Annotated in this window: 43 protein-coding genes and 4 pseudogenes; 24 read left to right on the top strand and 23 right to left on the bottom strand. The window is 40.3% G+C overall.

Annotated features, from left to right (window positions below; genetic code table 11):
* Positions 1-215: 215 nt before the first annotated feature.
* The 4 genes and pseudogenes from V7K41_RS00995 to V7K41_RS00980 form a co-directional block, all read right to left on the bottom strand.
* Positions 216-365: an efflux RND transporter permease subunit gene (locus V7K41_RS00995; protein WP_334845302.1), complete on the bottom strand. Its 150-nt coding sequence runs from the start codon at positions 363-365 to the stop codon at positions 216-218.
* Positions 366-717: 352 nt separating this feature from the next.
* A pseudogene (locus V7K41_RS00990) lies at positions 718-1,128 on the bottom strand (efflux RND transporter permease subunit); the annotation flags it as partial.
* Between the two features lie 91 nt (positions 1,129-1,219).
* Positions 1,220-2,809 carry an efflux RND transporter periplasmic adaptor subunit gene (locus tag V7K41_RS00985; protein WP_334845301.1) on the bottom strand — a complete coding sequence of 530 codons (1,590 nt, stop codon included), beginning with the start codon at positions 2,807-2,809 and terminating at the stop codon, positions 1,220-1,222.
* Between the two features lie 937 nt (positions 2,810-3,746).
* Positions 3,747-5,036 (bottom strand): glycosyltransferase family 4 protein, encoded by a 1,290-nt coding sequence (locus tag V7K41_RS00980; RefSeq protein WP_334845300.1) that lies wholly within the window; start codon positions 5,034-5,036, stop codon positions 3,747-3,749.
* A 1,508-nt stretch (positions 5,037-6,544) separates the two neighbouring features.
* On the opposite strand from V7K41_RS00980, the gene glyS reads away from it, so the two are divergent.
* From glyS to V7K41_RS00965, 3 genes are all read left to right on the top strand, one after another.
* Positions 6,545-8,698: a glycine--tRNA ligase subunit beta gene (gene glyS, locus V7K41_RS00975; protein WP_334845299.1), complete on the top strand. Its 2,154-nt coding sequence runs from the start codon at positions 6,545-6,547 to the stop codon at positions 8,696-8,698.
* 82 nt (positions 8,699-8,780) lie between these two features.
* Positions 8,781-10,244 carry a UDP-N-acetylmuramoyl-L-alanine--D-glutamate ligase gene (gene murD, locus V7K41_RS00970; protein ID WP_334845298.1) on the top strand — a complete coding sequence of 488 codons (1,464 nt, stop codon included), beginning with the start codon at positions 8,781-8,783 and terminating at the stop codon, positions 10,242-10,244.
* 842 nt (positions 10,245-11,086) lie between these two features.
* Positions 11,087-11,308 (top strand): ferredoxin-thioredoxin reductase variable chain, encoded by a 222-nt coding sequence (locus tag V7K41_RS00965; RefSeq protein WP_334845326.1) that lies wholly within the window; start codon positions 11,087-11,089, stop codon positions 11,306-11,308.
* 5 nt (positions 11,309-11,313) lie between these two features.
* Here the strand turns inward: V7K41_RS00965 and V7K41_RS00960 are convergent, their stop codons facing one another.
* The 9 genes from V7K41_RS00960 to V7K41_RS00920 all read right to left on the bottom strand — a co-directional run bounded on the left by V7K41_RS00960 (position 11,314) and on the right by V7K41_RS00920 (position 21,245).
* Positions 11,314-11,535: a hypothetical protein gene (locus V7K41_RS00960; protein WP_334845325.1), complete on the bottom strand. Its 222-nt coding sequence runs from the start codon at positions 11,533-11,535 to the stop codon at positions 11,314-11,316.
* Positions 11,536-11,636: 101 nt separating this feature from the next.
* Positions 11,637-12,449 (bottom strand): YdcF family protein, encoded by an 813-nt coding sequence (locus tag V7K41_RS00955; protein WP_334845297.1) that lies wholly within the window; start codon positions 12,447-12,449, stop codon positions 11,637-11,639.
* 137 nt (positions 12,450-12,586) lie between these two features.
* Positions 12,587-13,093, bottom strand: a complete 507-nt coding sequence (locus tag V7K41_RS00950; RefSeq protein ID WP_334845296.1) for a hypothetical protein — start codon at positions 13,091-13,093, stop codon at positions 12,587-12,589.
* 84 nt (positions 13,094-13,177) lie between these two features.
* Positions 13,178-14,707, bottom strand: a complete 1,530-nt coding sequence (locus V7K41_RS00945) for a bifunctional aminoglycoside phosphotransferase/ATP-binding protein (RefSeq protein ID WP_334845295.1) — start codon at positions 14,705-14,707, stop codon at positions 13,178-13,180.
* A 74-nt stretch (positions 14,708-14,781) separates the two neighbouring features.
* Positions 14,782-15,399 (bottom strand): 50S ribosomal protein L25/general stress protein Ctc, encoded by a 618-nt coding sequence (locus V7K41_RS00940; protein ID WP_334845294.1) that lies wholly within the window; start codon positions 15,397-15,399, stop codon positions 14,782-14,784.
* An 84-nt stretch (positions 15,400-15,483) separates the two neighbouring features.
* The gene (locus tag V7K41_RS00935; RefSeq protein ID WP_334845293.1) at positions 15,484-16,827 is read right to left on the bottom strand and encodes an adenylosuccinate synthase; all 1,344 of its coding nucleotides are present in this window, start codon (positions 16,825-16,827) and stop codon (positions 15,484-15,486) included.
* Positions 16,828-17,439: 612 nt separating this feature from the next.
* Complete coding sequence (locus tag V7K41_RS00930) at positions 17,440-17,802, bottom strand: hypothetical protein (RefSeq protein ID WP_334845292.1); 363 nt, start codon at positions 17,800-17,802, stop codon at positions 17,440-17,442.
* A gap of 407 nt (positions 17,803-18,209) precedes the next feature.
* On the bottom strand, positions 18,210-19,490 hold the full coding sequence (locus tag V7K41_RS00925; protein WP_334845291.1) for an acyltransferase family protein: 1,281 nt from the start codon (positions 19,488-19,490) through the stop codon (positions 18,210-18,212).
* A gap of 1,056 nt (positions 19,491-20,546) precedes the next feature.
* Positions 20,547-21,245 (bottom strand): type 1 glutamine amidotransferase, encoded by a 699-nt coding sequence (locus tag V7K41_RS00920; protein ID WP_334845290.1) that lies wholly within the window; start codon positions 21,243-21,245, stop codon positions 20,547-20,549.
* A 744-nt stretch (positions 21,246-21,989) separates the two neighbouring features.
* Between V7K41_RS00920 and V7K41_RS00915 the strand changes: the two genes are divergently transcribed.
* The 4 genes from V7K41_RS00915 (at position 21,990) to V7K41_RS00900 (ending at position 26,642) form a co-directional block, all read left to right on the top strand.
* The gene (locus V7K41_RS00915; RefSeq protein WP_334845289.1) at positions 21,990-22,940 is read left to right on the top strand and encodes an extracellular solute-binding protein; all 951 of its coding nucleotides are present in this window, start codon (positions 21,990-21,992) and stop codon (positions 22,938-22,940) included.
* Between the two features lie 656 nt (positions 22,941-23,596).
* Positions 23,597-24,448, top strand: coding sequence for a ModD protein (modD, locus tag V7K41_RS00910; protein WP_334845288.1), 852 nt, complete (start codon positions 23,597-23,599; stop codon positions 24,446-24,448).
* A gap of 795 nt (positions 24,449-25,243) precedes the next feature.
* On the top strand, positions 25,244-25,921 hold the full coding sequence (locus V7K41_RS00905; protein ID WP_334845287.1) for a hypothetical protein: 678 nt from the start codon (positions 25,244-25,246) through the stop codon (positions 25,919-25,921).
* Between the two features lie 511 nt (positions 25,922-26,432).
* Positions 26,433-26,642 carry a TOBE domain-containing protein gene (locus tag V7K41_RS00900; RefSeq protein WP_334845286.1) on the top strand — a complete coding sequence of 70 codons (210 nt, stop codon included), beginning with the start codon at positions 26,433-26,435 and terminating at the stop codon, positions 26,640-26,642.
* Between the two features lie 65 nt (positions 26,643-26,707).
* Here V7K41_RS00900 and V7K41_RS00895 read toward each other — a convergent pair whose 3' ends face one another.
* Positions 26,708-27,466: a HesA/MoeB/ThiF family protein gene (locus tag V7K41_RS00895; RefSeq protein ID WP_334845285.1), complete on the bottom strand. Its 759-nt coding sequence runs from the start codon at positions 27,464-27,466 to the stop codon at positions 26,708-26,710.
* Positions 27,467-27,699: 233 nt separating this feature from the next.
* Here V7K41_RS00895 and V7K41_RS00890 point away from each other — a divergent pair.
* Positions 27,700-27,849 (top strand): annotated as a pseudogene (locus tag V7K41_RS00890) (substrate-binding domain-containing protein); the annotation flags it as partial.
* A gap of 278 nt (positions 27,850-28,127) precedes the next feature.
* On the opposite strand, the gene V7K41_RS00885 reads toward V7K41_RS00890, so the two are convergent.
* Complete coding sequence (locus V7K41_RS00885; RefSeq protein ID WP_334845284.1) at positions 28,128-28,337, bottom strand: TOBE domain-containing protein; 210 nt, start codon at positions 28,335-28,337, stop codon at positions 28,128-28,130.
* Positions 28,338-29,141: 804 nt separating this feature from the next.
* Here V7K41_RS00885 and modA point away from each other — a divergent pair.
* The 3 genes from modA (at position 29,142) to V7K41_RS00870 (ending at position 31,275) form a co-directional block, all read left to right on the top strand.
* A complete protein-coding gene (modA, locus tag V7K41_RS00880) occupies positions 29,142-29,957 on the top strand; it encodes a molybdate ABC transporter substrate-binding protein (protein WP_334845283.1) in 816 nt (271 codons plus the stop codon).
* A 49-nt stretch (positions 29,958-30,006) separates the two neighbouring features.
* On the top strand, positions 30,007-30,162 hold the full coding sequence (locus V7K41_RS00875; RefSeq protein ID WP_334845282.1) for a hypothetical protein: 156 nt from the start codon (positions 30,007-30,009) through the stop codon (positions 30,160-30,162).
* Between the two features lie 273 nt (positions 30,163-30,435).
* Positions 30,436-31,275: a DUF928 domain-containing protein gene (locus V7K41_RS00870; RefSeq protein WP_334845281.1), complete on the top strand. Its 840-nt coding sequence runs from the start codon at positions 30,436-30,438 to the stop codon at positions 31,273-31,275.
* A 328-nt stretch (positions 31,276-31,603) separates the two neighbouring features.
* Here V7K41_RS00870 and V7K41_RS00865 read toward each other — a convergent pair whose 3' ends face one another.
* Positions 31,604-34,228, bottom strand: a complete 2,625-nt coding sequence (locus tag V7K41_RS00865) for a CHAT domain-containing protein (protein WP_334845280.1) — start codon at positions 34,226-34,228, stop codon at positions 31,604-31,606.
* Complete coding sequence (locus tag V7K41_RS00860; RefSeq protein WP_334845279.1) at positions 34,194-37,265, bottom strand: S-layer family protein; 3,072 nt, start codon at positions 37,263-37,265, stop codon at positions 34,194-34,196. The genes V7K41_RS00865 and V7K41_RS00860 overlap by 35 nt, the downstream gene beginning before the upstream one ends.
* 295 nt (positions 37,266-37,560) lie before the next feature.
* Between V7K41_RS00860 and V7K41_RS00855 the strand changes: the two genes are divergently transcribed.
* From V7K41_RS00855 to V7K41_RS00820, 8 genes are all read left to right on the top strand, one after another.
* Positions 37,561-37,974: a beta/gamma crystallin-related protein gene (locus tag V7K41_RS00855; protein ID WP_334845278.1), complete on the top strand. Its 414-nt coding sequence runs from the start codon at positions 37,561-37,563 to the stop codon at positions 37,972-37,974.
* A gap of 419 nt (positions 37,975-38,393) precedes the next feature.
* Positions 38,394-38,798, top strand: a complete 405-nt coding sequence (locus tag V7K41_RS00850) for a beta/gamma crystallin-related protein (RefSeq protein ID WP_334845277.1) — start codon at positions 38,394-38,396, stop codon at positions 38,796-38,798.
* A 531-nt stretch (positions 38,799-39,329) separates the two neighbouring features.
* Complete coding sequence (locus tag V7K41_RS00845; RefSeq protein WP_334845276.1) at positions 39,330-39,740, top strand: beta/gamma crystallin-related protein; 411 nt, start codon at positions 39,330-39,332, stop codon at positions 39,738-39,740.
* Positions 39,741-39,878: 138 nt separating this feature from the next.
* Entirely contained in the window at positions 39,879-42,077 is a 2,199-nt protein-coding gene (locus V7K41_RS00840; RefSeq protein ID WP_334845275.1) for a peptidase domain-containing ABC transporter, read from the top strand.
* Between the two features lie 38 nt (positions 42,078-42,115).
* Positions 42,116-43,618, top strand: coding sequence for an HlyD family efflux transporter periplasmic adaptor subunit (locus tag V7K41_RS00835; RefSeq protein ID WP_334845274.1), 1,503 nt, complete (start codon positions 42,116-42,118; stop codon positions 43,616-43,618).
* A 119-nt stretch (positions 43,619-43,737) separates the two neighbouring features.
* The gene (locus V7K41_RS00830; RefSeq protein WP_334845273.1) at positions 43,738-44,934 is read left to right on the top strand and encodes a hypothetical protein; all 1,197 of its coding nucleotides are present in this window, start codon (positions 43,738-43,740) and stop codon (positions 44,932-44,934) included.
* Positions 44,935-45,106: 172 nt separating this feature from the next.
* Positions 45,107-45,631, top strand: coding sequence for a hypothetical protein (locus V7K41_RS00825; RefSeq protein ID WP_334845272.1), 525 nt, complete (start codon positions 45,107-45,109; stop codon positions 45,629-45,631).
* Between the two features lie 33 nt (positions 45,632-45,664).
* Positions 45,665-46,354, top strand: a complete 690-nt coding sequence (locus V7K41_RS00820; RefSeq protein ID WP_334845324.1) for an HlyD family efflux transporter periplasmic adaptor subunit — start codon at positions 45,665-45,667, stop codon at positions 46,352-46,354.
* Between the two features lie 66 nt (positions 46,355-46,420).
* Here the strand turns inward: V7K41_RS00820 and V7K41_RS00815 are convergent, their stop codons facing one another.
* The 4 genes and pseudogenes from V7K41_RS00815 to V7K41_RS32750 form a co-directional block, all read right to left on the bottom strand.
* Positions 46,421-48,778: a CHASE2 domain-containing protein gene (locus V7K41_RS00815; RefSeq protein ID WP_334845271.1), complete on the bottom strand. Its 2,358-nt coding sequence runs from the start codon at positions 48,776-48,778 to the stop codon at positions 46,421-46,423.
* A gap of 687 nt (positions 48,779-49,465) precedes the next feature.
* Positions 49,466-50,671, bottom strand: a complete 1,206-nt coding sequence (locus V7K41_RS00810) for a DUF1822 family protein (protein WP_334845270.1) — start codon at positions 50,669-50,671, stop codon at positions 49,466-49,468.
* A gap of 25 nt (positions 50,672-50,696) precedes the next feature.
* A complete protein-coding gene (locus V7K41_RS00805; RefSeq protein WP_334845269.1) occupies positions 50,697-51,887 on the bottom strand; it encodes a sigma-70 family RNA polymerase sigma factor in 1,191 nt (396 codons plus the stop codon).
* Between the two features lie 302 nt (positions 51,888-52,189).
* Positions 52,190-52,404, bottom strand: a pseudogene (locus V7K41_RS32750) (hypothetical protein); the annotation flags it as partial.
* Between the two features lie 196 nt (positions 52,405-52,600).
* On the opposite strand from V7K41_RS32750, the gene V7K41_RS00800 reads away from it, so the two are divergent.
* Positions 52,601-53,479 carry a phosphodiester glycosidase family protein gene (locus V7K41_RS00800; protein ID WP_334845268.1) on the top strand — a complete coding sequence of 293 codons (879 nt, stop codon included), beginning with the start codon at positions 52,601-52,603 and terminating at the stop codon, positions 53,477-53,479.
* A gap of 106 nt (positions 53,480-53,585) precedes the next feature.
* Positions 53,586-53,897 carry a threonine dehydratase gene (locus V7K41_RS00795; RefSeq protein WP_334845267.1) on the top strand — a complete coding sequence of 104 codons (312 nt, stop codon included), beginning with the start codon at positions 53,586-53,588 and terminating at the stop codon, positions 53,895-53,897.
* Between the two features lie 364 nt (positions 53,898-54,261).
* Here the strand turns inward: V7K41_RS00795 and V7K41_RS00790 are convergent, their stop codons facing one another.
* Positions 54,262-54,471, bottom strand: coding sequence for a hypothetical protein (locus V7K41_RS00790; protein ID WP_334845266.1), 210 nt, complete (start codon positions 54,469-54,471; stop codon positions 54,262-54,264).
* A 387-nt stretch (positions 54,472-54,858) separates the two neighbouring features.
* Between V7K41_RS00790 and V7K41_RS00785 the strand changes: the two genes are divergently transcribed.
* The 3 genes from V7K41_RS00785 (at position 54,859) to V7K41_RS00775 (ending at position 56,925) form a co-directional block, all read left to right on the top strand.
* Positions 54,859-55,908 carry an adenosine deaminase gene (locus tag V7K41_RS00785; RefSeq protein ID WP_334845265.1) on the top strand — a complete coding sequence of 350 codons (1,050 nt, stop codon included), beginning with the start codon at positions 54,859-54,861 and terminating at the stop codon, positions 55,906-55,908.
* A gap of 399 nt (positions 55,909-56,307) precedes the next feature.
* Positions 56,308-56,493 carry a hypothetical protein gene (locus V7K41_RS00780; protein WP_334845264.1) on the top strand — a complete coding sequence of 62 codons (186 nt, stop codon included), beginning with the start codon at positions 56,308-56,310 and terminating at the stop codon, positions 56,491-56,493.
* A 39-nt stretch (positions 56,494-56,532) separates the two neighbouring features.
* Entirely contained in the window at positions 56,533-56,925 is a 393-nt protein-coding gene (locus V7K41_RS00775) for a hypothetical protein (protein ID WP_334845263.1), read from the top strand.
* Between the two features lie 63 nt (positions 56,926-56,988).
* On the opposite strand, the pseudogene V7K41_RS00770 reads toward V7K41_RS00775, so the two are convergent.
* Positions 56,989-57,282, bottom strand: a pseudogene (locus tag V7K41_RS00770) (ThiF family adenylyltransferase); the annotation flags it as partial.
* Between the last annotated feature and the right edge of the window lie 389 nt (positions 57,283-57,671).

The raw sequence follows: 57,671 nt of genomic DNA, 5'->3' as shown, positions 1-57,671 counted from the left end.
AACTTCAGCCGAAAACTATATTAGACAGGCGTTTTGTAAATCCCTCACGCCCTCATCCCCTAACCCCTTCTCCCTTGGGAGAAGGGGAATTGAATGTCTAGCTCCCCTCTCTCTTGGGAGAGGGGCTGGGGGTGAGGGCAAAATGTTTTCACCAAGCGGGTTTAGCGTTAAGTTGACACGTATGAGCAATGCTGTGCCCCTACCGCGTGGTCTATTTACCTGAAAATAGCTGTAATACAAGCACATTTCGTCAGCGCAAATTGCCGATAAAGTGCGCCTGTGGTTCCCGGAAAAAACGCCACTGGTACAAACACCGCCATCAATACTAGTGATGTGGCAATAACTGCGCCAAACAGTTTTGCCATTGATTCACTAGGACACCAATTCAGTAATCCTCGAAGAACCTCTCCCCCTACCCCTCTCCTACGAGGAGAGGGGAGTTTAGCTCCCCCAACGCTAGTAGGGAAGCAGGGTGGTTTCATACAAGCAAAGAAAAATTAAAACTGGGTTTCAAAGCCTCTCCCCCCGTGGGGGAGAGGAATGGAAGTGAGGGAAAAAGCCATGCCACTTTCACGAGAAATCAAGACTTATGTATTTTTCTTTTTTCGTATGAAACCACCCTGCCCAACGCTAGTAGGGAAGGGGGCTGGGGGGTTAGGTTTTTGATTACTGAATCGATGCTCTAGCGGCTCGGCGAGGATTTATGCCTTTATCCTAAATAAAACGGCTAATTTGCTCCACCACCACAATCGCATCGTCTACAACCATCCCCGATGCTAAAGTTAGACCAAACAAAGTCAAACTATTGATGGAAAGGTTAAAAACTTTGACGAAGGCAAACGTCCCAATTAAGGAAAGTGGAATGGTAAATGCAGGAATTAAACTGGTTTGCCAGTCTTGTAAAAATACAAAAATTACAATTACAACCAGCACCACCGCTTCAATCAAAGTTTTGACCACTTCTGCACTAGCTTTGCTGTAGTTGGAGGTTACACTAATTTGGGTGGGACTAATTTCTGGAAATCTAGCGATCGGTAGTGTGGGAATACTGATTAATCTTATTAAAAGTATGACGATCGCACATACCGACGCAAAAATTGGCCGCTTAATAAAGAAGTCAACAAACATAGTTTAAAAATTGGGCATTGGGCATTGGTTATTCTCCTTGTCTCCTTATCTCCTTGTCCCCCCTACCCCCGCGCCCTCATCTTCTCTTCAACTAAGGCTTCCGGCTACCAACTTCTTGTGTTTCAGGAGTAATGGGAGCGCCATTGGTTAAGTTAAGAATGCCGGAAACAACTATTTTTTCCCCCGCTTTTAGTCCTTCGATAACTTGATAATTAGTCCCCTGAGTATGATATTGTTCCAATTTCACCGGCTTTTGTTGAGCTACTAAAGATGGCGCTCCAGGTTTAGACTTTTCTGCTGGCGCTTGCGCTACAAATACAAAAGTCTCTCCACCCAAGCGAGATACTGCTGTAACTGGAATTAAAATTCCTGGACGTTCGTTCCAGATCACTCTAGTTTGCACTGACTGAAGATTAAGCAGTCGATTTCTCGAATTACCAAAGTTGGCTTTTACCAAAACTGCCTGCGAATCGGAACTAGCGTTTGGGGAGATAAAACTGATTTTACCCCTTGCTATGGGTTTGTCTTGGACATCTAGCATTTGCACAGGTAAGCCTAAGCGCAATTTTTTGGCTTCAGCTAGGGGAACGGAAATATTCAGTTCTAAAGAGTCGTTTCTAGTTAGTGTAGTCAGTTGATCGGCTTTTTCCACATAATCTCCCACCTTTGCTGGAATATCACCAACAATGCCAGTGAAAGGTGCTAAAACTTTTGTGTATTGCAATTGGACTTGAGCAGCTTGAACTTGGGCAGCTGCTTGAGTTACTTGCGATTGCGCTTGGGCAATTTCTTCTGGACGAGAACCATTTTCTAGTTGTCTTAAGTTTTGTTTCTGTTGTTCCAGGGCACCACCTAGCTCATTGATACTAGATTTTCTGCTTTGGCGGAGTTGGTCTAGGCGTTTCTGGGCTACGACTAGGGCAGCTTCAGCGCTTTGCTGTTCTTTGACATATCCTTCTAAGGTATCTTGGGAAACTGCGCCCTCTTTTCTCAATTGTGCGTATCGCTTGGCGCGTGACTGTGCTAGTTCCACATCAGATTTAGCCGACTGAATTTGAGCCTCAGCCTGAGCAATTTCTTCTGGTTGCGATCCCGATTGGGCATCTCTAAAGCGAGCTTGGGCTTGGGCTAACTGCGCTCTAGCTTGGGCAACTTCTTCTTGTCGCGTACCTGCTTTGAGTTCAGCAAGACGTGCCTGGGCTTGTTGCAGTGAGCCTCTAGCTTGTAATAATTGAGCCTGGACATTATCACTTTGCAGACTAATAATGACTTGTCCTTGTTGAACGCGGTTGCCCTCTTGGATGAAAATCTCGGTAATTCGTCCTTCAACCTGTGGCTTGATGATTACTGAACGTGGAGCCTCTAAGAAGCCAATAAACTCCGAACTTTCTTGAACGGTTTCAGTTTTCACTGTCGTTAGCTTGACTGGAACTGCTCTAGGTTGACCAGCATCTGCCCCAGCCGCTGGTGCATTGCTAGCATTACTAGTTTGCCACCAGCGCCAACCAAAACCTACACCTGCAATTAATAAGACGATTCCTAATAGTAGAGGCCAACGCCGTTTTTGAGGTGGCTTAGGCGATCGCTGTGGCAATTGTTGCGACTCTTGACTAGAATCAGTAACAGCGGGCTGTTCTGTTTCAATGGAAAGGGGAGAGTCAGGGAACTCAGAATGGGACATCTTCGTTTTCTCGTCTTATGGATTTAGACTTGGGCAATCTACTTTTCGCTAAAAAAGCATTAATTATTTGAATAGTTTTTTAGCCTTTTTTTCTCTATGTTGGTAAAAAATATTTCTGGGTATTTGGGCGATCGCTTACGATGTCTAGCACCTAAAATGAACCAATTTTGTTCAGCACATTATGCTTGATTTGTACATTACTTAACTCCGTTCAATTTCTGAAAGTGGAATTTATAGTTTTTTGTTAGTCAGTATAAACACAGTGCTTTATCTCTGAGATAAAGCATGGTTCGTGTTGTTGCAGCTAAAGCTTCTGCCTGTAAAGCGATCGCTTCAGTAATCAGAACAAGTTAGTAGTTGCTCTTTAGTTCTGGAAATGACGAAATCAATTTACCTCATTGACCGCAGCAACACAAGTAATTTCTCGCGTTGTCGCTGTGGTTAAACCTGTCGTTTGCAAATACCTTAGTTGCTGACTAGATCAAGGGTGCATAAGTTTGTGCCGTACTTGATGCTAAGTTTTCTATCAGTGTCTGCAAGCGCTTGCTTGCATTATAACCACATAGCAGACAATATTGGTATTATTTACAAATGAGTTTATCCCTCTTGAGTAGTACTGAATACTGATCTTAAGGAAGAAAACAGTCTGGAGCGATGCCTTCTCTACGAGAGACTTCGCGTGGCTTGCTTCCCCCATATGGGTACTGCGGGCTACGCCTACGCTGATTAATTCAGATATATAATCATCAAGTTATCCTCACCCAGAACGACGTGCAATCAATCAGTATTCTCTAGATTCCTATTTTTGACCAGTCTCAACTTCCTACAGTTAGTTCACCCGATCGGTTGATCTTTAACTCACCCGAATGGGTGATTTAATTTATCCTAATCAGGGTTTTGTTTGTGTAGCTAACAAGTGAGAAATCCTCAATCCTGTTCAACCATCCACAACTGATTTTTTAGAATTGAATTTTGGTAAGATACCCACAGTTGATTTTCGGTTGGTAACAATATGAGAAAAAAGCCACTCATACCGATCGAGCGCTTGCTCTAAAGAATAGTTTTCTTCGGCAAATTGTCTTCCTGTGTTACCTAGCTTCATTCCTAGAGCAGGATTAGCATATAAATCATGCACCGCAGCAGCCATTGCTTGGGGTGATTCTGGTTCAACAACTATCCCACCACCACTGAGTTCGATCGCTCTAGCAGCAGTACCAGTGGCGGGAACTGAACCTACAATTGGGCGACCACTCGCCAATAACAGTGGTATTTTTGAAGGCATATTGAACGAAATCACATTATGCTTTTGCACAATTAGCCCGACATCAGAAGCTGCTAGCATTTCAGGTAGTTTTTCTCGCGGCTGTAACGGTAGTAGCAAAACATTATCTGCTCCATTTAATAGACAATATTCCTGCAACCTTTGCAATGCTCTTGATTCGCCAACAATGACAAAAACAATATCTTTGATATGACGTAAACAAACGGCTGCTTCTATTACTGTTTCTAAACCTTGCGTTAGAGCAATGTTGCCTGAATAAAGTACTACAAATTTTCCATTTAGTTGATGGTTAGATATCCAAGAGTTGCTCTGTTTCGGTAACGGGCGAATGAAATTTATATTTACCCAATTGGGAATACAAACGATTTTATTAGCAGGTACTCCTTTATTTACTAAATTCTCACGAAACCCATCAGCGATCACACTAATAGTGTGTGCAGTCCGATATGCAAATTTCTCTAAAGCTGCAAGAGTTCGGATCATCCACTTGTTTTTTAATAACCCGATACGCACAGCAGCTTCTGGTAAAATATCTTGCACATTTAGAACTACTGGGCAGTTGTATAGCCAGCCCAATGTTGTTGCTGGTAACGTACCTAGTAGCGGCGGGACTGTTAAGATAATCACATCTGGTCGCCCACCTTTAAAAGCTTGGGGTAAGCTTGTGAAAACAAAGCTCAACTCCAGTAACAGCCGATCCATGAGGTTTGGTTTAGACTTAATTCGGACGTAACTTCGCGCAATTGTGACGCCATTTTTTTGTTCTGTAAGATACCATCGATTTTGATAGCCATCATAAATTTCGCGCTGAGGATAGTTGGGCATTCCCGTAATCACTCGCACTTTATGACCTCGCTTTACTAGTCCTTCTGCCAATTCAGTCATTAACGGAGCAATTCCAATTGGCTCTGGATGATAGTTGTAGGAATAAATCAGAATATGCATGAACTATATTGTGAATTTCGTGAAGACAGAATGAGACGATCGGATTACTTACTTAAATAGACAGTGAAAGCTTCTATTTTTATTACTTACAGCGTTTTTTCGCATGAAGTACAAAGCTACTGGTTTGGAGGCAAGAGGCAGAGGTAGAAACTGTTTATATCTGATTTGTATCCCTGCATTTTGTACCTCGTTTATTTGCAAATACTGTATTTTGACTTGTAAAATTGTTTGATTAAAATTGTGTTAAACATTAGATTATAAATTTTCATAGTGGTTTTTAAAAGATAATTTGTGTACTGCATAGAACACTGAAAAATAAAAAAATGACTTTGTACAAACGAGTTAAGCTATTAATAAAAATAGGCTTTATTTTCTGGTGATTATGACAATAGTTAGTCTGTTTATTTCCGAACTAATGCTTAAATTTACACTTGAGGAATTGTAGCATTATATTCAGTATTATGCATATAACCCTCATTCCGCCTTTTAAACTGGCACATGAAGTATTTTTAACCAAATCAACAGTATTGTATTAATTAGAGAGAATCCCACTTTTTAAGTAGTTTAAAGGCACTGACCAAAACACTGTTGAGTGCTGAGTAATGAGTGCTGAGGTAAAAGTAAAATTAATTGCACTCAGCACTGAGCTTTGTAAAAGTGTTAACGACAAACTATTAGACATTTAGTGAAATTAAATATGCGTTATCCAGAATCCTTGTAGAGATTTAACAATGCTACGTCTATACATTCTTTTTCACTCAATTTTTATAATGAGGTTAACCCTCTTTAATCACTATCGGTAGAGAAAAATCTAAAACCCTTATTTCTCATGACTTTTATCAATTTAGACGTAGGTTGGGTTGAGGAACGAAACCCAACACCCAAAGACCTTAGAAAAGTTGGGTTTCACTTTGTTCAACCCAACCTACATTTATTTTTCTTTCCCCAAAGTGATAGAAGAGGGTTAAAGATAACCTCACCAGTTTACTGAACTAAGTAGGTACGGCGTAAATATTTGTAGTTGGGATGAGGCAGTCGGCACGAGGGAATAGGATTTTAGCCTCGTTCATTTTTCTTAACATAGTTTAGTTTTATTCTGCCGACCTACTTGAGCTTACGATGGAAATATATAACCGTAAATACCGCATAAAACTTGGTATATAATGTAATGAATTTATAAAGATAAGCACTTTTTTTATAAAGTTTTGCATAAAATGCCAAGTCTATAGCGATGTCTTACGACAAGTTGCTCCTTTGTATACAATCCAATCTGACCTAACTTCCATCCCTGATTTATCTTAGGATTTACGCAAAAAACCTCTCTAACTCTTATTCCTCTGTGTTCTCTGCGCTCTCTGTGGTTTGATTTTGCGTGACCTGTGCGTAAGTCCTATATCTATGGGGTTTTCTCCTTGTCCACTTCAATGACCGATTCAGTGAAAAATCACGAGCGATCGCTTGAGAATAACTGATAAAGTTGAGCTACGCAAAGTTGAAAACAGTGTCCTATGCCTGGGTTTCTATTAGAAGTTGGTACAGAAGAATTACCTGCAAGCTTTCTCAGTGATGCCTTAATACAGTGGCGAGAACGCATTCCCCAAAGCCTGGAAGCAAACAGCCTTCAGGTTGAAAGTGTCCAGGTGTACGGTACTCCGCGGCGTTTGGCGGTATTGATTAAAGGTTTACCATCACAGCAAGCAGACCGAGAAGAAGAAATTAAAGGGCCTCCCGCCCAAGCCGCCTTTAAAGATGGTCAGCCGACAGCAGCAGCAGCAGGCTTTGCTAAAAAGCAAGGTGTGGAACTGGATGCGCTGTCTGTTCGCCCCACTGACAAAGGGGAATTTGTATTTGTGCAAAAAAGAATTCCCGGTCGTCCTGTGGCGGAAATTTTGACAGAACTTGTTCCCCAGTGGATTTGGGGTTTGGAAGGTAAGCGGTTGATGCGTTGGGGTAATGGGGATGCGAGGTTTTCCCGACCAATTCGTTGGCTGGTAGCTTTGTTAGATGAGACGGTGCTGCCTTTAGAATTAGTGAATGGTTCTAAAACGATTCAGAGCGATCGCATTTCTCAAGGTCATCGGGTCTTACATCCTGAACCTGTGACAATTGCCCAAGCTACTCATTATGTTACCACCCTCAAGTCTGCATCTGTCACCGTTGATCCAGAAGAACGGGTAAATCTGATCGAAGAGCAAGTAAAGGCAGTAGCAGAGAATTTAGGCGGATATACAGTAATTTACCCCGATTTGTTAGCGGAAGTAACCAACCTTGTAGAATATCCTTCCGTAGTTGTTGGTAAATTTGAACCAGAATTTTTGGAATTACCAACTGAGGTAATTACTGAAGTCATGGTTACTCATCAACGTTATTTTCCTGTATTCAAACCAGGGAGTTTTGAGCAAGAATTATTGCCCAACTTCATCACCATTTCTAACGGCGATCCGAAAAAATCAGATATTGTTGCTGTCGGCAATGAAAGAGTAATTCGTGCCAGATTAGCTGATGGCAGATTTTTCTACGAAGCTGATTTAATCAAACCTTTAGAAAGCTTTTTACCCCAGTTAGAAAAAGTCACTTTTCAAGAAGAATTGGGTTCGGTGCGTGCCAAGGTAGATAGAATAGTTAAAATTGCCGAGCAAATTAGCAGTCAATTAGAATTAACGGAAAATCAAAGCCAAAGAATCCAACGTGCCGCTTTATTATGTAAAGCAGATTTGGTCACACAAATGGTGTATGAATTTCCCGAATTACAAGGCATTATGGGAGAAAAATATGCCTTAGCAAGTGGTGAAGATGCTGAAGTAGCAAAGGCAATTTATCAACATTATTTGCCAAAGGGAGCCGGTGATATTTTACCTGAAACACTCACGGGTAAAATTGTTGGTTTAGCAGATAGATTAGATACTTTAGTGAGTATCTTTGGTTTAGGCTTAATTCCTTCCGGTTCATCCGATCCCTTCGCCTTGCGCCGTGCAGCTAATGCTGTAGTTAAAATTGCTTGGTTTGATAATTTGCCGATAAATTTAGATGAGTTATTGGCGCAAATAGCAACAGACTTTGCAGCAAAATATCACAAAGATCGGGCATCATTAACCGCAGCATTACAAGAGTTTTTCTTGCAACGCATCCGCACTTTACTACAAGAAGAAAAGCAAATTGATTACGACTTAGTAAATGCAGTTTTGGGAGAAAATGACCCAGAATACACAGAACGGACGTTAAAAGATTTATTGGATGTCCGCGATCGCGCCTTATACTTACAACAAATCCGCAACGATCGCACCTTAGATAACATCTACGAAACCGTTAACCGTTCTACCCGATTAGCCGCTCAAGGTGATTTGGATACAAAACAGCTAGAACCAACAACCGTAGCTCGTCAAGAACTATTCCAAAAGCCCTCTGAGATAGCTTTGTATAATGCACTAATCGAATCAGTGCCACAAACTCAAACAGCACAGCAGACCCGAAATTATCAACTATTAGTAGCAGCACTAACAAAAATTGCTCCAGCAGTTAGTAACTTCTTTGATGGTCCAGATAGCGTTTTAGTTATGGACTCCGATCCAGAAGTCAAGCGTAATCGATTACATCTGCTCGGATTAGTTCGCAACCATGCCCGTGTTTTAGCTGACTTTGGTGCGATCGTCAAAAATCTGTAGCGTAGGTCAACAAAAACTTGTGTAATTTTTGCCAATAAACGCTAGTATAGGGAGTGCTTAACCAGGGACTCTGCTGCAATCTATGTCCAAAGCTCATGTTATTGGATTGGGAAAGTCCGGTGTTGCTGCGGCGAGATTGTTGACACGGGAAGGTTGGGAGGTAGAGCTGAGTGATGGCAACACCTCCAAAACCCTCCTAGAACAACAACAAGAACTCGCTGCCGAGCAAATAACCGTTAAACTAGGACAATCCCTAGAATTGAATGGCGCTAATTTACCCCAATTAATAGTTGTTAGTCCTGGCGTGTCTTGGGATATTCCCGTATTAGTTGAGGCACGCCAGTTAGGTATTGAAACCATTGGGGAAATGGAACTCGCTTGGCGAAATTTAAAATCGCTACCTTGGGTAGGAATTACCGGCACTAACGGCAAAACTACTACCACAGCTTTAATTGCTGCCATTTTCCAAGCAGCAGAATTAAATGCACCCGCCTGCGGTAATATTGGCTACGCCGCTTGTGAAGTTGCTCTATCCCAGAGGGGCAGAGGTGAAGATGCAATTCAAAATCATATTGATTGGGTAATTGCCGAAGTTAGCAGCTATCAAATAGAATCCTCTGTCTCTCTTGCTCCCCGGATTGGTGTATGGACGACTTTCACGCCGGATCATCTTAGTCGTCATAAGACTTTAGAGAACTATTACAACATCAAAGCCAAGTTATTACGTCAGTCCGAGTTGCAAGTGTTCAATGGCGATGATGCCTACTTGAGTCAGCTAGGTTTAAGTGCTTGGCCTGATGCCTATTGGACAAGTGTCAGAGGAAAAGATTTTCTGATTAGCGAAAAAGGCTTTTACATCGAAGACGGCTGGGTTGTGGAAAAATTGACTGCAACCTCTGCACCAGAACCGATTGTGAAAGTATCTAGTTTGCGAATGGTGGGAGAACATAACCAGCAAAATCTTTTGATGGCAGTAGCAACAGCAAGATTGGCGGGAATTAATCGTGATGCGATCGCACGTGCTATTGTTGAATTCCCCGGTGTTGCCCATCGTTTGGAGCATATCTGCACATGGGAAGGTATTGATTTCATTAACGACAGCAAAGCCACCAACTATGATGCTGCTGAAGTAGGTTTAGCATCTGTTAACAGTCCAGCGATTTTAATTGCTGGTGGAGAAGCTAAAGCTGGAGATGATAGCGGCTGGCTAGCACAAATTCAAACCAAAGCTGCTGCTGTGTTATTGATTGGCTCTGCTGCACCCGCATTTGCCAAACGTCTGCAAGAGGTAGGGTATCATACCTACCATATTGTGGAAACTATGGAAAGGGCAATTCCCAAGTCCGCAGAATTAGCCAAGCAGTCTCAAGCGCGTGTGGTGTTGCTATCTCCGGCTTGTGCGAGTTTCGACCAGTACCCGAATTTTGAGGTGCGGGGCGATCGTTTCCGTCATCTGTGCCTTGCTTGGACGGGAGGCTGTAAACCTTCCAGAGTAGACCTTCCATTTGAAAACTCTATTCAAGAGTCCATAGTACAAAGTCGATAAGCATTGTTTGTCAACAAGTTCGTAGTCAGGACTTTAGTCCTTATTTTCTCAGCACTAAAGTCCTTACTACAAACTCTCAAAACTAACTTGACAAAATACTATAGGAATCCGATTTGATTTATGAAAAAATCTAAGTATGTGTAGGGGAGCCAGCCGCGTGGGCGGGTTTCCCGACTTGAGCGGACTGGCGTTGTGTTATCGCCGAGAGTACGGCACCAAAGCCTTCGCATGGTGCGTTAGCCAGAGGCATAACGCACCCTACGTATATTTTAAAAATCAAATATGAGTCCTATAGAAGGATTATTTGGTACTAATTTACTCTAGTCGTGCTGAATTGTAGTCACCGAGATTTAGAACTCTTTGGTAAGTGATGGTTGTTACTTTCATTTGCTCAAAATGTGCTATTTTTTTTACTTGTACAAGCAAAGAAGTGCTTGGGTAGACGCAGCGATCGCATTCCCTCCTAGTGCGCGATCGCAATCACAAAGCATCTGCCATACACAAAAATTTGTAAGAGAGTTGACCTGGGGAACATCCTAGAGTCAAGATAAAAGGGTTGGATATCTTGTCAAAGTACTAAGCACATCCGATATCGCCTGATTTTCTTTCATTTCCCTGTTTTTGGGTTAAAGAGGAAGGCTATAGGCGATACTTATTAACGCGGCAAAAAACTTAAAAAAGTACGCACGGATTGCTAAGACGTGCCTAGACGCAGAGGGTTAAGCCGTTGCACCCCGATGAAGCGTCAAGAAATAGCTGATTAAATCAAATTCTAAGCGATTTAATCATATATTTTGTAGCAGATACTTGTGGAAAAGAAAATGCTAGGTGTAAATGTTGTTATGAAAGTTGGCGATCACGTCCGCGTTAAAGATTCAGTAGTGGTGTATCATCATCCTGAACATCGGAGTCAGCCTTTTGACATAAAAGGCACAGAAGGCGATGTAGTAGCTATTACCACCCAATGGCGAGACAGACCAGTAAGCGCTAATCTGCCGATTTTAGTCCAGTTTAGTAAAAAGTTTAAAGCCCATTTACGTGAAAATGAGTTAGAAATCATCTAAATCGCTTATCGGCGGCGAAACCACTGAAAAATATTCAGTTCGCCGCGCATTTTTTTAAGGTCTTGGCGGTTTTGTTCTGCTGTGGTATAATACCAATCACAATAACGCTGAAACTCTGACCGTGACCGAACTTCGTGGTAAAACTGATGGGTTGTTTGGTAAGAGGCAAAAGCTTCCTCAACTTGGGGTTGAGCAGCTGAAATAATATGAGGTAAATTTTTAGACATAAAGTCATTAGTCATTTGTCATTAGGAGTTTGAAGTTTAAAGTTTGGAACTTGGGTAATTACTACATTTAATAATTAATAACTCATAACTCCTAACTTTAATTAAAGCCAACCGCGTAAGCGATAAACTAAAGAACCAATATACTCTTTTAGAGCGGTGGTAAATTGGTGTAAATTGTCGGTATCAGGTAATAAATTTAGTATAGCGGCTTTGGGAGTACTACCGAGTTCTTGCAACTCACCCTCACTAACTAAAAAGTCAGTGGGTGCAGGAATAGCATTGATTCCTTGACGCTGGAAAATCTGAAGCGATCGCGGTATATGCATTGCCGAAGTTACTAATAATATCTGACGAATGCCACGAGATAATAAGATTTTGCGGACATTTACAGCATTTTGATAAGTATTGAGAGAGTCAGGTTCTTGGACAATCGCCTCAGATGGAATACCAATGGATGTGAGTATTGTTGCCATATCTGCCGATTCTGGCGAACCACTTCCACGCCAATCAATGCGGCCGCCGCTCAGAATGATTATAGGTGCTTTTTTCTGGCGATACAGTTGTGCAGCGTAGATGACGCGTAGGCGTAGCCCGCCGTAGCCATCGCCTGCTTCACTTAAATCGACAGTAGGTCTTGGGAAAAAAGCTGATTTCGTTGCGCCACCCAAAACCACAATCGCTTCTGCATTAGGTATTTGGGCGGGTGGAAGATTTTGCCATTCTAGCGATCGCACTAACGATTTAGCGATCCAAGCATTGCTACAAAATAGCAATAAAGTTAGGGCAAAAGCAATTGCGATCGCAGCAGTCTTCGGTCGTTTCCACAAAGTCACTAATGCTACTACTAAGCTTACACACGCTAATCCTAGTGGATAAAAAAATAGTGGCAGTAATTTAGAGAGATATAAAAACATAGTGGGGAGAGGGAGACAAGGGGACAAGGGGACAAGGGGACAAGAGGTGAGAACTTGCAACAAGTCTTTTCTCTTGTCCCCAATTCTCCTTGTCCCCAAGTCCTCTTCCCAATACCCAATGCCCAATTCCCAAATTATTACCTTTCCCAAAACCTGAAATTGAAACTACTTCCAGCAGCGCGACGGTAACGGCGGCCAACTCTTCTGATTTGCCGTTTGTTGATTCTTTCGGTTGTTGGTTCAACTTCGCCCTCTTCTGATTCTTCAACTTGCAACTGAGTTCTAGTTTCTTCCTTACTTCCCCACCAAGCAGTAATCCAGCCTCCAGCTAAAGCGCCTAATCCACCTAGCAAGATACTCATGGGTGCTGGATAGCCCAAATATACAAAGCCCAGCATGAAAAATAACCAGTATTTCAGTCCCGCATCAACACCATCAGATGAGGCGACAGCTGGAGCTTGGGGGCTATTATCAGTTACATTTGCGATCCAGCTTAAGATGAAACCGCCCATGATTCCTAAGAAGATGCTCAGGGCTGGTGCAGAGCCGGTCATTATTAATATCAATGTTAAAAATGCCCCAAATAATAATTGAGAAAAGAAGCTGGGAGAAATACTGAATAAGTCGTTTTTTTTGTCTGCCATAGAATAAAAAATTTATTAACCAATTACTAATTTGTAATTCGTAATTTTTAATTTAATTACGAATTAAGAATTACGAATTACGAATTATTTTAATTGTGCCTGTTGTGGTTGAGTTGTATCCCAAATCTTTACATAAGGTTGTTCCTCTTCAGTGAAAGGTTCAGCTTGTTTGATTTGTGAGGCTAATAAATCGGCGGTGGCATCAGCAATATCACCAGTGCGATTGTTCAAACGCTCTTTTAGAACTTCAAGCGGTGCTGTGCATTGGATAATCTGAAGGGGAAGTTGATGCTTTGTAGCTTGTGCGATCGCTTCTTGCCGTAACTGCTGTTTATCATACTTGGCATCTAAAATTACCGAAAAACCTTGTTTAGCCAGGATAATCCCCAATTCCAACAGCCGGGTGTAAGTTTTCTCGGTCATCTCCGGTGTATACAAATCATCGCTACCCTTTTCCCACAAAGGAATTCCCCCTAAATGCTTCCGCACCGCATCAGAACGCAGGTGAATCGCTCCTTGTTGACGAGCTAAAGACCTTGCTGTGGTACTTTTACCAGAACCCGACAACCCCGACATCAAAATTAGTTGTCCCAAGTTTGGTTTAGTGTATTCCCAAGCCTGTTTGTAATAGTCAGCGGCGGTTTTTGTCGCTTCTTCCTTCACCGTTGCGGGTACACTCGGATCGTCTAGTAAAAATGATGTCACCTTAGCCCGGACATAAGCCTGACGACTTAAATACAAGGGCAGCACCTGTAAGCCTTCCCAGTCTCCAGTTTGCTCTATATAAGCATTCAAAAATGCATTACCCAAGTCTTTACGCTGGCGAGCTGACAAATCCATCACCGTGAACGCCACATCGTACATCACATCGACAAAGCGAAACGGCTCATTAAATTCAATGCAATCGAACAACAAGATTTTATCGTGCCACAGGGCAATATTTCTCAGGTGTAAGTCTCCGTGACATTCACGAATATAATTGTTGTGAATTCTGCTGGCAAATAATTCTGGACGTTCGGCAAAAAAGTTATCTGTATATTGCTTTGTTTCTGTAAATTGCGCCTGAGTCTGGGGGCCACCAATATACTTCTCAGTTTGCTGATAATTCTCATCAAAGGCAGCCCGAACATTTGGCACTTCGCCAAAAGTGCGAATGTAATCATTAGTTTGTGCTTGGGCATGATATTGAGCAACCACCTGTCCCAACTCATCTAGGAGTGTCTCATTTAACTTACCCTGTTCAAAAAGTGTACTTAATAGCGACTCTTCAGGAAACTGACGCATCTTCAGCGCGTATTCTACAGGCTCAACAGTTCCCCCTAACTGGTATTGCTCCCCTATCAAAGTTATGGGCAAAACTTCTAAATACAGTTCACCAGCACCCCGCTGATTTAAGCGTAACTCTTCCTGACAAAAATGCTGCCGCTTATCTAAGGTAGAAAAGTCCAAAAAGCCAAAATTCACAGGTTTTTTCAGTTTATAGGCGTAATCTCCAGTCAACACCACATAAGAAATGTGAGTTTGAACTAGTTGAATGGGTTCTGTTACCGGATGGGGATAAAATCCCGGCTGCAACATTTGCTCAATAAAAGCTGGAAGAGTTACTTCTGTCATCTCTTTGCTCTGCGGGTTTAAATACAAAAAAACCAGGAGTTTCCCCCTGGCTATCATCAAAAATTATTACACACTTACGTAGCTTCAGAGGTTGTTTCAGTCTCTAACTCAGCTTCATCCTCAGCAGCAGCGCTGATTTGCGGCTGCGAGACGCTAACTACGACTTGCTCCGTATCACCAAGAACTGTGACACCTTGAGGCAAGACTAGCTCGTGAATACGCAAGCTGTCTCCGATTTGCAGGTTAGAGACATCAATTTCAATTATTTCCGGGATGTTTTCTGGCGCACAGGTCACTTGCAACTCAGTGATAACAGTGTCTAAAAAACCACCTTCTTCTTTAACACCAACAGCAGTTCCCACAAAACGCAGCCGTACTTCTACAGTGGTGTCGCCGTGACCGGCAACTGCAAAAAAGCTGAGGTGGTAAGGCGTACCTTTTGCGGGATGAATCTGAAGTTCCCGCAGCAAGGTTTTACCGCGCCAAGGTGCATCGGTAATGTTTAAATCAATCAAAGTGTTGTTGACGGAAGCTCTCTTGAGCAAGCGCTCAACAGTTTTGGCATCAATGGTCAAAGAAATAGATTCTGTACCCTTATGACCATACAAATTGGCAGGTATAAGTCCAGCACGGCGCAAAGCTCTTGGCTTGCTGCCTTCTGGACGTTTTTGAGATTCGACTGTAATAGCCATAAAAGTTGTCCTTTGTCAGTTGTCATTTGTCATTTGTCATTTGTCATTTGTCATTTGGTAATGATTAATGACCAATGACTAAATTTACGCACTTAGTAGGGTAGCAGGTGTGCCGTCGGGGTGCAATAAAGCGCGTTTGGGCCCGTGGATCGGGTCTTCTACGATTATGGTTTGATCGCGGCTGGCTCCTAGTGAGACGATCGCGATCGGAACTTCCATCAATTCGGCTAAGAATTTTAGATAATCCAATGCTGCTTGTGGTAAGTCTTCCAGGGTGCGGCAGTCAGTTGTTGAGACTTTCCATCCTGGTAAGGTTTTGTAGATGGGGCGACATCTAGCAAATTGACGAGAACTTGTGGGGAAGTGTTCGCTGCGTTGACCATCTATGTCATAAGCGACACAAACTTGAATTTCCTCTAATTCATCGAGAACATCCAGTTTGGTCAGCGCCATACAATCCATGCCGTTAATTCGCACCGCATAGCGACCGATGACGGCATCAAACCAGCCACAGCGCCGTTTGCGTCCGGTGGTTGTGCCAAATTCCGCACCGCGATCGCACAACAATTCTCCCAATTTTCCATCCAATTCAGTGGGAAATGGCCCCTCTCCCACACGGGTTGTATAGGCTTTCGACACCCCGATTACCCGGTCAATCGTTGTCGGCCCTACCCCAGTACCAACGCAAGCCCCACCAGCCACCGGGTTAGAGGAGGTGACATAAGGATAAGTTCCATGATCTAAGTCTAAGAGCGTACCTTGTGCGCCTTCAAACAAAATATTGCGCCGTCGCTGAATTGCATCAGATATTTTCAACGATGTATCAACAACGTAAGGTCGCAAGCGTTCTGCGTACCCCAAATACTGCTCAATCACCTCTTGTGGATCTAGAGGCGGCAAGTTGTAAAGCTTTTCTAAAATGACGTTTTTATAATTAATCGTCCACTCTAACTGCTCGCGCAGCCCATCTGGGTTCATCAAGTCTAAAACCCGAATGCCTGTACGTTCAGATTTGTCAGCATAAGTCGGCCCAATGCCCCTACCTGTTGTGCCGATCTTATAGCTTCCCCGTCGTTCTTCAGATGCTTGGTCAATCAATCGATGATAAGGCATCGTTACGTGGGCTGTCTCAGATATCAGCAGGTGGTCAGTGGAAATATTTAATTCTTTTAGTTGGTCGAGTTCTGCGATCAAAATCTGTGGATCGATGACTGTTCCACAGCCGATAATGCAATCGGTATTTGGATACAAAATCCCAGAGGGAATCAAGTGCAGTTTAAAGGTCTGACCTTTAACTACAATCGTGTGTCCAGCATTGACACCCCCTTGGTAACGCACCACAACATCTGCTGAACGGCTGAGTAAGTCAGTTATTTTACCTTTTCCTTCATCGCCCCATTGGGCACCTATGACAATGACGTTAGCCAAGAGCTTATATTAAGAAGTAAAGTTTCCACAAACTATAATTATTAACATATTGCTTGAATCATGTCAAGTTGATTGTAGAAGAACCCGGCAAATTCCATTGTAGATTTATCATGTAACCTGACTATGCCAGCGATTAACATCAACTTTAATAACTGCTACATAGCGCCAAAGATACACTTCAGGTTACGGCTTGCTAGAAGACGATAGACACTTAATTGACGGTACAAATTGCGCCTGTTGGTGTAGTTTTTATATGCATAATTGTCTGTATTCTTGCAAAGAAAAACTTTGATAGTTTTCGGAGATATAGCGTTTTCCAACCTAGTGAGGTACACCCGTAGGGGCACGGCACTGCCCATACGTGTCAACTTCAGCCGAAAACTATATCAGACAGGCGTTTTGTAAATCCCTCACACCCTCATCCCCTAACCCCTTCTCCCTTGGGAGAAGGGGAATTGAATGTCTAGCTCCCCTCTCTCTTGGGAGAGGGGCTGGGGGTGAGGGCAAAATGTTTTCACCAAGCGGGTTTAGCGTTAAGTTGACACGTATGGGCACTGCCGTGCCCCTACACCAGGCGATATATATAATGTTGTTGAATTGTTAACGTCTTTATCAAGCAACAGCCGCTTGTTTCGGCTGACGCACCGGACGTTTGCGTTCGCTTCGACGAACGCCCCCTGCCATTTTGTACTCGTCACTATTCTTGCCATACTTTGCAGCTACACTGAGTAACATATGTTCTGTTAGTTCCATCAGCGACTTTTCGGCAAGTTCTAAGGCTCCCTGAGTCAGATCCACGGTGGAGAGGCTTGAGTTATATGCTTCTAACTTGTCTTGCGTTGTTTTGATGACGGCTGCAAAGGAGTAAATTGTTACCCCATTGCCTAAGTCTAAGGTGGGACTGATCGATTTCAAAGCCGCAATCCGACGCTGTGCTTTATTAACTACTCTAGCTCCGCGTTTGGGACGTGACATAAATCACTTTCCTGTTATTAATGATGCGCCAGGATAAAAACTGACTTCTACCCTGAACTGTACAGCACTAGGATAGACAGGATTGGGGTTAATTGACACCCGCATTATTCAGTATGATTTGAATTATTTTTGACAAATTCATTGAATACATCTATGTAAATTATTTTAGGCTGCCCGAATTCAATCAACGACTGTCCAAATTCAATCAACAACTGTCCAAATTCAATTAACGACTGTCCGAATTCAATTAACGACTGCCCGAATTCAATTAACGACTGTCCGAATTCAATATAGGAACTTAGTAAACCAATACGGTTCGGTTAACGTGTTTATTCCTCGAAGATCCCCCCAACCCCCCTTTTTAAGGGGGGCGTCTAACCCTCTTTTACCCCAGTATGATGATGCTTTTAAATCCGCTTTTCAATAGCCTTTGAGACACCCTTACCCTGAACTAAACGTCTACCAAGCCTATGTGTTGGAATTTCTAAATATTTGTAACTAAACCAGCTAATTATGAAAATAGGAATAAAGATGGCTACTGCACCCAATGTACACATGAAGTAAGGGTGTTGAAGATATTGAAAGTTAAAATTGAATAATAATTTAAATAATTTTTCTATGCACGCTCTACCATACATGATTAAAGGTTCGTTAAACAAATATATAGAGTATGAACAGAGTCCAATTTTGGCAATACTATTCTCTATAAACCCGATTTTTTTTCTATCAATAATATATATTTCTATTAAGGAAGCAAACAAGAAGATGATTGCCAAGTTACCTATAGTACTGAAAGGCTTATATTCGTAAGAAATAATAAATAATATCAAAAAGAATAAATTATGTTTGAAACTAAAATTTAATATTTTTTTGTTTTTAGATAAAATATTTTCGGCTAAATATGCTCCTATTACCCATGTAAACCAGTAATTTAAGGGAGAGTTGTTAAATATACTTAAACTGCTAATTAAATCCTTAATTTTATTTAATAAATGTAAATCATGTCCTATACTATCTATCTGCCGATCCAATTCTAAAGCCAATGGGGAATAGAGTACTTGAAATACAAAAATCACCAATGTAGCTTTAGTAATTCCCAGCTTATTTCTCAATATTAAAAACAAAGGATAGATTATGTAAAGCTGGAATTCTATCGGAATACTCCAAAAAGATGGGTTAATTCTCGTTAGTGTCAATTCGCTAAAGTTCTGAATTAGAAAGATGTGACTAAAAAAATCAATAATGCCTTCAGTGTTTATCTTTAAAGGTGTATCAAAATCTATCTTGAAAACGAAGCTAACGAAGCTAAAAAGTAACAAAGCTACTAAATATGCTGGATAAATCCTAAAAAACCTTTTTATGAAAAAATCTTTGACAAAAATATCAAATCTAAAAATAATACCTTTTTCTTCTAGAGTAGAAGTATATCTTAGAAAAGATAGATGTATACAAAACCCAGAAAGGATGAAAAATAGAGTGACTCCGAGATATCCATACTGATAAGGTGAAAATATCAGAAATGCTGAGTTAGGAATTTGAGAATAATCTCTAAAATTACCTAAAAAAGGGAATTCATCATTATCAAACGTATAACCGTACAAATGAAAAAGAAAAACTCCGATAATTGCCAAACCACGAATTACATCTAGTTGTACGAGTTGAGATTTTAGCTTCGACTGTGTTTGCATTAGAGGTTTTTATGTACAAAAATGGTGCAATATTTCAGGGTGATGTTATAGGGGTGAAATGAGCAGTGATTCCAAAAATTAACGCTAAGGATTTGATGAGCAGCTTTTAATATTCCAATCGCTAGGCAATATGGTTCGGATCGGATTAATAATTGACATCATTCTCAAAAACTGAAGGCTGGTTAGGTGGTACTAGAACTGAAACACCAAAGTTTATGGCTAAGGGGACTTAAATATTTTTGAGTGATAAACAAGCCTCAAACCCATGCAGAGGAAGGGAAATACACCAAATGTTCAAAAGTGGCTGAAACTTCAGATATATAAAGAAAACAAGCAAAACGATATCAAAATCTCTCTGTATATACATTTGAGGCTCTTTTATAGGTGTTTTTTGTCTAAGTCCCACTCATTAATGAGTACTATTGCAAGTATAAAGCTTTGTTAGTTATTGAGATTATTTCTTAATTAATTTAACCCAACTATATACGAAATAATCTGCTTAAGCAACTATTCTTTAATAACTAAAAGCTCTAGATAAAAAATTTACTATCAATTTTTTATATAAATAGGACTTACGCATTGACAGAAAAATCAATATAGGTATCGTTTTCGGCGCTTCGAGCTTGATTTTTCTGTTCCCCACTAAGCGATCGCAACCAATAAAAGGTGGTTTATAAAAGCCTGAAACCCGCATTATTCAGTATAAATTGATTTATTTATTACAAATATATTGAATGGGTTTATGTAAATTATTGGTGGTTGCCCGAATTCAATCAACGACTGCACAAATGCAAAATTCGCCCTCATCCCCCAACCCCTTCTCCCAATTTTGGGAGAAGGGGAGTCCTCACCCTATAAATCCTTCTCCCAAGCTTGCCAGAGGAATGTAGGGTGAGGGCTTTTGATTCATGCAAGAAGTCTAATATCGGAACTTAGCAAATTTGCTTTTATTAAACACAAAAGCGATGGCTTTGCCAACGCCTGCCGTAGGATGCCCGAAGGGCTGTAAGGCGATCGCTTAAAGATGGGCAACTTTATTGCATGATAGATAATAATTTATTTTGTAAAAGTTGCAAAATAATCTAAGATTTTGTGCATGGCAGTGTTTATATTACTAAAATCATCATTTCGTGCAAGCATTTCTTCAGGTTTCTGAATATATTTACCTGCAACTAATTCCGAAGCGCAATTTTCAATAATTTGGCGAACACTGTCTTGTGTTGATTCTAGGTGAAATTGTAAACCTAATACTCTATCTCCATAAATGAAAGCTTGATTTGCACATACTTCACTAGAGGCTAATCGTACAGCACCCAGTGGTAATTCAAAAGTATCACCATGCCAATGAAACACAGTGAGAGATGCATGGAATGAAGCGAAAACAGAAGATTTTTGTGCTTCTGTTGTCATTTTAATTGGATACCAACCTATTTCTTTTTCCTGACCTTTGTAAACCTTGGAACCTAAAACATCAGCGATTAGCTGCGAACCAAGACAAATGCCAATAACTATTTTATTCTTTTTGATTGCTTCTTGAATAAAATGTTTTTCTAAAATCAACCAAGGATACTTATCATCCTCGTAAATATTCATTGGCCCACCCATTATTATCACCCAATCTAGGTCATCAACAGATGGTAAAGTATCATCGTTATAGAACTGAGTTGCAGAGAGAATATAATCTTTTTTTATCACCCACTGCTCAATGCTAGCAAGTCCTTCAAATGGTACGTGTTGTAAGTAATGAATTCTCATCCCTGACTGTTCCGAACTTAGTTGCAGTGTGATTTTTTACATTAAATTATATAATAGTATAATAAACTTTTTTACTCAGCACTCAGCACTGTTTCGGTAACGCCAGATTTTGATACAGTCTGGATTAGAATTGCCGCCACTTTTTTCGCTTGTGAAGCAGTTGACCAACTTCCTTGCATCATCGCAACCACGATCGCCTATGCTTCAGGTTCATCATCAAGCTTGGGTTGCGTGCGATCGCTTTTCTATGAGAGGCTGCGCCAACGAGGTGCTTTGCGTAGCTTGCTTCCCCGTAGGGGTACGTTCGTTGTAGATATTGCAAAGGCACTACAGTCGTAGTTACTCCTGAAGTCTTGTCATGTACGTAATCCGATCGAGATAAAAAACTTTTTACTTAAAGTTTTGATAAAGTCAGCGTTTCATTACGTAGATGAATTGATTTTATCCAACCAAGTTGGTATGATAACTTCAACCGAAAACACCAACTTGTATAAAAGCATACGCCATCAATATTGTTGAATAATTTATAAAGTTTAAACGCTCAGATCGAGGACTGTTTAGGCATTAGTTAAGCTGTTCCACACTTTTTAAATCATATATGGTCGTGTTGGCTGTTGAGTGTTAACTCTTGACTGTCAACTGTCAGCAGTCAAAAAACCTCACGAGTAACTATGCAATAAATATGTGTTTTAGCTTATCAAAAACGAGAAAGTGATTTTTTCCTTACTTATGGGCGATTAAAAAATGATGAAAAAGTATTTGCTTGCCGCTTCACTGACTGCATTAGTTGTCAATCTTAGCTTTACAAAACAGACTTTAGCAGCCACATTGGCTACACCTCCTGAGGTGACTTTATATGCTGCTGGTAGCTTGAGGGGTGGGCTTTCGGAAGTTGCTAGTGCTTTTACCCAGGAATATGGAATTCCTGTCAAAACAGAATTTGCCTCCTCTGGTTCATTGAAAGATAGGTTGTTAGCAGGGGAAAAGGCAGATGTCTTTGCCAGTGCGGATTTAGGTAATGCCCTTACACTAAATCAAAATAACTTAAGTGGGAAAGTCGAAACGTTTGCCAGAAATCCTATCTATGCGATCGCCACACCTGAAGTGTCACTCACCACAGAGAATCTGCTTGATAAGTTTCTCGATACCGACGTTAAATTGGGTATTTCCAAACCTGTAAGCGATCCCTTGGGAGATTACGGGGTCGAAGTATTTCGCAAAGCTGAACAAATTAATCCAGGCAGCTTTGCCCAACTGAATGGTAAAGCTGTAATATTATCAGGAACATTGCCGCCAGAGAGGAATAGTCCGGGGGGCAGCATAGTCTACTATCTGCAAGATATCAACAAAGCAGACATCTATTTGGTCTATTACACCAGTGCTTTATCTGCCCAACAAATTTCACCAAGTTTACAGATAGTCGAATTGCCAGATAGCTTAAAAACCCAAGCTGACTATGGTTTGACAGTACTTAAGGATGCGAATCCTGGAGGTTCAAAACTAGCTGATTATATCCTTTCACCAACTGGACAAAAAATACTAGCAAAGTATGGATTTAATAGTCCGAAGTCAGTTCCCGAACCTCAGGGGGTTGGTGGAATTTTACTTGCTGTGAGTGTAGCTTTTGCCTTGCAGAGAAAGTTGATTGCTGCCAAACAGCAAAAAGTTCAAGTAAGCGATGAACGCCACAGTTAGAAAATAGAGGAATCTGGTTAAACTTGAAACAAGCTGACAACTCAGGGCTGGCGCGATCGCTACGCCCGCCGCAGGCATCGCAAAACTTGTACATCAAAGCAATATCCTCATTACTAGCAAGCATCTCACTCCAAAGATACCCATATCCTTTCCCTATTGATAAGCGAAACTGTTCCTGGGGAAAGCTGGCAACAAGACAAGTTCCAACCTAGCTGCTTTGGGCAACAAATTCTCTATCACAGCATAACGGTATGGAACTGATTGCATTGTTGTATGATGAATGGCATCTAAATTTAGCATTCTCAATCTTCTTTGGATTATGTTTGTAATTTACATTATCTGTATGATTACTAAATTCAAGCTTGATATTATAAGTCAATATTTTCCAATTTCAGCATTTAACTAATTCTCGCGACTGAGGTATATATTCTTTCTGATAGCAGTTCTCGTTTACGTGAGGTACACCCGTAGGGGCACGGCTGCTCGTGATGTAATGTTGTACTGCATCTGAATGGGAACCGCTATAACAAAATTATTTTGTTACCAACTATTTAGGACAATAGTAGTAATTATTACAATTCCTACAACTGAATGAGATTAGGTTTAGTGTGAATCTTGATTGAGCTATTTATTTGTCAGCCGATCATAAAACTAAAATGAGTGTTTTCTTCTCAGATGAGGCGATCGCTAAATTAATTCAGGAAGATGTTCCCTACCTAGATTTGACAACCTACGGACTTGGCATTGGCAAGCAACTTGGTGAAATCGAGTTTTCTACCCGTCATCCGATGACCATTTGCGCTACTGAAGAAGCAGCCAGAGTATTAAAATATTGTGGTGCTGAAGTTCATTATCAAGTCGAAAGTGGTACGGTCTGCCAGGAAAAGCAATTAATTCTTCAAGCTAGTGGCACTGCTCAAGCTTTGCACAGTGGCTGGAGAGTTGCTTTAAATTTGATGGAATATGCCTCCGGCATTGCTTCGCGTACAAGAGTATTAGTAGATACTGCTAAAACAGTAAATCAGTCTATTTCTATTGTGACTACTCGTAAATGTTTTCCAGGTACTAGAGGGCTTTCCATCAAAGCAGTTCTAGCTGGCGGGGGGGTTTTTCATCGCTTAGGATTATCTGAAACAGTTCTGATCTTTAACCAACACCTGATATTCCTGGGAGGTATAGTTGGGCTAATTGAGCGCATGAATGAACTGCGACGACAGTTTCCAGAACAACATATTTGCGTTGAAGTAGATACACCAAAAGATGCTTGGATGGCTGCTCAAGCAGGTGTAGATTTAATTCAGTTTGATAAAATTCCCCTACCAGACCTTGAGCCTCTAGTTTTGAAGTTGAAGCAGCAGTATCCAAACTTAAAACTAGCAGCGGCTGGTGGTATTACCTCTGAAAATATAAAGGATTATGCTAGCACTGGTGTAAATATTTTAGTGACAAGTTCACCGTATTTTGGTAAACCATGCGATATTGCAGTCAAAATGACAATGGCACAATAGTGCATTTTTAATTTAGTTCGATACTTAAGATTGCAGTTGTGAAAACGCAGGAGTTAAACCAAAAAGAACAGCGCTTACCCAAAACTTAGAACGGAAGTAGAGCAGGAGTTTTATGAAGCTCTTAAACAGTTGATGAAATAGAGCGATAGACGGCTATATCGCTCTCATTTACCCCACCTGTGAACGGTTCCACTTCTTTAGTCTATTGGTTGCATACACTACGAGTCTAGTAGCTGGATAGTTTTGCTCCAACTATAGTGTCGGCACAACTACAACCAACCCTTCTCCACAAATCGGACAGTTTTCTAATTTACAGCTAAATTTTACTTATAAACACTTTATTAGCTTGATAGTGACCTATTTATAAAGCAAATAATGAGAGCAAGTTTGTATACAATATTAAGCTTCACTATTTTAAAAAGAAATAAAAATTAATTTTGTTAGCGTTTAATTACCAAATAATATGGTAATTTACTCAATAAGTTGGTATTATCTTCAGTACATACATAGATACACTTATCTATTTTGAAAAACGCAAACCTCTTCTGAGATTTGCGGATAACTTCGTCTTTGGATTCATTAGTTTTTAATAACTCATATTGAAAACTAGCTATTTTATATCGTCTGGTAAAGAATTGAAAGTTGAACAATTTGAAGGTTTTATTTTTTTCTAACAACATTTATTGTCAACTGGCTCAGTTCTGATGAGAACGATACTAATTTTTGGTGAGCGAAAAGCTTTGAGCAAAACTATCTAATTTTTTCAGTATTCAATAGGAAACGGAGAAGGATTTTATGCGTTTTACCCGCCAGATACCCATTGCGTCTTTAATACTATCGCTACTGGTTTTATGGCAGCCTACTTTAGCTGACTCCAGGAGCGATATTGCCTGGGGTCGAGAAGAAAAAACACCTTCTCTCTGGGATAAAAATAAGTGTCTTGGAGGTTCTTCGCAAAGTTTTCGCTTGGGTGGAGAACTCAATAATCCAACCACCTATAACTTGCAAAAACTGAAGAATTTGCAAGATGCTTTAAAAAAACAAAATCCAGCATTAGTTACTGAAATTACTGTAAGTTTTCAAACCGGCTCAGGGCCACGAACAGAAACATACTATGGAGTTCCCCTATGGGAATTGATTAATAATCCGAAAGCCGGAGGTGGTCTCAAATCTGGAAATTCTGGGGTGAATAGTAAAAACTCTTTTCTAAGGCAATATGTTCTAGTTGACGCCACAGATTGCTATGGTGCAGTCGTAGCTATTGGTGAAATTCAACCTAACTTTGAAGGGAAAACAGTGTTAGTTGCATTTGCAAAAAAAGGTAGTGATGGTAAAGTCGTGTCTTTAGCAGATGAAGGATTTGCTCGTTTAGTAGTTCCAGGTGACAAAGCTGGAGGTCGTTACGTTAGTAATGTGACAAATATCCTCATATTATCTGCTCCTCCTTCTCCTTTGAAACCAAAATATTTCTGAAAACCCTTCTGATTAAAGACGTCTACAACGGAGAATTCCCACACCACTTGGTCTACTTGACCAAGTGGCTTTCGATTGCAAACATTACGCCTTCTTGCTCATTTAAAACTAAGCTTTGATATTTTCATCGAGATGCAAGAATCAGGGTTTGATAAAGAGCATTCCAACCTTGTAAAAAAAAGTTATATTAAATTCTCAAAAAAGTAACCGGTGCAGTTAGTGGCATTCAACTGTTTGACAAATTACTAAATTTACCATGTGCCAAGAATTATCAGAATGCACCAAAATAACTGAGTAGCCAGATCGCCAAAAAAAGTTTTTAATGAATGCTCTGCCAAGCTTTGACTATTCCACTATCGACTTTTTTGCTATCTTCTAATACCAATCTGATATCTAAGTTCTTCTGTAAGGCAGAAGATAGCATCCCACTAAATGAAGATAATCTAATAATCTGATAGTTGTTAGTATTACTCAGTTTAGAATTATCTTTGAACGTAGGGAGTATCAAAATATGGAAGTTAGCGCTCGTAATTCCTTAAAAGGAACTATTAAGACAATTCACCCAGGAGCAGTCAACTCTGAGGTCATATTAGAAATTGTGCCTGGGGTGGAAATAACTGCAATTATTACCAAAGAGTCGGTAGAGCATCTCCAACTTCAAGAGGGAAAACAAGCGATCGCTGTGATTAAAGCGTCAGATGTCATAATTGCTACAGAATAGCTCGAAATGAGTAGATAAGTTGTGGCGATCTGCTTATAGAGCGATCGCTACGATTATCTAACTATTTACGAATTTTCCTTTTCAAAACTGCTACTACACACTAGACATGAAGGATCGCGATAAGAATGTCGTTTGGCAAATTCCATTCGCATCAAGTCGATTGTCAGCAGTTGTGACAATAGGGGTTGACTAAACTTAGTAATCAGCTTTATTACCTCTAATGCACTAAGACAAGCTAGTGTTCCAGAAACAGCACCGATAACCGAGAACCCACGCTGATTCCAATCAGGCTTTTCTGGGAACAAGCATGATAGACAAGGAGTGACACCAGGAATAATCGTTGTCAGGTAAGCTTCCATTCCGTCCATTGCAGCTTCCACCATTGGTTTTTGCCAGCGCACACAAGCCTGATTGAGCAAGTTCCGCTCTGTAAAATTGTGGGCGCAATCAACGGCTATATCAGCAGATTGCACTAAAGAGTCTACATTCTCTTTTGTAACGTAATCATGAACTGCTTCCACCTGAATATCAGGATTAATAGCTTGCAGAGTTTCTTTGGCTTTGAGTACTCTGGGCTTACCTACCCAATCATTTGTCATCAGAACCTGACGATTCAGATCATCTAGCCGTAAATCACCACCCCGAACTAGGATTAGCCGCCCAACACCCGCTACTGCCAAATAAAGCGCTGATGTACCGCCTAATCCCCCTACACCTGTAACCAAAACCGTTGCAGACTTCAAGCGCTTTTGTCCTGCTTCTCCAAAATTGGGAAGCATCATTTGGCGGTGATAGCGTTCTAACTCACTGGGTGTTAAGTTCATCGCTTTTTACCTCTTTATCAGTCGTAAAATCTACCACCTAGTTGGTAGCAAGTATTGTAGTTGTCTATACATTTTTCTAATTTACTACCTGCAAAGTTGGTATTTATTTCAGGCATCATTAAAGGAGCTATGTGCAATACTCTTTGTCCTGGGTTGAATGCCCAATGAAATAAGCCCCACAGCAAAGCGTGGGGCCTTTGAAGTATTATTACTTTCTGGTGGGATATAGAGTAATGGCTGATGCAGGAATCAGTACGGCATTTATAACTGCTGCCTTTAGATTGGGATTTATCCTTCTTCATAGTGCGCGATACGACTTGGTGATTCTCAAAGAATACTTGGAACAATCACCAGTACAGCAGTTTATCGCTATCTTGGGACATTGGAAGCGTGCGATCGCAATCCTATGCAGACATTTGGTGGTGTGGCTAATAGACTAAATTGCTTTGGTTTAGCTTATCTACACATTATTGATGGGAAAGTTGTAGTAACGAGTTACCTACGCGATCGCGTTACAGAGGGCAGTTTAATAGCCTCCCTTAATAGAATCCCAACAATTACAGGACTTACGCACAGGTCACGGAAAATCAAACCACAGAGAACGCAGAGAACACAGAGGAATAAGAGTTAGAGAGGTTTTTTGCGTAAGTCCTAAATTACTCTAGTCTACCGCAATTATTACATCTGATGATTTAATTATGGCGTGGACTTCTTTACCTTCAGTAAGTTTGAGATTTTCTGCTGATGATTTGGTAATAATTGCAGTTACCTCTACCCCTGATGCTACTTCTATTGTTACTTCAGTATTTACAGAGCCAACGACGACGTTTTTTACAGTTCCTTTGAGGGCATTACGAGCGCTAACTTGCATTTTATGACTCCTACTGTCTTTTTGTTTACATATAGATAATAACAATTAATTAAATTAATTTGTATCGCTATTAACAGAAAATATATATTTTTTTACTATCCATTAATATATAAAATATACACAAATAATTTGGTATTTATATCTTTTTAAACCAATTTATTTGGTAATAAAAGTACTATATATAAAGTAGTTGTAGTTAATTCAACCATTTTTCAGATCATCTGACACACGCAAAAGAAATTCTTGGTAGTACTTCATTTTGTAACATTAGTTTTGGCAACAAAAGTAAACTCAATTTGGTAGTGATGAAAATGCTAGTGCTAAGGTGAAGGTTAAAAGCTTCAGTGGATAGACATCATCTCATAGTTACTGCATGGACAGGTTTGGGAAATTTTTTATACAAAAAAGACAAACAGATAAATGAAATACCGCAGACATCACAACAACAAAGGTAAGCAGCAAATTCGTTCCCACAAAACCTTAAGACAAGTGCAGCGTATAGCTCAACGCTTAGGAATTCCTTTTACTTTTTTAAAATTGGCTAAAAGGCGCGACAAAAGTTGATATCAATTTGTTTATTAATCTTGGCACTAAAAAGTAAATTTATGTATTATAGATTACTAAAAACTACAGCATTATTACTAGTATATTTGGTAAAAACAATTTAGTCAGTATCGGCAGCAGTTGTTGGTAACAGTCAGTTCTAAGTAGTAATCTGTGATTTTTTACCAGTTTTTTTGGTTACTAGGTCGCTAGATTGGTAAATTATGAATTGATTAAGAAAAAATGCTTGAGAGACTGCAAATGAATAACAAACGAATCCTAACTTTTGTCAGTTGGGTATTTATCTCGTTTTTACTAATTGTCGGCTGTAGTCAAACGACTACACCTAACTCATCCTCAACTGCTAGCCCAGCAGCACAAACAGCAAATTTGACGATATCAGCAGCTGCTAGCCTCAAAGATGCAATGGACGAAATCAAACCTCTCTACAGTAAGGAAAAACCAAATGTTACTCTGAACTACAACTTTGGTTCATCAGGCGCTTTGCAACAACAGATTGAACAAGGTGCAGGGGTTGATGTTTTTATCTCAGCTGCAACTAAACAAATAGATGCTTTGCAGCAAAAAGGTTTGTTAGTTGATGGGACTCGCAAAAACTTGTTGAAAAATCAAGTGGTGTTGATAGTACCCCAAAATTCCACAGTTGTGGCTGATTTTAAAGACTTAACTTCACCACGTATTAAGAAAATTGCTCTAGGCGAACCCAAAAGTGTCCCTGCTGGACAATATGCTCAACAAATCCTAACTTCATTAAAAATTCTTGATCGAGTTAAAAGCAAAGCCGTCTATGCCAAAGACGTTCGTCAAGCTCTAAATTACGTAGAATCAGGTAATGCTGACGCTGGGATCGTCTACCTTTCAGATGCTAAAAGTACGCCAAAAGTCAAAATTGTAGCAACTGCATCTGAAAAAACCCATTCTCCCGTCGTCTATCCCATCGCGATTCTCAAAAGCAGTAAAAATGTCGATGGCGCTAAGGATTTTGTGCAATTTTTAGCTGGCAATGAAGCCAAAACTGTGTTTGAAAAACAGGGATTTACGGTAGCTGGTAGTTAACCATCTTTAATCACTATCGGTAGAGAAAAATCTAAAACCCTTATTTCTCATGACTTTTATCAATTTAGACGTAGGTTGGGTTGAGGAAGGAAACCCAACACCCAAAGACCTTAGAAAAGTTGGGTTTCACTTTGTTCAACCCAACCTACATTTATTTTTCTTTCCCCAAAGTGATAGAAGAAGGTTAACACCAGAGAAATTTTGACAAGGCTGGTTGAGGATTTAACACACTACTCAAACCAGCCCTAATAAGCACAGTTGTTAGCACCAATCAGAAACTGTCAACCATAAGTTTTCTTTCTTGAATAAGTCGATTAAGTCCTTTCTGTGCTGCTTTGTAAGCTGAAGCTTGCCGTCCCAGCTTCAATTCAAATAAAATGCGACCGCGTACAAAAATAGTGACGATCGATTTAACCAAATGCTACGTTAACCTTTATGATGACGATAGCAACAAGCAAAAATCGTACCTGTTAAGTCAATGAAATGGATCTTAACAACTGCTCTGATTTTGAGCAGCACTACCCAATATTCAGCACAAGTAACAGATCAAACTAAACAATCAGTTACTAATAAACAGCTTGCACAACCAGTTCAAACACCTGCTTCACCTCAACAACCTACTTCTCGACCAGTTTTTATTTTGCCAAAAGCACCTGCTCCATTAAGTCCTGTATCTGGGCGTAGAGCAGGAATGGGTAGTCGAGATAATTGCCCTGCGGTTTCAACCCCGCTCACTGCCTTAGTACCATTTCAAGAGGAACAAAAGGTTGGCAAACAGACAAACAAGTCAATTATCGGGACTGTAGAGGGACTAACCACTTTAGAACGGCCTACGTTTTGGTTTTACATCCCCTACACTAAGGATTTGTCTAACTCAAGCGCTGAATTTAGCTTACAGGATAGCGCCGAAAATGATGTTTATAGAAATGCGATCGCCCTACCTTCAAAGCCAAGTATCATTAGTATTTCTCTCCCTAGTACTGCTTCATTAAAAGTAAATAAGACATATCGCTGGTATTTAAAAGTACGTTGTATGCAAGATACTGCAAGCATTCCTGTGTATGTAGAAGGGGATATTAAAAGAATAAATTTAGATTCTCGTGTTATGCAACAATTAGAAGCAACAAATGCTCCTCGACAGAAGATTATAATCTATGCTGAAAAAGGGATTTGGTTTGACGCTTTAAATATGCTAGCACAAATACACATTTCTAATTATAATGATGCATCTGTTCAACAAGATTGGCAAAGTTTATTGCAATCGATCAATTTGGATAATATTGCCACGGTTCCTCTAGTGAGTTCACCAAACCGCTAATAATTGACAGCAGTTTTCATTTGCATGAAGTACAAAACTACGGGTTTTAAGGCAGGAGGCAGGAGGCAGAAGGCAGGAGGCAGAAGGCAGGAGGCAGGAGGTAGAAACTCTTTATATCTGATGCGTGATATCAAGTCCGGTTAATCACTTATGATTACCGGATCTGTGCAAAAATCGGAAAAGTCTCTTTCCCCCTGCTCCCTGCCCCCTGCCCCCTGCGGTCTAAATGATAAGTCTTTGACCGGACATGATATGAGTCCTGGATTTTGTACCTTACTTACTTGCAAACTGCTGTAATATTCATCAAAGTATCTATAAGTTTAAACTTCTACAACCAATTACCAACTAAGACGTAGGGTGCCCAGTACATCGGACGGTTGTATTCAGAAGTTTTGAGTAGTTTTAATTGAGCAAAACGTAAAGCTTCTGCTGTAGTTTTGCTAGTCATTAAGTGGCGGTAAAATTCATCAATAAATAAAGCTGTAGAGTTATCGCCAATTTGCCATAGGGAGGCTAAAGTACTCCGCGCACCAGCACGCAGGGCAACTCCTGCTAATCCCAATGCAGCTCGGTTATCTCCTGCTGCTGTTTCGCAAGCACTCAAAACAAGTAATTCAACTGGTTTTGTTAGTTTTTGCTCTCTACTTTTAAGCAAACTATCTAATTCACTCACATTGATGCGTCCATCAGCTGCTAGGATAAAAGTGTCTTTTACTTTAGAGCTAAATTGCCCATGAGTTGCCAAGTGAACAACTTTAAAAGCTTGAGAGTTGATAGTTTTTGCTAAATTTGTACTGGTAAAATTTTTATCCAATAATGTCGTTGTCGATACACCTGATTCCTGAATTAATTTCAGTTCAACTTTAACGTTGGGAAGTGGTGCAAACTTTTCATTTTTGGGTGGTTGTGATAGTCCTCCAAGCAGAGCATTTAATTTTTTGTGTGCTAAAGGTTTGGGAGTAAATAGTTGCAGTCCGGGGCTAATAGCTACAGAGTATTTTTGCACTAAATACTCTTTGCCATCATACAATGCAGACATCGGTATATTTCGCAGCAACCCATCTGGAATAAAGACTAGAGTATTAACTTTACTATTTTTGAGGTCTGTTTCAACTGGTTTAATTAACCAGTTATAAAGCTGTTGAGAAACTGCTTTAAATTGCAGATTAGCATCAGGTTCGACTATTGTATCTCGTATTTTTGTAATAACTTGTTCTACTTGCTGACGTTTGACTTTAGAAGTTTTTTGCATCAATGTTTGATTGGGAAGTTTGATAATAATTTCTAAATAATTATCTAGAATAATCGGGTATAAAATAGCAGTATTCGGGTTGTCGCGGTCTACTACTTTGTCCAGAACCACAAATTGGTTACTTAAGCAAGCTTCTCGGAAAAAATTATCGAGTTCTGCAACTTGCAAGGCTTCCATTCGCTGACGTGCTTTATCTAAATCTGGTTTTCCTTGTCCTTTCTTTTGTAAAATCAACTCTACAGACTGCCGATAAAGAGGTTCTATGCGATCGCGAAAATTGAACTGTACCTCTCGATTAACTCCAACTAAATCGCTGCGAAGAGACTGAAGAGTTGTTACAGCAACATCATAAGCAGATATGGCGGCTGCGATATTTCCCTGTGCTTTGAGTAAGCGTCCTAACTGCCACTCAAAGCGATAAGCTATATCTGAGGCATCAATTTTTTCAGCTATAAACAACGCTTGCTGCGTCAAATCCTGTGCTTGTTGCAATTGTTGGTTCTGCTCGTAAACTTCTCCCAAGCTGCCCAGTGCATAAGATTCGGCACGTTCATCGCCGATTATTTGGGCTTGCTGAACGCTACTTGCTAGAATCTCTGCAATGTCTTTTTTATTACCAATTGTCGTCAAAGTCTGAGCAAAATTGATCCGTGCATAAATACCAGCTTGATTGCTAGGCAGATTCGGGACTTGAGATTGGATTGTGGGTATTAATGACTTTGCTTCCGCGATCCTTTCGTTTTCGACAAGCAAACTCAGCTGATTAATCAGGGCTTGAACTTTGGTAAGAGGGTTTGGTGCAATTTTGCCAGCATTTTCATAATGAGCGATCGCACCTTTAATATTACTTAACGATCTAGCAGTATTACCGAGGCTAAATTCCGTCAAACTAATTTCTAGAGGCAGTTGCAGACGTTGAGCGATTTCTAAGCTTTGTTGTAAGTTTTTCTGGGATAACTCAAGTTCGCCTAATTGTTGTAAAACATTGCCAAGCGATCGCAAAGCTATTACTTTTACAAGAGAGTCAGGTTGAGCTTGTAACTGTTTGGACACTTCCTCTAATATATTCAAGCTACGGCGGTAAAAACCAGCAACTCGTAGGGCTTGTGCTTGGTTAATCCGACTGCGCGTTACTCCAGCAGTATCACCTAATTTTTTCCAGATTTGCTCTGCTTGTTGTGATGTTTGAAAAGATGCATCAGTTTGTCCCTGTGCTAGTTGCAATTCGCCCTGAATATTTAGAGTTTGTGCAAGAATTTCTAACAATTCAGATTTTGGATTATTGACATTTAACTTTTGATTTATCTCATCCCAGCCAAGTAAATTTAAGCTATTGTCAATAGTTGCATAAGCTTCTTTCCATGAGTCGAGTTGCTGGTATACAAGAGAGAGGTTAGTCAGCGCTGCGGCTTGTGCGAGGTTATTGCTTTGTTGTTGATAGGTACGGACAGCTTGTTGTAAAACAATTACGGCTTCAGTAAAGCGTCCAGCTTGATAAAGCGCTTCTCCTTGCTCAAGAAGTGGCTGTGGTATTGTGGCTGGGGGTTTATTGATTGGAATGTGAAACCCGTCTGGTGAATTTGTCTTTTGTTGTTTAGCAAATGTGCTAGGGATAATAGTCAGGAAAACAGCAAGGGTAAATAGGAGTACGGGAGTTACCGCAAATCTAATTACTCGCTTTGGCAGCTGAAGTTTTGCCATATTTCACACCTCCCTGAGATACAGGACAGGAAGCAGGTGTTTGCCAAGGACTGTGGGGGTTGAGTTGAGGAACTTGTGCTACTAGTTCTATGTTTCCCTTGCGATCGATTACCCAGCCAGAAGCTTCCACAATTGGAATTGTAGCAGCAATAAAAGTAGTTGAAACTGCTGTTGATTTTGGCACAGGCGTTGTATTTACCAAATTTTCTGATTTTGGTCTTAATTTTACCCACGCAGACACAGTACTTGAATCTTGTAATGGTTCAGCAGGACTGATGGGTAGTCCGCCGCGTCCTGTTGCCACAAAAGTGTTTTGGAATTGCCGAGTTCCAGGAGTGCAGGCGGTGGAAATTTGCCTAGAAGCATCAACTAGATTAATTGGGAGTTCGACTAAGCCGTGAGTGGGGTCAATATCAGGTGTAGTGATTTGCACATTACCACTCAACTCGCTAGTTACTCCGGTAGCAGTGATGTCATTTGTGTTTGGGGAAGCTATATTCCGAAATTGAATTCCAAAGATACCTTTAGTGTTGATTCTGACATTACCGCCACGAAAGTCATCAGAGTTGGCAGTAATATCGCTATTTTCAAAAGCAGCCAGGACATCAGCATTAATATTAATGTTGCCACCGATGACATTTTCTCCTTTGGCGTTAGTCGTGATATTGCTGCCACGACCTAATAATAAATCTTTCCCTTGCAAGGTGATAGTTGCCTGTGGTTGATTAGAATCAGTGTTAATGCTGCGCGTGTTAGCGCTAAGAGTTCCATTGTCCAAACGGATGGAGCCAGCAAAGATATTTACATTACCTGCATTGCCACCTCCTGCACTATTTACAGTTACTTTAGCACTATCTTGGATATTCAACTGCCCGGTAGTAATGGTAATGTTTCCCCCCTGACCTGTGGAATTCTCTACCGTACTTGCAAACGCCCCACTTGCAGCATCTGCAAGCTCAAATACACCCTTACTGAATTGAGCAAGACGAGTATTATATTTGGGATCACTGCCAGAAAAGGTGATTTGGTCAGTCACATTCAAGCTTATGTTACCAGCTTTACCATTGCTGCGGCTGTTAGTAATCAATTGTCCACCGTTAAATGCTTCTAAAGTATTGGCATTAACGATGATGTTACCTCCATCGCCTTTTCCTCTAGTGCTAGTAGACATAACAGCACCATTTGTTACTAACAGCGCCCTAGTGCTGATGTCGATGCTGCCACCATTGCCTTTTGCCTCAGGTATTAGCACATTGCTAAAGATAGCACTGGACAGTCCATTACTACCTACCCCATCGATAAAGACATTATCGTGAGCATTTATTTTCACATTACCCGCATTTCCTATTCCTGCGGTGCTGGTAACTAGTTGAGTACTATTCTGAAGAGAAAGGGATGCAGTCGTGATGTTGATATCACCACCCTTGCCAGAGGCAGTACTGCCTACATCAGTAAATACACCGCTGCTGTTAAGTTGAAAACTACCATTTAACGAGACAGCATCTCTTGCTTGAATCGTGACATTACCAGCATTTCCCTTACCATCACTGCTGGCAATAATTTGTGCACCATTTGTTAGAGAAAGTGTCTTAGTGGTGATGTTGATATCACCTCCATTGCCCTGAGCTTCTTTTGTTCCCACACCACTAATTATGCCACTGAGTTTTCGTCTAGCACCTACACCATCAAGCAACACGAGATCGCGGGCTTTGATGTTCACATTACCTGCATTCCCATTACCAAAGGTGCTAGCATTAAGTCGAGCGCCATTTGTGAGAGAAAGCGAGCCAGTGGTGATGTTGATATCACCTCCCTTGCCAGATGCGTCATTAAAGACTTGGTTAATTACTCCACTGGCATCAAATCCATCTTTACTTACCCCATTAAAGGAGACGGTATCACGGGCATTGATATTCACACTACCTGCATTCCCCTGTCCTAAGGTACCGGTATCGATTTGAGAGCCATCGGAAAGAAAAAGCGACCCAGTGGTGATGTTGATATTACCACCCTTACCTACTGCTTGAGGTTGCACTAAATTGTTAATAATGCCTCCACTGTTCAGCTTAATTGACTCAGTAGCGTTAATTGTAATATCTCCCGCCTGACTGCTAGCTGACCCCAAACCTTGCCCTATACCAGCCTGAAGAAAACTTCCTCTGGAAACTTTTAAATTCCGGGCGTTGACTGCAATGTTACCACCACCAGCAGCTTGTACATATACACCAGCGTCATTAGTCAAAGATATATCTGCTCGTGTACTAGAAGCAGGAAAGTCCAAGCCTAATTTCTCGCCATCCACATTTATCCCCACAGTTCCTGGAGCTGTTAATCCTCCCAATTCGACTCGACCACCATAAGCATTCAATTGACCACCATCCATATTGATATTGCCGCCTACTAGCAGCAAACTCTTTCCATCTTTAACACGTAAACCAGATACTCCAAGACCCGCTGGATCTTCTGGTGCTGGCGCAGTTGAACTATTTTGAATCAGGGAAGTTGCAATTTGATTGAATAGTAAGGCATTTGGATTTACTGTTAACAAGGGTGAAGGTACTTCTGGATTTGAGGCGCTGAAAAATCCCAAATCGCCAAACCCAATGGCATTGGCTGTTGTGGCGACAAAGGAACCGCCGATGTTCAAACTAGCATTTTTACCAAAAATAATCCCATTGGGATTGATCACAAACAGATTGGCTCTGCCGTTAGATTTGATTAAACCATTAATAACAGAGGTAGACTTACCCGTGACTCGTGTCAGGATGTTCTGAATATCCAATGGATTATTGAAGAAAGCAGTACTGTTATTAGGAACAGAGAACTCTTCAAAGCTGTGGAACAGATTACCCCCTCTTGTGGTTCCACCCTCAATAACTCTGGTATTACCTTCTAATCTGACATTGGAATTATTTGGCAGAGTGCCGTCTGGAGTGATTTGGGCAACTGAGATATTTGTATAAAAGGCGATGAACCCACTCCCAATCGCAATTCCTAGACCTTGCAACCAATCCAAACGCGCAGTTCTAAAAGACATTGCACTCTCCGATAGAAAAGGAAATTTCGCTTGAAAGCCTCAATCTTGAGTATAGATGTCAGCATAATCAAATTATGCACAAGAGAGGATATTACCAAACTGGTATTACTGAATCAAGTGAATAAAATCATGTGACTGCTACCAATTAAAAATTAGAAGGAAAAGCCAGCCAAAAACCTTTGATTTCCCCAAAGCCGTGAATAAACCAAAGTCACTGCTACCAATTAAGAATCAGAAGGAAGAAAACAAGCTTACCTTCAGTTAAAACCCCAATCTGAAACTCAAAAGAAAAAGAATGTCTAACATCAATAAACACGGAGTAGATATGAACAAGAAAACATTAGCCCAATTGAACTTGAGCGCAGTTAAGGAACTTAACGATGAAGTTGCTGCTACCTGTAGTGGTGGCGTTTTTTACAAAAATAGCCCTGACCCAGATGTAGTTTTCTACAGAGATATAAATTTTGGAGGGGATCGATTAGGACTCAATGCATCTACAGGTGATGGCGATCCCAACATCGGGATAGACAACGGCAGTGATAATGGTTTTAACGATCAAGCCTCATCTATTCAGATTATACGGGGTAGCTGGAATTTCTTTACCGACTCAAATTTTCAAGGACAGTCTACTGGTGTTCTGGGCCCAGGAAACTATAATCTTGGGGCTAATAACGACGCAATCACTTCCGCCTTCCGTGTAGGAGCGTAGATTTGACTTGAGAGGATGTTTGAAAAGTCCTCAAGCGTGTGTTTCACTACCCTGGCTACCAATAAACTGCTACGAGAGAATCGGAGTTTTGGGATTTGAGAGCGCGCCCCTGAGTCATACTTGAGGTTTAAGCCAACCCTTTTCAAACAACTTCTAAAAGCAACCTTTGTAGTGATTTTTGTCTAGAGGGCAAAGCTGCCTCAGAATATAGATTTCTGAGGCAGTTAAATATCCTGATTCCTGAAAATATTTCGATATGATTTGTAACGGAAAACATGTCAAAAAACACCTAACGCACCGCTATTGATTGATTCTTGACAATGAATAAAGCAATTTCACTGCTACCAATTAAGAATCAGAAGGAAGAAAACAAGCTTACCTTCAATTGAAACCCCAATCTAAAGCTCAGGAGGAAAACAATGTCCAACATCAAAAAACACGCAGTAGATATTATGAATCAGAAAACATTAGCAGAATTGAGTTTCAGCGCAGTGAAGGAACTTAACGATAAGGTTGCTGCTACCTGTAGTGGTGGTGTGGCCTATACTGGGAGCAATGACCCAGATGTAATTTTGTATAGAGATGGAGGATTTGGCGGCAGTAATCCTCTGGCGGTTAATGCATCAATAGGTGATGGTCTTAACTACGTTGGTGATGATTTTAACGATCTAACCTCATCTATTGCCATTATTCGGGGTACATGGAACTTCTATGTAGACGCCGGATATGGGAATTATCAGACCACTCTCGGACCAGGACTATACTCTAGTCTCCCACAGGGTATTGCAAACGACAGTCTAAGTTCCCTCTATCGTGCAGGATAGATTTAACTACCCTGCCGCCGTTATAAGAATTTTTTCGCAATAGTAAAGCTGCCTTAGAGTATACATTTCTAAAGCAGTATGAATAGTGTTCAGCTATCAGTTATTTAATATCAATAACTCAGTTAGTAGTTGTTCCATTTTGACTGATAACTGCTCACTATTTACTTACTTAAAGAGATAATTTATAAACTTAAGAAAATTATTTTACCTATAAGGGTTTCAGCAATTTAAGTCAATAAAGCACTTATTTGCTGAAAGTCAGACTTAGTAATGAATTGAATATTTTTAAGATTTCCTTTACGAATCAGATCTAATCATTGAAGAATGAAATACGACAGCATATTGCAATACAGTGAATAGAATCATGTCACTACTACCAATTAAAAATCAGTCAGGTTAGCAAGCCGGAAACAACTCAGATTCCCAGCAGTGAATAAAATTCAATCACTGCTACCAATTAAGAATTAGAGTCAAGCCAAACCAGCGATTACCTTCAGTTCCAGCTTCAATTTTAAATTTCGGGGAGAAACAATGTCTAACATCAACAACAGAGGAGATATGAACAAGAAAACATTAGCACAATTGAGTTTCAGTGCGGTGAAGGAACTTAACGATGAGGTGGCTGCTACCTGTAGTGGTGGCGTTCATTACAAGGGAAGCAACGACCCAGATGTAATTTTCTACAACAATATAGATTTCACAGGGAGGTCTATACGGCTCAATGCATCGATAAGTGATGGTGATCCCAACATCGGGCTAAATAACCAAGGCAAAGTTAACGGTTTCAACGATCAAGCCTCATCCATTAAGATTATACGGGGTAGGTGGAATTTCTTTGACGACTCAAATTTTAAAGGACAATCTACTGGTCTTCTTGGACCAGGAAACTATTATCTTGGGGCTAATAACAACGCAATCACTTCCGCTTTTCGTGTAGGGTAGATTTGACTTCTCTGTAACCTTAAGAGTGATTTTTGTCTAGAGGGCAAAGCTGCCTCAGAAATATATACTCTGAGGCAGTTGAATATCCGTATTGATCTGTGTTGCCTCTACGGCATCAAAAATTTAAGTAATTTAACTATGAAATACTACAGCGTACTGCAACACAGTGAAGAAGATTGTGGTGCTGCAAGCCTTGCTACAGTCACCAAACACTACGGACGCACCTTTGCCCTCAACCGCGTGCGAGAAGCAGTGGGCACAGGTTCGCGGGGAACCAGCTTGCTAGGTTTGAGACGAGGAGCAGAAACTCTGGGATTCCATGCTCGTCAAGTCCAAGCCACTCCAGAACTACTAGAGAAATTAAATGAAGTTCCCTTGCCCGCGATCATTCACTGGAAAGGCTACCACTGGGTGGTATTTTATGGGCTAAAAGGGAAAAAATGTATTATTTCTGACCCCGCAGTTGGTATCCGTTATCTCACCTTAAAAGAGTTAATGGCGGGTTGGAGTGACGGTGTGATGCTGCTGCTGATGCCAGATGACAGCCGCTTCTATGAGCAAGCAGAAGATCAAATTGGCGGTTTTGGGCGCTTCATTGCCCGGATATTGCCCTATCGTAACCTTTTGATTCAGGCGATCGCCATCAACTTTGCGATCGGGCTGTTGTCTCTCGCCTCTCCTTTAATGATGCAACTCCTCACCGATGATGTGCTAGTGCGGGGAGATACCCAACTGCTAACAACGGTGGCAATTGGCGTCATTGCTATGAACCTAATTCAAAATGCCATTGGTTTGGTACAATCTCACCTGATTGGTCATTTTGGTCAACGGTTGCAATACGGGCTAATTCTAGAATACGGGCGAAAACTGTTGCGCTTACCCCTATCATATTTTGAAGCACGTCGCAGTGGGGAAGTCGTTAGTCGGATTGCTGATGTTCATACGATCAATAATCTAGTTTCTCAAATCGTTCTTGGTTTACCCAGTCAATTTTTTGTGGCTGTGGTTTCCTTGAGTTTCATGCTTTTCTATAGTTGGGAACTTACTCTAGCTTCCGTCGCCGCTTTTATCATTGTCACAGCAGTCAACCTGCTTTTTCTTCCCGCCTTGCGCCAGAAAACCCGCAGCCTTATCGTTAAAGGTACGGAAAATCAAGGCTTTTTAGTCGAAACCTTTCGCGGGGTTCAAGTTCTCAAAACCACCCAAGCAACTCCTCAAGCTTGGCAAGAGTATCAGACAAATTTTGGTCGCATTGCAAACTTAGGCTGGACTACGATGAAGTTGGGGCTTTACAGCAGCACAGTCACGAGTATTCTTTCCAAATTGACGAGTATTGGCATACTATGGTTAGGTTCTAGTTTGGTGATTAATCAGACATTATCCATCGGTCAACTGCTGGCGTACAGTGGTATGAGTGGCAGCTTTCTTGGGTTTTTAGCGTCAGTAGTCGGGCTAATCGATCAATTTATCACTGCTCAAATTGTCGTTCAACGTTTGACAGAAGTGATAGATGCTACCCCAGAAGATGAAAATGACTTTAAAAAACCTTGGGCAGAAATTTCTGGCAATGCAGATATTACTTGTTCTCAAGTTAACTTTCACCATGCTGGTAGAACTGACCTGTTAGAAAACTTTTCTTTAACTATTCCTGGTGGTCAAGTAATAGCCTTAATTGGTCAATCTGGCTGTGGTAAAAGCTCTCTTGGCAAATTAATTACTGGTTTATATCAAGTCCAATCTGGTAACATTCGTTATGGCATATACAACCAGCAAGACTTATCTTTAGAATGTTTGCGGCAGCAAGTCGTATTAGTTCCCCAAGAACCTCATTTTTGGAGTCGTTCGATTGTGGAAAATTTTCACTTCAGTTATCCCAACATTAGTTTTGAACAGATAGTAAAAGCTTGTCAAATTGCTGGTGCAGATGAATTTATTAGTAAATTACCTGATAAATATCAAACTGTTTTAGGCGAGTTTGGTGCAAATCTTTCTGGCGGACAAAGGCAGAGATTAGCTATAGCTAGAGCAATTGTTACTGACCCACCTGTATTAATTTTAGATGAATCTACAGGTGCTCTTGACCCAATCAGTGAAACCCAAGTTTTGGATAGATTACTTAATCACCGTCAAGGGAAAACCACAATTATGATTAGCCATCGTCCTCAAGTTATCAAACGGGCTGATTGGATTGTGTTGCTTGAAGATGGGCGCTTAAAAATTCAAGGAACTCCAGAAGAATTACGTCATATCCCTGGAGAGCATTTAAGCTTTATTGATGAGATTTATTCTTCTAATAATGGTAATGGATTGAAATCTTCTTTAGTTTTTCGGAATTAATTAATGTTTATTAGAGATATTAGAGATATTTATAATTTATGATTAGTAAGTCTCAAACAAATTTTTTACCCTTAGTTCAAGACAACGAGTTTCTCCCACCAATTAGTCGTTGGACTACATTTGGCGGACTATTTATCGTGTTTGCTTTGTCGTTAGCTGTTCCTGTGGCTGCGGTTGTTAAATATAAAGTTACGGTCATTGGGCAAGCGGTTGTCCGTCCTGCGGGTGAATTGCCAATTGTACAGGCGGCGACAGAAGGACAGGTAATGCAGATTTACGTCAAAGAAAATCAAACGCTGCAAAAAGGAGATAAAATTGCTACTATTGATGACTCTCGATTGCAAACCAAAAAAAACCAGCTGCAAGCCAATATTCAACAAGCTAGGTTACAACTAATTCAAACCGTTCCGCAAATTAATGCAATCGATAGTCAAATTCGAGCCGAAAGCGATCGCACCAATCGGACTATCGCCTCTGCTAAAGCTGAATTGCAGGGACGCGATCGCGATCATCAAGACAAAAAAATTACCAGCGTGACTGAACTTCAAGAAGCAGAAGCCAATGTCAAAATGGCTCAAGAAGAATTATATGCAGGGCAAGCACAGTTACAATCAGCATTAGCTAATCTCCACGCAACTGAGGCGGCTTTAGGAGCAGCGACATCAAAGCAGAGCCGATATGAAAGTGCCGCTAAACAAGGGGCATTATCCCGCGATCAACTAGAAGAAGTACAGCTGGCTGTCAAACAGCAACAACAAGCTGTACAGGCGCAAAAAGCAACTTATAAGGCCCAAGAAAAAACAAATGAACGGCTAAAACAAGCTGTTAATGGGGCTATTGCTAAACGCGATCGCACTCAAGTCGGCCTCAACCCAAGCAATGCAGAGGTAGTAATGGCGACTGAACGCATTGCTCAAGAAAAAGCCTCTGGGGATGTAAATAAAGCATCCTTAGAAAGAGAACTTCAAGCACTTCTCAAACAGAAAATTGAAACGGAAAAACAGTTAGAGCGCGATACTAGCGAATTCAAGCAAGCTGAAATTGACCTGAAGCAAACTACTATTACCGCTACAGCAGACGGGATTATTTCCAAGCTAAATTTGAGAAACCCCGGTCAAACTTTGCACGTTGGGGAGGAAGTTGTTCAAATTGTTCCTAGTCATGCACCTTTAGTTATCAAAGCAGCTGTCGGTTCTAGGGAAAAAGGTAAGATAAAAGTTGGTCAAAAGGTGCAAATGCGAGTTAGTGCTTGTGCTTATCCTGATTATGGTACTCTCAATGGCGTTGTCAAAGCGATTTCCCCGGATGCTGTAAGTTCGCAAAAAAACGATGCAGATGCTGATACGAACTCTATCCCAAAAGCAACTGCTGTAGGTGCTTTTTACGAAGTCACAATTGAACCAGAGAAACTTGCTTTAGGTCGCAGTACAAAGAAATGTCAAATTCAATTGGGTATGGATGGCAGAGTTGATATTATTACCCGCGAAGAAACTGTACTGCAATTCTTGCTTCGCAAGGCAAGATTAATGACAGATTTGTGACATTGAAATCAAGAGACAGATTTATGTTTATGCAAAACTTTAATATGCATATTTTTTGGTGGATTTTGGTTTCCCTAGTCAATATTTTACTTTTAGTTATTTTTTACGAAACAATATATTTGACTGACATTTCAACGGCAATTTTTAGCGCCAGCAATATACTAGTAGCTATTTTAGTCCGTAATGAACTGATTTTGCATTTATTGTATCGTTTGGCAGTATGGACTTCGGTAAAGATTGTTTATGGCAAATACTATCTTAATAGTGGCGTTCATTATATTGGTGGCGTTCACGCCTCATGTGCTACTTGGGGTTTTCTGTGGCTAATTGTTGATGTATTGCAGCAGTTGGGAAACCCAAGCGATCCTCTATCAATGGCTACATCCAGCGATCCTATATCAATCGCTACATCCAGTATATTGTTAACACTTTTATTTATTATTATCATCACTGCTATTCCCCCATTCCGCCATAAGTTCCATGACACGTTTGAAATAAGCCATCGCTATCTGGGATGGTCTTGTTTGAGTATTCTCGTCTTGCATCAAATTAGATTTCAATTTATCATCGCTCTCAACCAAGCTTATCCTCTAGAAACTTTATTAACTAATCCAGTTTTACTAGCGATCGCGCTGATGATTTTCAGCATATTTTTGCCTTGGATCAGCGTGCAGTGTTTTGATAATTTTAGGATGGATTGTCCATCTGTTGGGGTTTTAGTTGTGACTCTTCCAGGAAGGGCTGATGTAGGGACATTTGCTCGAATTAGTCTAGATGGTATTGAATGGCATTCCTTTTCTGTTGCAGGAACCAGTTTCAGCAAACAAACGGACGAATCAGAAATTCATTTAATAATTGGTGCAGTAGGCGATTGGACTAAAAATTTGATTCGGCAAGTTGAAAAAGGAAATTTGCCCAAACGACTATGGGTTCGTCGAGTTAAGCCTCCTGGTTTTATGTTCTCAATTAACGCTTATTCACGAGTAGTTGTAATCGCAACTGGAGCAGGAATTGCACCAGTTATACCTCATGTGATAGAAAATAGTCACAAACTTTGTATTGTGTGGATTGCTAACGAACACGAACAAACTTACGGTAAAAAGCTTTGGTCGTTGCTTGACTCTCATCCTCGTTGCAATATTTTCGATACAAGAATGCATGGTAGACCAAATGTAGAGCAGCTAGCTCTTGGTGCTGTTCGAGATTTTCGGGCGCAAGCCGTGTTTTGTGTATCCAACAAAGCGGTTACTGAAAAGGTAGTCAAGACTTGTTTGGGAAAAGGTATTCCAGCTTATGGAGCTACCTGGGATTCATGAGGCTGCCGTATGCTTTGTTTGTTGCTTAAGCAATGAAATTACCTCTTGTTACATAGTGGAAGCTGATTTTAGGTCATACCCTAAATAGTCTAAATAGTATGAACGAGAACTAACTAAAATTTAAGGCGATCGCGGACTGATAAGCAAGAAAATCTTTTCTGCCATTTGTTTCATGAAATTAATTAAAACAGCTCCACAGAAAATTATCCTTTTGATTCTAGTCCTTAGCTGTCTGGGTGTAATTGGAGTTAGACTGAGACGCAACTTTTCTCAAATTCGTAGTGTACAAGCTTTTGTTAACGGTGAAATCATTTTTGTACGGGCATCCATCCCAGGCGAACTAGAGTTAAAAAGCGAGAAAATTAAGTTAAGCAACCAACTTCAGAAAGGTACACAAATCGGCACAATTAAATCTACTGTCGAAAATCCACGAGTATCAGTCCTCAAAATTGAGAAGCAGCAATTGGAAACTCGCTTACAGGATGTTCAACAGCAAATCTCTGGGGTAAAACAGCAAATCCTAAATCGAACTAAATTGATGAACTTGTTTAAACAACAAACTGTCACCCAGAAAATACTTCAACTCAAATATGCACGTCAACAGATAAAACAACTTGAAGAGGAAATCGCTGGAGAACAAGTCAGAAAAAAAGTAGCGCTTGCTGACGCTCAACGCCTTACTAGTTTAGCAAAGTAAGGGGCAGAAACCGTTTCCAGATCTGAAAACAAAATTGCAGAAGCGCAGCAAGCATCTGCTGTAGTAAAGGAAGCTCAATCAAGAATTGAGCTAGCCAAGCTCAACTCAGAAGCAACGAAAGCCGGACTTCAGCTAGAAGGAACTCGCACCTTAAGCTATCCTGAAACTCGCGTTCTCGAACTTGATGTAGAGTTAATAGACTTAAAGCAACAAGAAAGAAACCTCGAAAAACAAATCCAGAGCATTCAGTCACAGCTATCCATTACCAGTAAAGAATTGCTCTTTCAACAAAACGTCTTGGTTCTAGCACCAACAACAGGCGTAATCTGGTCAATTGATTCCCAACCCCAGGAAATAGTCGAAGCGAATAAATCGATTATTCAGTTACTCAACTGTCAGAATCTTTGGATAGAAGCATTCATAAATGAGACTGATGCTAATAAACTTGTCGTTGGACAAGAAGCCCAAATCAACATTAATAACTCAAGTAATATTCAATGGAAAGGACGAGTCGAGACAATCAGAGCAGGTACAGGTCGTGTTGAAGTTGGGCAATATGTTGTAGAACCACCACCAGAAATTGCCCGCCGTCAACTATCAGTACGGGTAGCGACAGTGCGAATCAAAGTTAATTGGCAGAAAACCCCTAGATTTGACGATTTTTGTCTGGCAGGGAGAAGTGTAAACGTTCGCTTTCTCGAATCAAAGTCCTCGACTTTTTAGCAATTTATGCCTTTAATTTTTACTAGTTTGACATTATTCAACTAATGATTGTGGAGTAGCGGGAAATTACCGACGACTTTGAATAAATATAACTAAAACACCACTTACAATTACGCCAAAGGCAGAAGGAATAAATGGTGTCCATAACCCTTGTTTTAAAAGAGCGATCGCACAAACTCCATATAATATGACAACTATCACAAAGATGGCGTATCTCTTATTTAACAGCGATCGCACCCACCAAATAATCAGACTCCCAACTACAGACCAACCGCATATCCAGAGAATATCGCCCCAGTAAGGCAAAACCCAAAGAATTGGACGTTGGTCTAAAACTGCACTCAAAACTTGGCTAACCATTTGTGCTTGTATAAATACCCCTGATATTTCTTGGTAATCTTGTTGTGCAGTACTGTAGGGAGTTGACCAAGTATCGCTGACTGTATTAGCTGTCACTCCAACGATAACTACCTTATCTTTAAATGATTTACGATCAAATTTATTACTCAATACATCATCAAGGGAAACTCTCTGATAATCTGTATTACGGTAATTGACAAGTATTTGATTTCCGCCTAAATCAACTCCTTGTTGATAGGCACCACTGCGACTAGGTTTTAAGCGTTTAAATACTTTAGAGCCAAACTGTACATAATCTTCATTAAATTTAGGTTTAATATTTTCATAAGATAAGTAACGAGTAACTAATTGCAACGAGAGCGAATAAGGCGTTGTACAAGTCGAAAAAGGCTCTTGTGCCATCATCAAAATTTGGCGACGGACAATACCATCTGGGTCTTGAATTGCATCAATAAAACCCTGACGTACTACAGGTACGTCTTTCGGAGGTTTAACACCTTGGGGATCGTATTTACTATCGGTGCTTTTGCAGACAACAACAACGTTCTCTTTATTAAGTTCAGTCGGAAGTTGTATTAGTTTTGATTTATTTGGGGGGTCAGCGAAGTCTCTATAAATATCCAGTCCAATAACTCGCGGTTGATACTTTTGTAATTTGTTGAGCAATTTAGCTAACGTACTATCTGAAATGGATTTCAGTCCTTTGGTCATGTCCTGTCGTGATTGAATATCTTTTTCAGTAATTTCTACAATTATCAACCTTGGATCTGCATCTTCCTTGAGTCCCAGCCGTAGCATTCGATCGAAACTTTGCAGTTCGATTTTCTCAAAGACTCCCAAGTATCTCAAACCTACCGTTGAAATAGCCACAAGAAAAGTACTAAGTAGTACATTCCAAAATTTAGATTTTGATGTCGCAATTTTACCTTTTGTCGAAACTTTACTTACAAATTTAGTATCAGCAAAATTACCGGACAGTTCTTGCCACGTAGTAGGAACAGTTGTAGGATTTTGACAGATGACTGGCAACCAACTGGCACAAGGAAATTCATTTTCCAGTCCTTGAAGTCTTTCTCGTGCTTCTCGCACAGCCAAGTAAAATGGTTTGCTATCTGCAAAGGCAGTAAGAAAGTTTTTTAAAAATTCTTGTGCTATTAAATCTGGCACTCCTTCCCGCATTACAATCATTTGGGGAATGTTTAAATCCGCTAAATTTCGTCCTAAACCAATTCCATCACAAGAGTTGAAAATTGCCAGTTTTAAACCGCGTCTAATTGCTGCCTTAAGTGCATGTTTTAATTGCGAAATTGCTAAACTTTCTGTTTGATTGATGCAAATTTCCCCAATCTCTCCGTCAGCAAGACTAGTGCTATGTCCGGCAAAAAATAGAATATCCCAATCCTGATTCCATAGATATTCGTCAAGTATTTGCCGTGTTGGTTCTATAAGAAAGGTGGTTTTGGCATCTGTTAAACCTTGTAACAAAGAAGCGTCTTTATCAATATCAATACCAACTCTATTGCCTAGAATTGCCAAAATTTTGACTTTACCTGTAGGAGATTTTTGTAATAGCTGAGGAGATTCATACTCATGATTGCTCAAAGCTAATTCCGCTTTCGGGTAATCTTCAAAAAATTTCCATAGATGCCAAGGCAAACGATGCAATAGAACTATATTTGTTTCAATAATGACTCTAATTTCATCATTACGACTGAGTAGAGTTCGCAACTGCCGTTCAATATTCTGAAATGACTCAAATTTCAACCAAGCATTGATATTTGCTTGTAGCTGTTGACACACTTCATCGAAGTCATTGACAGAAATATTGGTTATGTCTTGTGAATGTACTTTTATCCGTTGATTGCTACTACCCAGGCGTTGATGAACTGCTGCGTAGAGTAACTGCCATCTGCGGTAGAGTTCGCTTAGTTCTGGTGCTGGCGGTAGACTTCCTATTAATTTCACGGGTACAAATTGGTTATGAGACCAAAGTTGAGCCGTGACAACAGGAAATCCTTGATTTAAATCTCCTCCCAAGAAGCTGAGGACAACTAGCTTACTCATAAGTTAGGTAGACTTTGCCATTTGTGATTAACTAATGACTAATCAACAGGGAGCATTCTACTTATGCAAAAATACCAAAGAAAAATGCAGTATAAGGACTAAACAAGACAAATTTGGGCTAAACCTATGACCCTCGAAGAAAACAACGTTTACAAGCCGCCGCAAAAGAGATCGCATCAATCTTGTATAAAAATACATCACCAGAGGCATTAAAAACTTTTGAAGAGATCGAAAAAACAGTGCGTAGTTTACCGCCGTAGGCATCGCTCCTTGCTTAAGCATGTCAGCCCTGAAATCGCCTTTTTTTTATCGAACAAACTACGGGTACAAGCAAAGGACGGACTACTTATATCTCAATACGCTTGGGTTAAGGAAATTTATCTTTTAGGCAGGGGGAGCAGGGGAGGCACTAGCGATCGCTTCTTTCTTATCTGGGTATAGAGCAGTAAGAATCGAAACTTAGTACTAAGTCAATAAGCTACGCTTAATGCGATTATTTAGCAATTTATTGATAATGAGTTGCTTTTATTGACAAGATGCATTCGCCTTGCAGTGGCATCCATTCAATCTTCCTTCCATATTACAATTACGTTGTGCCTATCTCAATGGTCAACTCACTATTTGATATTTTTGTATAAGTAGGATGCTCCCAATCAACACCAATTTGACACTGCTGGCTCCTAATAACTAAATTATGAAATTTTCTGTTATTTGATAATTATTCAGATCGATCTGGATGCTGAAACATTCTCCTACTTCGCCATCAAAGAGTTTTAACTGCACGTAGATGTCTTGAATTCTTGCTTGTACTTGTTGAAGTATTTCCCCTCGATCTGAAAGTAAAACTAGCTTGATATTAGCAGGTAGGTAAGGTTGATTACAAGCTGGATGTAGTTGCACGCGAATCCTAACTTGTTGGTTAGCTTCTGCTATTAAGGCAACTAATAAAACAACTTTTTGAGCCTCTATTTCTATTCCTAAGTTAATCAGCTTGGCGCGTTTGATAGCGGTAGTATTTAACCCGGAAGAAGTGCGGAAATTAAAAGCTAGGCTACTAGAGTTTGGCTCAAAAAAAGTCTCTATAGCTTGCCAAGAATCATTGTAAATCTGCTCCAGCCAACGACTAAGATTCACTTGTACTTGTGAAAATTGCGTAGGCGCAGCCCATCGTAGATATCGCAGCCTTTCTTGGTACAAACGCTGCCGCCACTGCTGATTCTCTAGTAGCATTCCCCAGGTTGTAAATGGTACTGCAAGTCTCGGAAATGTTACAGAGGAATTACTTAACCGATGCACAATATTTTCTGCTTGAACATTCGATAATTCTGGTAGTGGAGCGATCGCAGCTTTCATCTCCTCTGTTCCACAAAATTGGTAGGTCATCCAAAAAGCATTAAGGTCTTTAATTAAGTGCCTTGCATCTATACAATAAGTCCTATCTACTTGGTCATAGTCTGCTAGTGATTTAAGTTCTTGATGGGTTATATAGCCCCAAATTCTTACCCACTTGCCATCTGGTGTGACTTGCACTGCTAAATAATAGTCTGCTGCCCAAGTGGGAATGTCTACCCATTCTTGAGGAACTTCTAACTCGCTATCATCAATTGCCTCGCTGGGAATTAAAACGACTCGCTTTTCCTTTAACAAAATTGCTGTGCCATTGACAAATTCCCAAAAAGCAGGAATACCAGGGGAACTGTGCCAGATACTTGCTTCTGGAACATATTCAGCTTTTACCCAATTCAGAAACCCATGAAGGCAAATTTGATTCATGTAAGCACGCCAGCGACTGCTAGGTGTGGCGTACATTTGGCTTTCTTGCCAAGAACTTGTCTGTAATGATGGTGATATTTCTAACAATAGTTCCTGTGGTTCTGTAAAAGCGGAAGTCATTTTTACTACCTCATCTTTCATAATGTCAGCGAGATTCCCCATACTTAATTTTCAACCATTCTTCCAAAGCACTACTCATATCATTAACTAGGTTGGAAGTCACAGAAATATTAAGTGTATCTTGACTCCATTGGATCAACGCTACTAGCATTAATTCTCTAGCTTTGAGCAGTCGGCGAGAAACAGTAGGCTGACTCATTTTTAGGCGTTCTACAATCTGTGGTTGAGTTAACCCTTGTTGGTAGTAAAGCTTAAGTATTTCCTGGGTTTTTGCCTCAAAAGTTTGTAAATTTTTTAACAAAACAGCTTCAATCTGAGATTGTTGATTTTGTTGGTTTTGGGCATCCTCTTGGGCTATCATCTGAGCGATTAATGAGTCAGAGAATGGATCTGGCAAATCAAAAGTTGTTGTGGAGTCATCTTCTGATATCGCTGCATTTAGAGAACTAACAAATGGATACAGATAACCACGCACGTAGACAGCTGCCTGGGTTAGCCACTGTTCAATTTTCTCTCTCGTGCATTGTGCAGTAGGTTGAGTTAACTGATTTTGGCGTTCGCGGTTATAGAGGTTGACAATAGCTTCCCAAAGTTGGGGTTCTGGTTCTGGTAGTGACTTTGTGCCACCTGGTTGGTTTTGAACATACAGTTCTTTGAAACAAGTCCAGGCTAGTCGATATTGGGCAATTAGAATCGGTGATAATCCAGCTTGAGCAAGAGCTTCTAATAACTGCTTTTTGCTTACTTTGCGTAACAATGCCCAATTTGTGCAAATATCAGCTTCTTTGCGTTGGCGTAAAATGTCTTTTAGCCGACTGGGAACTGCCATAGTAGCATAGGCTTTTAAACTAGAACATTTTTCTTGATTAAAGTTTTTGAGAATTGTTTCAATTTCAGCATTCGCCATTTGAAAATAATCTGCTAGGCTATGTTGACTATTTGTAAATTTGGCAATTGTTTTTTTAGCAGCCCAATAATTTGGTTCCTGTAAATAAGCAGATAAATGCATTCTAGCAAGGCTATTAGATTGCTCTCGCCAGCACTTGTGCCAATGTAACGCCCAAAAATTTTCTGAGTTAGCGACGAATGGTGAAGACTCCAAGCAATTTTGAATATTTCGATGTAGTTTGATATCAATCAACCATTTGCTGAATCGGTCTTCTTCCAACTCAATGAAGGTTGAGAACATCTTGATAATTTTTTGACGAGGACGCATAAGCAGTTAAAAATTTCAATTGATCCGAACTTAAGCAACTATCAAAACCGCAGACACTTCTGTAGACAATTGCAGGATACTGGTTTTATAATTTGCAATTCAATAGCGCACATATTTTATTCCTTGAGATTTTTTGAAGATAATTCTACTCATATTCTGTTGAATCTAGATAATTTAGTTATTTTAAAGTTAAATTGGCGTAAAAAGCGATTTTAGGCGTTGCATAAATGCGGCATAAATCGAGTAAACACTGATTGAGAAGGTCTAGCAAGATATTGTCTCTTAACTTTTTGAAAATTATCTTGCCAATTTTCGTATGTCGGGAAGTGTTTATCGATTAGCGGTTGTACGCCCATACGCTCTATTTGAGTAGGACTTACGCAAAAAGTGCTAAAAAGCTTAATTTATCGAACCGCCAAGAACGCCAAGAATCGTAGAGTTTGCGTAAGTCCTATTGAGTTAGAAGTATAGGTATATCATCGACTCCTTCGTTTGTAATTATGGGTTCAGTAGCCATAGTTGCGAACGTATACCTAATCAAGTCTTTTTGGGAATATGCCCTTTGGTATACTTTTGACTATTTACTTTTCCTAACTCCCTAAAAAATGGGCGAACCGGGAGTAATTAAAGTTAATTGCTTATTTTCAGCTTAAAGTATTTTAATTAAATCAACTAAATCAACTTTTTTGATCTAACTGCAAGTGAGTTTAAAAGTGAGAAAAATCAAACTACTGGCTTTGATATTAATTAGTTTGGCAATGGTGTTGTGGTTTAATTTGCGTTTTTCAACACCGTCAATACCCACTATTGCGGCTTCACCACCAAAAACTGTCCGCTACTTCTATCGCACTTTGCCCCAAAGCATCGCTCATATCGTGCTGATTCCAGTTAATAGCAAATTTTTGGTGACTCCTGCACTATCACAGAAGGTAGGTACTGTAGAGGAGTTTGCCCAAAAGCATCAAGCCGTGGCTATTTTGAATGCAGGCTTTTTTGACCCAGCCAACCAAAAAACTACATCTTATGTTGTCCAACAAGGAAAGTTGATAGCCGATCCCAAGGAAAACGAGCGGCTGGTGAACAATCCCAACTTAAAATCTTATTTGGGTCAAATATTCAATCGCACAGAATTTCGTCGCTACTTATGCGGGCAAACTATCCGCTATTCCATTGCCCTACACAGTCAGTCACCACCAGCAGGTTGTCAGTTAGTTGATGCTATAGGTGCTGGTCCACGCCTATTACCAGAACTTACCTTAGAAAAAGAGGGCTTTGTAGACAATGCCAATAAACGAGATGCGCTTGGGAGCAACCAACCCAATGCCAGAACTGCCGTAGGTATCACCCGTGATGGCAGCGTTATTTTAGTTATGGTGGCTCAAAAACCCTTGGCTCCCGCGAACTCTGGAATATCTTTGCCAGCATTAGCTGATTTGATGAAAACTCTTGGTGCCGAGCGAGCGATGAATCTGGATGGGGGAAGTTCGTCTTCGCTTTATTACAATGGGAAAACCTTTTACGGGAAGGTTGATTTGGAGGGAAATTTTATCAAGCGTCCTGTGAAGTCGGTTTTGCTGGTTCAGGAAAATTAGGGGCTATGGGAATTATACCTACCCACTGGTAGATTTTTGCCATATCACCAATCCCCGAATCCGAATTGAGTCACAATTATAATAGGCAATCATTGAAGGTACTGTTATGCTTCGTCTAACTCAATTTATTCGGAACTTGTTCCTTCGTTTTGAAGGCTTGTTTGGTGTTTTATTCCAAAGTATTTCTAATTTTTTCGGAAATTTATTTGGTTTTTTTGCCAAGCTTTTCGGATTCAGTGAGTCTGGTTATTTCTTGGAATCCGATCGGGTGCAAAACATAAAGCAAGCTTCAGCTAAAGAGCCAATTGAAACGAATCGGGATAACACTGCTAAAATTTCTGCCACTAACCGCCGTCGTTCTAATGCCAAACTTGACGACTACTACCTCAACATGGCTCGTGATGTGAAAAAGAACTGAAAAAAAGCCATAAAGTGGAAGGGAAGTTTAGCAATAAGCTGTTCCAGCTTTAACTTGCATAATTAGGGCGGGCAAGACTTTAACATCAGCGCTACTTCAATAACGCTCAGTCTAGGTCAGCCGAACGCTGTCCACCCGACAATATTTTAATTAAATTTAGATATGCAAATTATATCTGGAACAGTTTACCAATAACTAAATGGCGCTTTGCATTTTCAGAAAAATCATCTAGCCACAATTAAGGAATTTGTATGTGCGTAGGCGAGCATTTACCGCAGGCATCGTACCCTTAACAAAAATTTTGTCCAGTTTGAGGCTGGACAATAGCTAGAAAGATTTTTGAGCTTGAATATTTACTTGGTTTTTAACTTACCAAATCAACTAAGGCGTTGCTTTGGAAGCGGACTATAGATGAAACTGAGCAACCGCGATAATTCTCAGAGGTGAATACTGATAGTGTGATATTAGCTTGATCTGGATCTAAAATGCGTTTTACCTTGCAGATTTGCATCTTATTGTTGCAGTAAGCAATAATCCGATCGCCAGCCTTAACTTCCAACGCTTGAATTTTCAATTAATACCAACCTTGCCAGGAATTTGCTTTGTTAAAGGAAAAATATATTGCTATATCTCACTCGCTTAACAATAGCAATGTTATTTTAGTATAGCACAAAAATCAAGGATATCAATCCTATCAATTTAATCTTGGTAATGTCAAGTTTATTCATACTGCAAATACTAGTGCAGGAGGTAAGAGGCAGAATTTTATCTGTTGCTCTCAACCCTATCTAATTCCAAGCCACCAAATCGTTCGCGCAGTTTCTCAGTCGGAGTATTTATTGAAATCCAGATGAAGGGAAACCTCTGCTCCAAAGAAGTTGGAGCTAAATTTTTTTGATGGAAGATTTTTCTCTCAATGTTTTTGTTACAATCAGTGAAATTTTTACCTAAAAATACCATTATGGCTTTATACGCTGAATTACATAGACATCTAGGCGGCTCGGTCATACCACGAGTTTTATGGCGATATTTCGAGCGACATTCTACGGAGTTAATTTCCCGCTTTGCTGACTATTCAGATTTTGAAGATTTTTATACCCGCCCACGTAACACCCTAGACGAGTATCTAGAATTACACACCCTGGTAGAAAGCGTGCAAACTGTGGAGACTTTGCCTTACTTTATCTATCGCTTGGTGCGGGGTGCTTACATATTTGAAAATTTGGCTTATCTGGAACTGCGCTATACTCCTTATTTGCGGACACCTGAGCATCTGAGTCAATCCGAAAGAATTGACAAGATGGCAGAAATTGTGCGAGTAGTAGGACTTGCCAGCCACCAGCCAGAATATCCGATTGTTACTAGCCAAATTCTCTGTATGCACACGCGCCTACCTTATGAGGTTAACAAGGCGATTGTTGATTTGGCGGTGCAAAATAAACAGTATGTCTGTGCAGTAGATGTAGCTGGAGGTGATAGTTATTACGCCGATCGCTTAGAAGAATGGATTAGCTTATATGATTATGCGCGATCGCTGGGCGTTAACACCACGGGACATCTATATGAAACCACTGCTGGTTGTTACCCAGAACTGTTACCATATTTGATGCGAATTGGTCACGGCATTCAAATTCCCCTACTATATCCAGAACTACTTAATGATGTGGCTAGACGCGGACAATGTTTGGAGGTTTGTCCGACAACTTATCTCAAAACTGGAACTTTGCAAGATATACGTCAACTCAAATTAGTTTTTGACCGTTGTCTTGATGCTGGGGTAGATATCGCTATCTGTACTGATAATGCAGGATTGCACAATGTGCGTCTACCGTTTGAGTATGAGAATCTCTTGACTTACAACATTATTAGTTTTGAACAACTACAAGCTTGTCAAGATGCAGCTTTCCGTCATGCTTTTGCTTGGCCTTACAGTCAACGTCCTGCATCACTGTTGAACGGTTTGCTCAAACCTGAACCAGCTAAAATTTTGTCCATAAGAGATACTAATTAACGATCGCTTAAAGATATTCATAAAGTTAGGTGATTGAATGTTAATTAATGTTGCAATTACTAATTTTTTTTGATGCCATAGAAAAAGTTGTAATACATAATAGGTATCTTGCAAAATTAATGTTTTAGAAATAAAACCACAAATATACACCGATAAATTATCTGTGTATATTTGTGGTTCCTTCTTTACTGAGAAAGGATTCTTGCTATGATATCAAGTCTGGATAATTATATAACAATGTCACCAATAGAAATACTGAAACAATTTCACTTACCTCTCCCCCAACCGCTAGATGCGCCCGTTTAACAACTTAGCTATAACCTGGACATGAGAAGGAAAGTTCATTGTTATATAATTACCAGGAACTTCGTGGATTTCTAGCCCTTCCATCGCCAAATCATGCCAACCGAGTTCTGGATTTTGCGGGTTGAAGGAGTCGCGATCGCTTGCTCAAAAGAAGATGACTCTACCTGGATAAGCTTTCGGGACGTAGTTTCGCATCGCTTTAATGATGGCAGGCTTTACAGTCAAATACATCTAACGACGCAAGGACAGTTAAGACAACATCAAATAAGCTTCATATAACAACTTAATTGTTTTGTACTAGATTATAAAGATGGAATCATGGCAAGTTATATCAGCAGGGGTAAAGAGGGAGATTGTGTTCAGCAAATTTTGGGCACTCACATGAGGTATCCAGAAATAAGCTTTTGGATTGCCCAGCAAAATGCACCGAACACCACAAATCTAGAGTCACAAATTGCAAACTTAGAGTCACAAGTTACAAGTTTAGAGTCACAAGTCACAAGTTTAAAGTATCAAGTCTCTAACTTAGAAGACGATGTTAGGCAAGCTGGAAGCATTGCGATATTTTGTGTTGGAGCGTTTTGTGCATTGTGGGCCAAGAATACTGGTCGTAATGCATGGTTATGGTTTTTCCTTGGAATCTTCTTCGCTCCAATTACTGTCATAGTGCTACTTGCCAAAAATTCAGCCGACAGAAGATCGCAGAGATAATTGACCTCCTCGTTTGATAAGCCGATATAGCCATAACGTCAAAATCACAAACGTCTACGCAATTTACAAAAACAGAGATTGAACAGTCAGATCCTTCTGGGTGATGGTGAAGTTACGCTGTTCTGCTGTCGCAATGAATGAAACGATCGCTTCACACGCCACAGCAACGGTTAATATCACCAAGTTTCTTGCCAACGGATAATCACAGACATCATCATTCACCTCAGAAGGAACCCGATAAACTTCATTCCAAATTACTTCTGCATAATCTGCTGATAGTCCAGCATGAAGACAAGGAATGTTTAATTGTTCAGCATAATCTTTCACTGCTTGACGTGCCACGCTATTGTCAAAGACAAAATCCGATTTAAATAATTGAAATTCCGCACAAGTTAGCAAAGCAGTTTTCACAATTGCCTATACCAATTTGGCTACGCTCCCATCAAAGGGAGCGACAGGATTTGAACCTGCATTCCGTTGCCGGAGTGTGTGTAGGCTTTACAAGTTAGGGCGCGGAATTAAGTCTTAAATTATTCTGTGCAAGTTCAAGAAGCTACGGTCGCTCTTACCAAATATTGGCAGTGGGCACGCACGCTAAATCTGCGCTCTTACTTAAAAATCACGCTGATTCGATGCTCGAACTTTACTACCTTAGCGGGACTTAAACAAAATAGGAAAGCAAAAAAGAGTATAATGCTAACCTAGTATAGCTTTCACGTTGAAAAAAGCTGATGAAAGAAACTACC

This window comes from Nostoc sp., from assembly GCF_036917415.1.
In the GTDB taxonomy this organism is placed as follows: domain Bacteria; phylum Cyanobacteriota; class Cyanobacteriia; order Cyanobacteriales; family Nostocaceae; genus Nostoc.
The sequence above is the reverse complement of the archived record's forward strand: the minus strand, read 5'-3'. Positions and strand labels throughout refer to the sequence as shown.

Coding starts and splice junctions, on each gene's coding strand:
- V7K41_RS00775 (WP_334845263.1), top strand. CDS start 56,533: ATGGCAAGTTATATCAGCAGGGGTAAAGAGGGAGATTGTGTTCAGCAA.
- V7K41_RS00955 (WP_334845297.1), bottom strand. CDS start 12,449: ATGTTTTTATATCTCTCTAAATTACTGCCACTATTTTTTTATCCACTA.
- V7K41_RS00900 (WP_334845286.1), top strand. CDS start 26,433: ATGGAAGTTAGCGCTCGTAATTCCTTAAAAGGAACTATTAAGACAATT.
- murD (WP_334845298.1), top strand. CDS start 8,781: ATGTCCAAAGCTCATGTTATTGGATTGGGAAAGTCCGGTGTTGCTGCG.
- modD (WP_334845288.1), top strand. CDS start 23,597: ATGAGTGTTTTCTTCTCAGATGAGGCGATCGCTAAATTAATTCAGGAA.
- V7K41_RS00785 (WP_334845265.1), top strand. CDS start 54,859: ATGGCTTTATACGCTGAATTACATAGACATCTAGGCGGCTCGGTCATA.
- V7K41_RS00845 (WP_334845276.1), top strand. CDS start 39,330: ATGTCTAACATCAACAACAGAGGAGATATGAACAAGAAAACATTAGCA.
- V7K41_RS00840 (WP_334845275.1), top strand. CDS start 39,879: ATGAAATACTACAGCGTACTGCAACACAGTGAAGAAGATTGTGGTGCT.
- V7K41_RS00865 (WP_334845280.1), bottom strand. CDS start 34,228: ATGGCAAAACTTCAGCTGCCAAAGCGAGTAATTAGATTTGCGGTAACT.
- modA (WP_334845283.1), top strand. CDS start 29,142: ATGAATAACAAACGAATCCTAACTTTTGTCAGTTGGGTATTTATCTCG.
- V7K41_RS00905 (WP_334845287.1), top strand. CDS start 25,244: ATGCGTTTTACCCGCCAGATACCCATTGCGTCTTTAATACTATCGCTA.
- V7K41_RS00930 (WP_334845292.1), bottom strand. CDS start 17,802: ATGTCACGTCCCAAACGCGGAGCTAGAGTAGTTAATAAAGCACAGCGT.
- V7K41_RS00945 (WP_334845295.1), bottom strand. CDS start 14,707: ATGACAGAAGTAACTCTTCCAGCTTTTATTGAGCAAATGTTGCAGCCG.
- V7K41_RS00835 (WP_334845274.1), top strand. CDS start 42,116: ATGATTAGTAAGTCTCAAACAAATTTTTTACCCTTAGTTCAAGACAAC.
- V7K41_RS00870 (WP_334845281.1), top strand. CDS start 30,436: ATGAAATGGATCTTAACAACTGCTCTGATTTTGAGCAGCACTACCCAA.
- V7K41_RS00850 (WP_334845277.1), top strand. CDS start 38,394: ATGTCCAACATCAAAAAACACGCAGTAGATATTATGAATCAGAAAACA.
- V7K41_RS00855 (WP_334845278.1), top strand. CDS start 37,561: ATGTCTAACATCAATAAACACGGAGTAGATATGAACAAGAAAACATTA.
- V7K41_RS00810 (WP_334845270.1), bottom strand. CDS start 50,671: ATGACTTCCGCTTTTACAGAACCACAGGAACTATTGTTAGAAATATCA.
- V7K41_RS00815 (WP_334845271.1), bottom strand. CDS start 48,778: ATGAGTAAGCTAGTTGTCCTCAGCTTCTTGGGAGGAGATTTAAATCAA.
- V7K41_RS00995 (WP_334845302.1), bottom strand. CDS start 365: ATGGCAAAACTGTTTGGCGCAGTTATTGCCACATCACTAGTATTGATG.
- V7K41_RS00980 (WP_334845300.1), bottom strand. CDS start 5,036: ATGCATATTCTGATTTATTCCTACAACTATCATCCAGAGCCAATTGGA.
- V7K41_RS00965 (WP_334845326.1), top strand. CDS start 11,087: ATGAAAGTTGGCGATCACGTCCGCGTTAAAGATTCAGTAGTGGTGTAT.
- V7K41_RS00885 (WP_334845284.1), bottom strand. CDS start 28,337: ATGCAAGTTAGCGCTCGTAATGCCCTCAAAGGAACTGTAAAAAACGTC.
- V7K41_RS00825 (WP_334845272.1), top strand. CDS start 45,107: ATGAAATTAATTAAAACAGCTCCACAGAAAATTATCCTTTTGATTCTA.
- V7K41_RS00985 (WP_334845301.1), bottom strand. CDS start 2,809: ATGTCCCATTCTGAGTTCCCTGACTCTCCCCTTTCCATTGAAACAGAA.
- V7K41_RS00805 (WP_334845269.1), bottom strand. CDS start 51,887: ATGCGTCCTCGTCAAAAAATTATCAAGATGTTCTCAACCTTCATTGAG.
- V7K41_RS00950 (WP_334845296.1), bottom strand. CDS start 13,093: ATGGCAGACAAAAAAAACGACTTATTCAGTATTTCTCCCAGCTTCTTT.
- V7K41_RS00795 (WP_334845267.1), top strand. CDS start 53,586: ATGCTTCGTCTAACTCAATTTATTCGGAACTTGTTCCTTCGTTTTGAA.
- V7K41_RS00920 (WP_334845290.1), bottom strand. CDS start 21,245: ATGAGAATTCATTACTTACAACACGTACCATTTGAAGGACTTGCTAGC.
- V7K41_RS00915 (WP_334845289.1), top strand. CDS start 21,990: ATGATGAAAAAGTATTTGCTTGCCGCTTCACTGACTGCATTAGTTGTC.
- V7K41_RS00940 (WP_334845294.1), bottom strand. CDS start 15,399: ATGGCTATTACAGTCGAATCTCAAAAACGTCCAGAAGGCAGCAAGCCA.
- glyS (WP_334845299.1), top strand. CDS start 6,545: ATGCCTGGGTTTCTATTAGAAGTTGGTACAGAAGAATTACCTGCAAGC.
- V7K41_RS00860 (WP_334845279.1), bottom strand. CDS start 37,265: ATGTCTTTTAGAACTGCGCGTTTGGATTGGTTGCAAGGTCTAGGAATT.
- V7K41_RS00875 (WP_334845282.1), top strand. CDS start 30,007: ATGACTTTTATCAATTTAGACGTAGGTTGGGTTGAGGAAGGAAACCCA.
- V7K41_RS00960 (WP_334845325.1), bottom strand. CDS start 11,535: ATGTCTAAAAATTTACCTCATATTATTTCAGCTGCTCAACCCCAAGTT.
- V7K41_RS00780 (WP_334845264.1), top strand. CDS start 56,308: ATGCCAACCGAGTTCTGGATTTTGCGGGTTGAAGGAGTCGCGATCGCT.
- V7K41_RS00895 (WP_334845285.1), bottom strand. CDS start 27,466: ATGAACTTAACACCCAGTGAGTTAGAACGCTATCACCGCCAAATGATG.
- V7K41_RS00925 (WP_334845291.1), bottom strand. CDS start 19,490: ATGCAAACACAGTCGAAGCTAAAATCTCAACTCGTACAACTAGATGTA.